The 56,226-nt window shown below is 62.2% G+C and carries 57 protein-coding genes, 1 tRNA gene and 1 pseudogene (2 of these 59 running past the window's edge); 33 read left to right on the top strand and 26 right to left on the bottom strand.

Annotated elements, in window-relative coordinates; translation table 11 throughout:
* Together IP85_RS03805 and IP85_RS03800 are read right to left on the bottom strand one after the other, a co-directional pair.
* Positions 1 to 401 carry the start of a hypothetical protein gene (locus tag IP85_RS03805; protein ID WP_054148330.1) on the bottom strand. The gene continues 2,095 nt to the left of window position 1, outside the view, so only the first 401 of its 2,496 coding nucleotides appear in the window; its start codon is at positions 399 to 401; the stop codon falls past the left edge of the window.
* Between the two features lie 59 nt (positions 402 to 460).
* Positions 461 to 1,759: an adenylosuccinate synthase gene (locus IP85_RS03800; RefSeq protein WP_054148329.1), complete on the bottom strand. Its 1,299-nt coding sequence runs from the start codon at positions 1,757 to 1,759 to the stop codon at positions 461 to 463.
* Positions 1,760 to 1,973: 214 nt separating this feature from the next.
* Between IP85_RS03800 and IP85_RS03795 the strand changes: the two genes are divergently transcribed.
* A complete protein-coding gene (locus tag IP85_RS03795; protein ID WP_150127564.1) occupies positions 1,974 to 2,873 on the top strand; it encodes a DMT family transporter in 900 nt (299 codons plus the stop codon).
* Positions 2,874 to 2,888: 15 nt separating this feature from the next.
* Here the strand turns inward: IP85_RS03795 and IP85_RS03790 are convergent, their stop codons facing one another.
* The 6 genes from IP85_RS03790 to ung all read right to left on the bottom strand — a co-directional run bounded on the left by IP85_RS03790 (position 2,889) and on the right by ung (position 8,549).
* Positions 2,889 to 3,635 carry a metallophosphoesterase gene (locus IP85_RS03790; protein WP_197277980.1) on the bottom strand — a complete coding sequence of 249 codons (747 nt, stop codon included), beginning with the start codon at positions 3,633 to 3,635 and terminating at the stop codon, positions 2,889 to 2,891.
* Positions 3,636 to 3,763: 128 nt separating this feature from the next.
* On the bottom strand, positions 3,764 to 4,147 hold the full coding sequence (locus IP85_RS22345; protein ID WP_054148327.1) for a hypothetical protein: 384 nt from the start codon (positions 4,145 to 4,147) through the stop codon (positions 3,764 to 3,766).
* Positions 4,148 to 4,228: 81 nt separating this feature from the next.
* Positions 4,229 to 4,627 (bottom strand): DUF1236 domain-containing protein, encoded by a 399-nt coding sequence (locus tag IP85_RS03780; RefSeq protein ID WP_054148521.1) that lies wholly within the window; start codon positions 4,625 to 4,627, stop codon positions 4,229 to 4,231.
* Positions 4,628 to 4,887: 260 nt separating this feature from the next.
* Complete coding sequence (locus IP85_RS03775; RefSeq protein ID WP_054148326.1) at positions 4,888 to 6,315, bottom strand: aldehyde dehydrogenase family protein; 1,428 nt, start codon at positions 6,313 to 6,315, stop codon at positions 4,888 to 4,890.
* Between the two features lie 111 nt (positions 6,316 to 6,426).
* Positions 6,427 to 7,701: an FAD-dependent oxidoreductase gene (locus IP85_RS03770; protein WP_054148325.1), complete on the bottom strand. Its 1,275-nt coding sequence runs from the start codon at positions 7,699 to 7,701 to the stop codon at positions 6,427 to 6,429.
* Between the two features lie 155 nt (positions 7,702 to 7,856).
* A complete protein-coding gene (ung, locus tag IP85_RS03765; RefSeq protein WP_054148324.1) occupies positions 7,857 to 8,549 on the bottom strand; it encodes a uracil-DNA glycosylase in 693 nt (230 codons plus the stop codon).
* 98 nt (positions 8,550 to 8,647) lie between these two features.
* Between ung and IP85_RS03760 the strand changes: the two genes are divergently transcribed.
* From IP85_RS03760 to IP85_RS03750, 3 genes are all read left to right on the top strand, one after another.
* Complete coding sequence (locus tag IP85_RS03760) at positions 8,648 to 9,007, top strand: hypothetical protein (RefSeq protein WP_054148323.1); 360 nt, start codon at positions 8,648 to 8,650, stop codon at positions 9,005 to 9,007.
* Complete coding sequence (locus IP85_RS03755; RefSeq protein ID WP_054148322.1) at positions 9,004 to 9,603, top strand: DedA family protein; 600 nt, start codon at positions 9,004 to 9,006, stop codon at positions 9,601 to 9,603. The genes IP85_RS03760 and IP85_RS03755 overlap by 4 nt, the downstream gene beginning before the upstream one ends.
* An 81-nt stretch (positions 9,604 to 9,684) precedes the next feature.
* On the top strand, positions 9,685 to 10,887 hold the full coding sequence (locus tag IP85_RS03750) for a ceramide glucosyltransferase (RefSeq protein WP_054148321.1): 1,203 nt from the start codon (positions 9,685 to 9,687) through the stop codon (positions 10,885 to 10,887).
* Positions 10,888 to 10,964: 77 nt separating this feature from the next.
* On the opposite strand, the gene IP85_RS03745 is transcribed toward IP85_RS03750, so the two are convergent.
* From IP85_RS03745 to IP85_RS03735, 3 genes are all read right to left on the bottom strand, one after another.
* Positions 10,965 to 12,536, bottom strand: a complete 1,572-nt coding sequence (locus IP85_RS03745; RefSeq protein WP_054148320.1) for a GMC family oxidoreductase — start codon at positions 12,534 to 12,536, stop codon at positions 10,965 to 10,967.
* A gap of 101 nt (positions 12,537 to 12,637) precedes the next feature.
* Complete coding sequence (locus IP85_RS03740; RefSeq protein WP_054148319.1) at positions 12,638 to 13,168, bottom strand: twin-arginine translocation pathway signal; 531 nt, start codon at positions 13,166 to 13,168, stop codon at positions 12,638 to 12,640.
* 121 nt (positions 13,169 to 13,289) lie between these two features.
* Positions 13,290 to 13,685 carry a VOC family protein gene (locus IP85_RS03735; protein ID WP_054148318.1) on the bottom strand — a complete coding sequence of 132 codons (396 nt, stop codon included), beginning with the start codon at positions 13,683 to 13,685 and terminating at the stop codon, positions 13,290 to 13,292.
* A 232-nt stretch (positions 13,686 to 13,917) separates the two neighbouring features.
* Between IP85_RS03735 and IP85_RS03730 the strand changes: the two genes are divergently transcribed.
* Positions 13,918 to 14,226, top strand: a complete 309-nt coding sequence (locus tag IP85_RS03730; protein ID WP_054148520.1) for a ribbon-helix-helix domain-containing protein — start codon at positions 13,918 to 13,920, stop codon at positions 14,224 to 14,226.
* Positions 14,227 to 14,306: 80 nt separating this feature from the next.
* Here the strand turns inward: IP85_RS03730 and IP85_RS03725 are convergent, their stop codons facing one another.
* Positions 14,307 to 15,638: a dicarboxylate/amino acid:cation symporter gene (locus tag IP85_RS03725; RefSeq protein WP_156322718.1), complete on the bottom strand. Its 1,332-nt coding sequence runs from the start codon at positions 15,636 to 15,638 to the stop codon at positions 14,307 to 14,309.
* Between the two features lie 260 nt (positions 15,639 to 15,898).
* Between IP85_RS03725 and IP85_RS03720 the strand changes: the two genes are divergently transcribed.
* On the top strand, positions 15,899 to 17,731 hold the full coding sequence (locus tag IP85_RS03720; RefSeq protein ID WP_082347570.1) for an ATP-binding protein: 1,833 nt from the start codon (positions 15,899 to 15,901) through the stop codon (positions 17,729 to 17,731).
* On the top strand, positions 17,728 to 19,065 hold the full coding sequence (locus tag IP85_RS03715; protein WP_054148315.1) for a sigma-54 dependent transcriptional regulator: 1,338 nt from the start codon (positions 17,728 to 17,730) through the stop codon (positions 19,063 to 19,065). The genes IP85_RS03720 and IP85_RS03715 overlap by 4 nt, the downstream gene beginning before the upstream one ends.
* Before the next feature lie 20 nt (positions 19,066 to 19,085).
* Here IP85_RS03715 and IP85_RS03710 read toward each other — a convergent pair whose 3' ends face one another.
* Positions 19,086 to 20,078: an Ldh family oxidoreductase gene (locus tag IP85_RS03710; RefSeq protein ID WP_054148314.1), complete on the bottom strand. Its 993-nt coding sequence runs from the start codon at positions 20,076 to 20,078 to the stop codon at positions 19,086 to 19,088.
* Between the two features lie 33 nt (positions 20,079 to 20,111).
* Positions 20,112 to 20,882: an HpcH/HpaI aldolase/citrate lyase family protein gene (locus IP85_RS03705; protein WP_054148313.1), complete on the bottom strand. Its 771-nt coding sequence runs from the start codon at positions 20,880 to 20,882 to the stop codon at positions 20,112 to 20,114.
* 186 nt (positions 20,883 to 21,068) lie between these two features.
* Here IP85_RS03705 and IP85_RS03700 point away from each other — a divergent pair, with 186 nt between their 5' ends.
* Positions 21,069 to 21,758 carry a hypothetical protein gene (locus IP85_RS03700; RefSeq protein WP_054148312.1) on the top strand — a complete coding sequence of 230 codons (690 nt, stop codon included), beginning with the start codon at positions 21,069 to 21,071 and terminating at the stop codon, positions 21,756 to 21,758.
* A gap of 201 nt (positions 21,759 to 21,959) precedes the next feature.
* Here IP85_RS03700 and dgcA read toward each other — a convergent pair whose 3' ends face one another.
* Positions 21,960 to 22,943, bottom strand: a complete 984-nt coding sequence (gene dgcA, locus IP85_RS03695) for an N-acetyl-D-Glu racemase DgcA (protein WP_054148311.1) — start codon at positions 22,941 to 22,943, stop codon at positions 21,960 to 21,962.
* A 182-nt stretch (positions 22,944 to 23,125) separates the two neighbouring features.
* On the opposite strand from dgcA, the gene mnmA reads away from it, so the two are divergent.
* From mnmA to IP85_RS03680, 3 genes are all read left to right on the top strand, one after another.
* A complete protein-coding gene (gene mnmA / locus IP85_RS03690) occupies positions 23,126 to 24,322 on the top strand; it encodes a tRNA 2-thiouridine(34) synthase MnmA (protein WP_054148310.1) in 1,197 nt (398 codons plus the stop codon).
* 159 nt (positions 24,323 to 24,481) lie between these two features.
* Positions 24,482 to 24,558 (top strand) — tRNA-Met (locus IP85_RS03685).
* 148 nt (positions 24,559 to 24,706) lie between these two features.
* The gene (locus IP85_RS03680; RefSeq protein ID WP_054148309.1) at positions 24,707 to 25,021 is read left to right on the top strand and encodes a hypothetical protein; all 315 of its coding nucleotides are present in this window, start codon (positions 24,707 to 24,709) and stop codon (positions 25,019 to 25,021) included.
* 7 nt (positions 25,022 to 25,028) lie between these two features.
* On the opposite strand, the gene IP85_RS03675 is transcribed toward IP85_RS03680, so the two are convergent.
* The 3 genes from IP85_RS03675 to IP85_RS21855 form a co-directional block, all read right to left on the bottom strand.
* The gene (locus tag IP85_RS03675; RefSeq protein WP_054148308.1) at positions 25,029 to 25,670 is read right to left on the bottom strand and encodes a ThuA domain-containing protein; all 642 of its coding nucleotides are present in this window, start codon (positions 25,668 to 25,670) and stop codon (positions 25,029 to 25,031) included.
* 24 nt (positions 25,671 to 25,694) lie between these two features.
* The gene (locus IP85_RS03670) at positions 25,695 to 26,795 is read right to left on the bottom strand and encodes a Gfo/Idh/MocA family oxidoreductase (RefSeq protein ID WP_054148307.1); all 1,101 of its coding nucleotides are present in this window, start codon (positions 26,793 to 26,795) and stop codon (positions 25,695 to 25,697) included.
* A 126-nt stretch (positions 26,796 to 26,921) separates the two neighbouring features.
* Complete coding sequence (locus tag IP85_RS21855; protein ID WP_082347569.1) at positions 26,922 to 27,323, bottom strand: four-helix bundle copper-binding protein; 402 nt, start codon at positions 27,321 to 27,323, stop codon at positions 26,922 to 26,924.
* A gap of 161 nt (positions 27,324 to 27,484) precedes the next feature.
* Here IP85_RS21855 and IP85_RS03660 point away from each other — a divergent pair, with 161 nt between their 5' ends.
* Both IP85_RS03660 and IP85_RS03655 read left to right on the top strand, forming a co-directional pair.
* Positions 27,485 to 28,069 (top strand): transglycosylase SLT domain-containing protein, encoded by a 585-nt coding sequence (locus tag IP85_RS03660; protein ID WP_054148305.1) that lies wholly within the window; start codon positions 27,485 to 27,487, stop codon positions 28,067 to 28,069.
* Positions 28,070 to 28,222: 153 nt separating this feature from the next.
* Entirely contained in the window at positions 28,223 to 28,696 is a 474-nt protein-coding gene (locus tag IP85_RS03655) for a GNAT family N-acetyltransferase (protein WP_245280794.1), read from the top strand.
* A 65-nt stretch (positions 28,697 to 28,761) separates the two neighbouring features.
* On the opposite strand, the gene IP85_RS03650 is transcribed toward IP85_RS03655, so the two are convergent.
* The 8 genes from IP85_RS03650 to IP85_RS03615 form a co-directional block, all read right to left on the bottom strand.
* Entirely contained in the window at positions 28,762 to 29,775 is a 1,014-nt protein-coding gene (locus tag IP85_RS03650; RefSeq protein ID WP_054148304.1) for a TIM44-like domain-containing protein, read from the bottom strand.
* 239 nt (positions 29,776 to 30,014) lie between these two features.
* Positions 30,015 to 31,019, bottom strand: a complete 1,005-nt coding sequence (gene cydB, locus IP85_RS03645; protein ID WP_054148303.1) for a cytochrome d ubiquinol oxidase subunit II — start codon at positions 31,017 to 31,019, stop codon at positions 30,015 to 30,017.
* The gene (locus tag IP85_RS03640) at positions 31,009 to 32,421 is read right to left on the bottom strand and encodes a cytochrome ubiquinol oxidase subunit I (RefSeq protein ID WP_054148302.1); all 1,413 of its coding nucleotides are present in this window, start codon (positions 32,419 to 32,421) and stop codon (positions 31,009 to 31,011) included. Before IP85_RS03640 ends, cydB begins: the two co-directional genes overlap by 11 nt.
* A 208-nt stretch (positions 32,422 to 32,629) precedes the next feature.
* Positions 32,630 to 34,225, bottom strand: coding sequence for a phosphoglycerate dehydrogenase (gene serA / locus IP85_RS03635; protein ID WP_054148301.1), 1,596 nt, complete (start codon positions 34,223 to 34,225; stop codon positions 32,630 to 32,632).
* 88 nt (positions 34,226 to 34,313) lie between these two features.
* Positions 34,314 to 35,492 (bottom strand): phosphoserine transaminase, encoded by a 1,179-nt coding sequence (locus IP85_RS03630; RefSeq protein ID WP_054148300.1) that lies wholly within the window; start codon positions 35,490 to 35,492, stop codon positions 34,314 to 34,316.
* Between the two features lie 199 nt (positions 35,493 to 35,691).
* Entirely contained in the window at positions 35,692 to 36,528 is an 837-nt protein-coding gene (locus tag IP85_RS03625) for an outer membrane protein (RefSeq protein WP_054148299.1), read from the bottom strand.
* 231 nt (positions 36,529 to 36,759) lie between these two features.
* Positions 36,760 to 39,039 (bottom strand): methyl-accepting chemotaxis protein, encoded by a 2,280-nt coding sequence (locus IP85_RS03620; RefSeq protein WP_054148298.1) that lies wholly within the window; start codon positions 39,037 to 39,039, stop codon positions 36,760 to 36,762.
* Positions 39,040 to 39,194: 155 nt separating this feature from the next.
* Positions 39,195 to 40,196, bottom strand: coding sequence for an LLM class flavin-dependent oxidoreductase (locus IP85_RS03615; RefSeq protein ID WP_054148297.1), 1,002 nt, complete (start codon positions 40,194 to 40,196; stop codon positions 39,195 to 39,197).
* Between the two features lie 152 nt (positions 40,197 to 40,348).
* Here IP85_RS03615 and ruvC point away from each other — a divergent pair, with 152 nt between their 5' ends.
* From ruvC to glmM, 20 genes and pseudogenes are all read left to right on the top strand, one after another.
* Complete coding sequence (ruvC, locus tag IP85_RS03610) at positions 40,349 to 40,861, top strand: crossover junction endodeoxyribonuclease RuvC (protein ID WP_054148296.1); 513 nt, start codon at positions 40,349 to 40,351, stop codon at positions 40,859 to 40,861.
* A gap of 57 nt (positions 40,862 to 40,918) precedes the next feature.
* Positions 40,919 to 41,170: an AbrB/MazE/SpoVT family DNA-binding domain-containing protein gene (locus tag IP85_RS03605; protein WP_054148295.1), complete on the top strand. Its 252-nt coding sequence runs from the start codon at positions 40,919 to 40,921 to the stop codon at positions 41,168 to 41,170.
* Positions 41,171 to 41,173: 3 nt separating this feature from the next.
* Positions 41,174 to 41,590: a type II toxin-antitoxin system VapC family toxin gene (locus tag IP85_RS03600; protein WP_054148294.1), complete on the top strand. Its 417-nt coding sequence runs from the start codon at positions 41,174 to 41,176 to the stop codon at positions 41,588 to 41,590.
* Positions 41,591 to 41,606: 16 nt separating this feature from the next.
* Complete coding sequence (gene ruvA, locus IP85_RS03595; RefSeq protein ID WP_054148293.1) at positions 41,607 to 42,224, top strand: Holliday junction branch migration protein RuvA; 618 nt, start codon at positions 41,607 to 41,609, stop codon at positions 42,222 to 42,224.
* Between the two features lie 73 nt (positions 42,225 to 42,297).
* Positions 42,298 to 42,585, top strand: a complete 288-nt coding sequence (locus IP85_RS03590; protein WP_082347581.1) for an AbrB/MazE/SpoVT family DNA-binding domain-containing protein — start codon at positions 42,298 to 42,300, stop codon at positions 42,583 to 42,585.
* Positions 42,582 to 42,986 carry a type II toxin-antitoxin system VapC family toxin gene (locus IP85_RS03585; protein WP_054148291.1) on the top strand — a complete coding sequence of 135 codons (405 nt, stop codon included), beginning with the start codon at positions 42,582 to 42,584 and terminating at the stop codon, positions 42,984 to 42,986. Before IP85_RS03590 ends, IP85_RS03585 begins: the two co-directional genes overlap by 4 nt.
* Positions 42,983 to 44,023 (top strand): Holliday junction branch migration DNA helicase RuvB, encoded by a 1,041-nt coding sequence (ruvB, locus tag IP85_RS03580; RefSeq protein ID WP_054148290.1) that lies wholly within the window; start codon positions 42,983 to 42,985, stop codon positions 44,021 to 44,023. Before IP85_RS03585 ends, ruvB begins: the two co-directional genes overlap by 4 nt.
* A gap of 4 nt (positions 44,024 to 44,027) precedes the next feature.
* Complete coding sequence (locus tag IP85_RS03575; RefSeq protein WP_054148518.1) at positions 44,028 to 44,537, top strand: NUDIX hydrolase; 510 nt, start codon at positions 44,028 to 44,030, stop codon at positions 44,535 to 44,537.
* Positions 44,534 to 45,101, top strand: a pseudogene (locus tag IP85_RS03570) (DinB family protein). Before IP85_RS03575 ends, IP85_RS03570 begins: the two are co-directional and overlap by 4 nt.
* Before the next feature lie 269 nt (positions 45,102 to 45,370).
* Complete coding sequence (locus IP85_RS03565) at positions 45,371 to 46,036, top strand: hypothetical protein (RefSeq protein WP_054148289.1); 666 nt, start codon at positions 45,371 to 45,373, stop codon at positions 46,034 to 46,036.
* Positions 46,037 to 46,215: 179 nt separating this feature from the next.
* A complete protein-coding gene (ybgC, locus tag IP85_RS03560; RefSeq protein WP_054148288.1) occupies positions 46,216 to 46,656 on the top strand; it encodes a tol-pal system-associated acyl-CoA thioesterase in 441 nt (146 codons plus the stop codon).
* Between the two features lie 246 nt (positions 46,657 to 46,902).
* A complete protein-coding gene (tolQ, locus tag IP85_RS03555; RefSeq protein ID WP_054148287.1) occupies positions 46,903 to 47,622 on the top strand; it encodes a protein TolQ in 720 nt (239 codons plus the stop codon).
* A gap of 24 nt (positions 47,623 to 47,646) precedes the next feature.
* Positions 47,647 to 48,099 (top strand): protein TolR, encoded by a 453-nt coding sequence (gene tolR / locus IP85_RS03550; RefSeq protein WP_054148286.1) that lies wholly within the window; start codon positions 47,647 to 47,649, stop codon positions 48,097 to 48,099.
* A 10-nt stretch (positions 48,100 to 48,109) separates the two neighbouring features.
* Positions 48,110 to 49,144, top strand: coding sequence for a cell envelope integrity protein TolA (locus IP85_RS03545; RefSeq protein WP_054148285.1), 1,035 nt, complete (start codon positions 48,110 to 48,112; stop codon positions 49,142 to 49,144).
* A gap of 21 nt (positions 49,145 to 49,165) precedes the next feature.
* Positions 49,166 to 50,470, top strand: coding sequence for a Tol-Pal system beta propeller repeat protein TolB (gene tolB, locus IP85_RS03540; protein ID WP_054148284.1), 1,305 nt, complete (start codon positions 49,166 to 49,168; stop codon positions 50,468 to 50,470).
* A 165-nt stretch (positions 50,471 to 50,635) separates the two neighbouring features.
* Positions 50,636 to 51,175: a peptidoglycan-associated lipoprotein Pal gene (pal, locus tag IP85_RS03535; RefSeq protein WP_054148283.1), complete on the top strand. Its 540-nt coding sequence runs from the start codon at positions 50,636 to 50,638 to the stop codon at positions 51,173 to 51,175.
* Between the two features lie 162 nt (positions 51,176 to 51,337).
* On the top strand, positions 51,338 to 52,336 hold the full coding sequence (gene ybgF / locus IP85_RS03530; RefSeq protein ID WP_054148282.1) for a tol-pal system protein YbgF: 999 nt from the start codon (positions 51,338 to 51,340) through the stop codon (positions 52,334 to 52,336).
* Positions 52,336 to 53,661, top strand: a complete 1,326-nt coding sequence (tilS, locus tag IP85_RS03525; protein ID WP_054148281.1) for a tRNA lysidine(34) synthetase TilS — start codon at positions 52,336 to 52,338, stop codon at positions 53,659 to 53,661. Before ybgF ends, tilS begins: the two co-directional genes overlap by 1 nt.
* A gap of 120 nt (positions 53,662 to 53,781) precedes the next feature.
* Positions 53,782 to 55,713 carry an ATP-dependent zinc metalloprotease FtsH gene (ftsH, locus tag IP85_RS03520; RefSeq protein ID WP_054148280.1) on the top strand — a complete coding sequence of 644 codons (1,932 nt, stop codon included), beginning with the start codon at positions 53,782 to 53,784 and terminating at the stop codon, positions 55,711 to 55,713.
* Between the two features lie 250 nt (positions 55,714 to 55,963).
* On the top strand, positions 55,964 to 56,226 hold the 5' portion of the coding sequence (gene glmM, locus IP85_RS03515; RefSeq protein WP_054148279.1) for a phosphoglucosamine mutase. It continues 1,093 nt past the right edge of the window; 263 of the gene's 1,356 nt are visible here — the first part of the coding sequence; the start codon lies at positions 55,964 to 55,966; its stop codon lies off the right edge, out of view.

The raw sequence follows: 56,226 nt of genomic DNA, 5'->3' as shown, positions 1-56,226 counted from the left end.
TCGACCGGCTGTTCGGCCGGAGCAGCGTCTTCTGCCGGTTCCGGCGCCGCCGCATCCTCGTTCGAAGAAGGCGCGTATTCCGGCTGCGGCTCGCCCCAGGCAGGCGCAGAAACAGCCGCTGTCGCTGCCACACCGGCAGCCGCGGCTGCAGGCATGGAAGAATCAGGCGTCTCTTCAAGCGGCGGCAAGGCATCCGCATGTTCCGCTTCGACTTCACGGATAGCCGCATCGAGCTTGTCGAGCTGACGCTGCAGCATATGCTCGGGCGGGCGCGGTGACATGTTCTCGAGCTGCCGAACGACAGCGGCGCGAGCCTTTTCGTAGACTCGCGCGCGCATCTCCGGAGTATTGTTCGACAGGCCGTCCACGGCCCGTCGAATCACAGCGATAAAGTCAGCCATCAGCACTTTCTCTTGAGAGCCGGCCCGCCGCGCCGGCAAAATTTCAATAAAATCCTAGATTAATCCTCGAAGGGGTCCGTCACAAGTATTGTGTCGTCGCGTTCGGGACTTGTCGACAGGAGGGCGACCGGAGCACCGATCAGCTCTTCCACCTGGCGCACATACTTGATCGCCTGAGCCGGCAAATCCGCCCATTTCCGGGCTCCGACGGTCGATTCCTTCCAGCCTTCGAGCGTGATGTAAACAGGCTCGACGCGTGCCTGGGCAGCCTGCGCTGCCGGAAGATAATCGATTTCCTGACCGTCGAGCTTATAGCCGACGCAGATCTTTAGCTCTTCAAGGCCGTCGAGAACGTCGAGTTTGGTCAATGCAATGCCGGTGATTCCATTGGTGGCAACCGACTGGCGCACCAGCGCCGCATCGAACCAGCCACAACGGCGCTTGCGGCCCGTGACGGTGCCGAACTCATGGCCCTTCTCACCGAGGAACTGACCGATCTCGTCGTGCAGCTCGGTCGGGAACGGACCTTCACCGACACGCGTCGTGTAGGCCTTGGTGATCCCGAGGATATAGCCGAGCGAGCCCGGGCCCATGCCGGAACCGGCCGCGGCCTGACCGGCGACGGTGTTCGACGAGGTGACGAAGGGATAGGTGCCGTGGTCGATGTCGAGCAGGGAGCCCTGCGCGCCTTCAAACAGGATGCGCGAGCCCTTGCGGCGCTCCTTGTCGAGCAGCACCCAGACCGAATCCATGAACGGCAGCACGCGATCGGCGATAGAAGTCAGCTCTTCCATGATCGTCTTGTGCTCGATTTCGGCAACGCCGAAGCCGCGACGCAGCGCGTTGTGGTGGGTCAGAATACGTTCGACCTTGCCTTCCAGCGCATCGAGATCGGCAAGATCCATCACGCGGATCGCGCGACGACCGACCTTGTCTTCATAGGCCGGGCCGATGCCGCGACGCGTGGTGCCGATCTTGGTGCCGCTGTTGGAGGCTGCGTCTTCGCGCATGCCGTCGAGCTCGCGATGCAGCGAGAGAATCAGCGTGGCGTTTTCGGCGATCCGCAGATTGTCCGGGGTCACTTCGACGCCCTGATCCTTCAGACGGCCGATTTCGGCGATCAGCGCATGCGGATCAACGACCACGCCATTGCCGATGACAGCCTTCTTGCCCGGGCGCACGACGCCCGAGGGAAGCAGCGAGAGCTTGTAGGAAACGCCGTCGATGACGAGCGTGTGGCCGGCATTGTGTCCGCCCTGGAAGCGGACCACGATGTCCGCACGTTCAGAGAGCCAGTCGACAATCTTGCCCTTGCCCTCGTCACCCCATTGCGAACCAATCACCACGACATTCGTCATCACATAATCCTGTATATTGCGCAGTGCCTGCGCCTACCCAAACCCGCGCATCTATACTGTGTTGTTTTTGGGAAATCGACCCGTCTTGACGGGCGATTTGGCTTTTTACGTGACAAAGCGTCCCCCCTGGCCTATTTCGGAGGCAATTGCGCCGTGACGGACCGGGGGGCACACGGTTTCGGCAAGCGGCGTCCGCATGCAGGGAATGACGTCTTTGCCCATCCGCGCCTATACCTTTCTCGTCATCACGACCTTGCTCTGGGGCGGCAATACGATTGCTGGCAAGCTGGCGCTTGGCCATGTGAGCCCGATGGTCCTGAGCTTCGGCCGCTGGGCGCTGGCGACACTCGTGATCGCGTCAATTGCAATCCCGCAGATCCGCAAGGACTGGGATGTCCTGAAAGCCAACTGGAAGCTGCTGATCTTCTACGGCGCGGTGGGCTATGCCGCCTTCAACGGCTTTCTCTATACGGCGCTCAAGTATACCAGCGCGGTCAACGGCGCGATCGAACAGGGTGCGATCCCGGTCCTGATCTTCGTCATCAACTTCCTGCTGTTTCGCATTGCCGTCTCCGCGGTCCAGATCCTGGGCTTCATGATCAGCTTCATCGGGGCTGCCGTCACCGCCTCCCATGGCGATCTGCAGACCTTGCTCACCCTGACGCTGAATTATGGCGATCTGCTGATGCTGTTTGCCGGCATCGCTTACGCGATTTACACCGTGTCATTGCGCTGGAAGCCACCTGTCCACTGGAAGAGCCTGATGGCGGTGCCGGCACTCGCCGCCGCCGTCACCTGTCTGCCGCTTCTCTGGTGGGAAGCGGGCCGAGGCGAGCTGATCCTCCCCGATACGCGCGGCTGGCTGATCATTCTCTATGCCGGGCTGTTCCCCTCGCTGATCTCGCAGATCCTCTACATCAAGGGCGTCGAAGGCATCGGCGCCAACCGGGCCGGCCTCTTCATCAATCTCGTTCCGGTCTTCGGCACGCTGCTATCGGTCACCATTCTCGGCGAAAAGCTGGAAGTCTTCCATGTGGTGGCATTGGTGCTGGTTCTCGGTGGCATCGCCATCGCCGAATGGGGCAAGCCCGCACCTGACAAGGCTCCGCGCTGACAACCTCAAGAAAGGTTAGCCGACAGAGAGGATTGTCACGTCTCCAGCCAAAACACGCGCCGCTGTCAGCCGCCCGCTGCGATAGCAATGCGTGTCGAGACTGACCCGATCCGGACCGACATGGGCTTCCCGCATCGGCGTATGCCCATGAAAGACACGGACAGGCAGACCCGGACCGAGATCGAGGAAGGATCGCCTGATCCACATGAGGTCGTCATCGGTCTGCTCGGAAAGCGGTCGCCCCGGCTTCAGACCGGCATGGGCGAAGACATCCGTACCCATGGTGAGCAGCACCGGCAGCGATCTGAGAAACGCCAGATGGCTGCTCGGAACTGCATTCCTAATGGCCTCGCGCAAAGCAAATCGGCCAGCAGGCAGAGTGAAACCGTCGATCTCGACCCCGTAGGACGCCAAGGTCGTCTCCGCACCGTGGTCGAGGACCCAGTCACCGGCCGGATCACCGTCGAGAAATGCGAGGAAGGCGTCGTCGTGATTGCCCCGCAGGCTAACCCGCTCGAATCCTGAAGGCGGCGATGCCGTGAGATGATAGAGGACGGCAGCGGATTTCGGGCCTCGGTCGACATAGTCGCCGAGCATCACGATCAGCTTGCGCCCCTCTATCGACTGCGCGTCCTCGCGGATCATGTCTTCCAGCTCCAGAAGCGCATCGAGACAGCCATGCACGTCACCGATTGCGTAGACAGCGGCATAGTCGGAGGGATCGATGACGAGACGTGGTGGGCGACCTGTGTCAGTGCTCATGAGCCCCTCATCACCCATTGGACGTTCTCCTGTCCTGTCGCTGCGCTGCACGCAGTGAGAGAAAAGCGTATCGGCACTAAAAAGGCCAGCCCCAAAGGGGCCGGCCTCGCAATGCTTCAAGACACCGATTAAGGCGTCGTGGTAGGTGGCGGCGTATCGGTGGCACCACCGGTGGGAGCCGGTGTCGCAGGTGTCGCCGGTGCCGGATCGGTTGCCGGCGGCGGGTTGACCGGATCGGCAGCCGGAGGCGTTGCCGAACCTGCCGGCGGCGTCGTCGTGTCAGCCGGCGGCGGAGCCGGAGCATCGGCCGGCGGTGCTGCAGGCGTGCTGCTTTCCGTGGCCGGAGTAACCGGGGTTTCGGCGGTGTCATTGCCACCGAAGACGAAGTATGCGCCGGCTGCGATCACCACGATCAGCAGGACTGCGATGCCCCAGGTCGCGCCGCTGCCCGCAGTGGTCTGCTGGGTGACGTGCGGACGCTGATCGAGGCGGGGGTCAGGACGTTGGTCCATGGTATTTCCTCCTGGTTTGGGTGACCGACCGCTGCGCGGCCGGCCGTTAGCTTGCTTATGTACAAGGCTGGCAATCGGCGCTTACTGAACGACGCCGACGACGACATAGGTCTGCGGGTCGACGATGACGCGCTGGTTGTTGACCACGGCATAGGCATAGGTCGGATCCTCGGGGATCGTGGTCAGGACAACTTCCTGCGGAAGAGGTTCACCGACGACCACCTGCCGCTCGATCACGACCGGCTGAGCCGGGACCGGCTGCTGCTGGACATAGGTGACAACCCGGTCCGGCGGCGGGGCGACTGCGGTGCCGGCAATGGCGCCGACGACGCCACCTACGGCGGCACCAACGGGACCGCCGACAATAGCACCGGTCACGGCACCACCGGCAGCACCGGTGACCGTACCTTCCTGCGCCAGGACAGGAGAAGCGACGGCACCAAGTACGACTGCGCCAAGAGCGATAATCTTCGTATTCATGGCTTGATCCTTTCCGTTGACTGCCATTGACGGAAAGAACGGACTTCACGCGAAATTGTTCCGCGCACCTGTCCTAAGGCGCTACTGCAAGCCTTTGGAAAAATTGGCAAAATTTAGGCAGAGGCGTAATATTTGCAGCAGATATTACTTGAGGTCGCAGTAGAACTGCAGTCGCTCAAGGGCGAGTCGATACCAAAGCTGAAAAGCCCACGGCGCGTTTGCGGCGGGACGGACGGCGTGGTGAGTGTTCTGAAAGCCGCTCAGGCGCCCCAGCCGACGATGCCCTTGATCTCGAGAAAGTCGTGAATGCCCCAATCCGCATATTCGCGCCCGTTGCCGGATTGTTTGTAGCCGCCGAACGGTGCGGACGTGTCCCAGTCCGGATAGTTCAGATAGACGGAGCCCGCGCGCATCTGCCCTGCAACCCGCCGCGCATGGTCGATATCCTGCGACTGAACATAGGCAGCGAGGCCATAGACGGTGTCGTTGGCGATTGCGATCGCCTCCTCTTCGGTCTCGTAGGGCATGATCGACAGCACGGGGCCGAAGATCTCTTCACGGGCGATCGTCATATCCGGCGTCACATGGCCGAAAACCGTAGGGCGGATATAGTAGCCGCGGTTCAGGCCCTCGGGCCGCCCGGGACCGCCGGTGACCAGCAGCGCGCCTTCTTCGATCCCCATTTCGATCAGCCGCTGGATCTTGTTGTATTGAATGTCGCTCACCACAGGACCGAGGACGGTATCTTCGGCTCTGGGATCACCGACCTTGTGAGCGTCCGCAGCCTCGCGCGCAATATGAAGCGCCTCGTCATGGCGATCGGCCGGGACCAGCATCCGGGTCGGCGCATCGCAGGACTGGCCCGAATTGCCGAAGCAGCCCTCCACGCCCTTGCGCACGGCAGTCTCTAAATCGGCATCCGGAAGGATGATGTTCGCCGACTTGCCGCCCAGCTCCTGCGCCACACGCTTGACCGTGTCGGCCGCCGTCTTGGCGACGATGATGCCGGCCCGCGTCGAACCGGTGAACGACACCATGTCGACATCGGGATGGCCCGCCATCACCTGACCAACTTCGGGGCCGCGGCCGTTGACCAGGTTGAACACCCCATCAGGCGTCCCAGCCGCCTGCATCACCTCGGCAAAGATCAGCCCCGAGACCGGCGCGATCTCCGAGGGCTTGAGCACGACGGTGCAGCCGGCGGCAATTGCCGGAGCAACCTTGCAGACGATCTGGTTGAGCGGCCAGTTCCAGGGCGTGATAAGCGCACAGACGCCGATTGGCTCCTTGACGATGCGGGTCGAGCCACGCTGCTCCATGAATTCGAAGCTCTTGAAGGCGGCAATCGTGGCCTCCAGATGCGCTCGCCCTGCCCCGGCTTGAGAGTCTCGTGCGAAAGTGAGCGGCGCACCCATTTCACGACTGATGGCCTGGGCGATGTCGTCGAAGCGCTCGTTGTAAACAGCAAGGATGCGCTCAAGAAGCGCCAGTCGCTCCGACCGGTCGGTCAGCGAGAAAGTGGCAAAGGCTTTTCGGGCGGCTGCCACGGCGCGTTCGACATCGCCGCGTCCGCCGATGGAGATCGTCGTAAAGGCCTCCTCGGTGGACGGATCGATCACGTCCAGCACCGCAGGCTCCAGCGGATCGACCCACGCACCGTCTATGAAGAACTTCAGATGGTTGGACATGCGCGCTCCAGCGGAGTGAAAGTAAGGTATTTTGCACTATTGGTCACATGCCGGATCACGGCAAGCATCCAAAACGGCGTGATCAGGCTTTCCCCAACCTCAATGCGGGGATCAGCGTTCCAGTCCATCGAGCAATCTATACCAGGCAAGATGGGCAGCGACACCGAGACGTCGGAAGCGATGCAGCGGAATGGGTACCACGGGCGTGATCGGCAGTGGCAGAGCCTCCCGGCTGCCCTCGGCCAGATACCGCGCGAGAGCCCGACCGAGCGCCACCATCAGCCCAATGCCGCGCCCCTGGCAGCCGACCGCCATCAGAAGCCCCGGGTGAGGCTCATGGAGATGCGGCAGATGGTCGGGCGTCATCGCGACACGACCGAACCAGCGCTGCTCGATCCGCACGGAGCCAAGCATCGGAAACAGACGAAGCGTGGCCCGCTCCAGATGCAGCCAATCGTCTGTCGATTGCGGTACGCGCATCGGCCCCCGTCCACCGAGAACCAGACGACCGTCTGCGCTGCGGCGATAGTAGACGAGGATCCGCCGGCTGTCTGACACCGCCTGTCCGCTTGGCAGGACGAAATCGAAATCCGGCGGTAGCGGCTGCGTGGCAATCTGGAAGGAATGCAGCCAGACGAGGCTCTGGGCAAGGTTCGGCACCAGCCCCTCGGAATAGGCGTTGGTCGCGACAAGGACTTTCGGCGCCCGGAACGAGCGGCCGGATTGCGTTGTGATTTGCCAGAACGCTCCGTCCCTCTGCAGCGACATGGCGGCATCATTCAGAACAAGCGCCGCGCCGGCTTCCGTCGCGACACGCGCCAGTTCATGCACGAGCGCCAGCGGATTGACGACACCGGCGCGACGGTCGAGAAAACCGCCGCGATAACCTTCGGCACCGGTCAGAAGCGCAATCTCTGCAGAATTGAGAAGCGCCACATCCGCCCCTTGAGCCCGCCATTGCCGATTGCGCTGAGCGGCCGCCTGCATGGCGGTCTCGGTATGCGCCGCCTGGATCCAGCCGGAGCGCGTATGCTCGACATCGAGCCCCTCGCGGGCGATGAGATCGAAGACAAGATCTGCCGTCCCCGCCGAAAACTCGATCAGCCTTCGGCCGGTCTCTTCACCGAAAAGCGCAAACAGCGTTTCCGGATCCTGCTTCAGTCCCGGGATCACCTGGCCGCCATTCACCCCGGATGCACCGTCACCGATCCCGCCGGCTTCGATGACCTGAACCGAAAGCCCGGCGCGGGCCGCATGCAGTGCTGTCGAAAGACCCTGATACCCGGCACCAATGACAACAAGGTCGAGATCGCCCTCTTCACAGCGACAAAGAAGCGGCGAAACGGGCCGTCGCCAAACGGACGAAACCGGAATTGCGGACTGCATAAAGGTGAGACCTGAAAACGACTGGAAAAATCGTCGAGCAATCTGCCCCGCCCCAATAAAGCACACAATAAACGTCAGGCTGTATTTTGTTCACTCGGTAGAATGACGATTTACTTACTTAAGCAGGTTTCGATAAGGGCATCCAGGATCCCGCCTCATGCTTCGCTGGGCAACTGCCAATCAATCGCGTTTCTGCCCTTGGAGAGAAGATAATCATTGGCTTGCGAAAAATGCCGGCAGCCGAAGAAACCGTTATGTGCTGAAAGCGGCGAGGGATGCGGCGCCTTCAAGATCAGATGGCGGGACCCATCGACAAAGGCAGCCTTCTTCTGCGCGTAGGAGCCCCACAGCATGAAGACGACATGCTCGCAATCCTCGTTAACAGCGCGGATCACCGCATCGGTAAACCGCTCCCAGCCTTGCCCCTGATGCGAGGCCGCCCGCGCCTCTTCGACCGTCAGCACGCTGTTGAGAAGCAGCACACCCTGTTGCGCCCAGTGCTCCAGGAAGCCGTGCCGCGCCGGCGCAATGCCGAGGTCGCTCTGCAGCTCCTTGTAGATGTTGACGAGCGAGGGCGGGATGCGCACGCCGGGTTTGACGCTGAAGCACAACCCATGCGCCTGCCCCGCCCCGTGATAGGGATCCTGGCCGAGGATCACCACCCGGACTTCGTCGAGCGGGGTCAGATCAAGCGCCCGGAAATACTCCGCACCCTTGGGGAAGATCTGCTTGCCAGCCGCCTTTTCTGCCCTCAGGAAATCCTTGAGATTGCGCATGTAGGGCTGCGCGAACTCGTCTCCCAGCACCGCTTTCCAGCTGTCTTCGAGCCGGACACCCACCTCCGCCATTGCCGCCGCTCCTCGTTCTCGCTTACATGCTTCGTGACGATAGAGAGCCGGCAACCGGACCTGTCAACCTCAACCCGACCTGAGCACACAAGAGAACCGTGAAGTCATTCCTGAAACTCTGGCGCCGCCAGCGCATTCTGACATCGGCATTCCTGCTGGCGATGGCGCTCGCAATCTTCTTCGCCGGGCGAACGATTTTCTTCGTGACCTACTGGAACGACCCCGCCCGCCAGGACCTTCCGCCTGAACCCTGGATGACGATCGGCTATGTCGCCCATTCCTGGCATGTGCCGGTCGAGAAGCTCGCCCGCGACCTTGATCTGCCACCGCCGCCAAAGGATGGCCCGCGCCCCTCGCTGGAGCGATTGGCAGAAGAGCGTGGCCAGGACTTCGAAGAGTTCAAGGCCGAGATAGAGGCCTCCCTTACCGAACTGCGCCGGCAGGTGCCTCCGAGATGACCCTGACCGAGACGCTGCTCGCATCGCTGCCGTCCTATGGCCTGTTGCTGCTTGCGCTGGTCGTCGGCATCAGTTGCCTCGGCGCGCCCCTGCCCGCCTCGATCGTCATGATGCTGATGGGCGCATTGGCGGCCGCCGGAGACTTCACGCTGGCCTATGTCATTGCCGTGGCACTCGCCTCGGCCGTGGCGGGAGACCAGATCGGCTACATGCTTGGCCGCCTCGCCGGACAGCGCCTCGTCCCGATCGTCAGCCGCGAGCCGGCACGCCGCAAAGCGATAGAACGGGCGCAGCACGAGATGGATGCACGGGGGACTGTCGCCGTCTTTCTCACCCGCTGGCTGCTTTCCCCGCTCGGCCCCTATCTGAACCTTTTGGCCGGAGCCTCAGGCTTTTCCTGGGCCCGCTTCACGCTGGCAGGCCTCCTTGGAGAGATGGTCTGGGTCGGTCTCTATACCGGTCTCGGAGCGGCCTTCAGCGAGAGCGTCACGGAGATCGCCGAAATCAGCGGCAGCATCAGCGGCTTCCTGGCGGCCGGTGCCGTTGCCGCATTCCTGGGTTTCAAACTGCTTCGCGCTCTGCGCAGCAAGGACTGAAGCCACATAGCGAACCCGGTGAGGCTTCGCCGAACTGTCACACAGCGGTGCTATCCGGATACCAAAATCCGGAGACTCGCCATGACTTTTCTGATCTGGTTTGCCGCGATCGCGCTTCTCGCCCAGCTTGCAAGCATCGCCATCGTCCTCTCCGTCAAGCTGCGCCACCGAAGCCGAGAGGCTGCGCCGACGCCGCGCCCGCCGGTCACCCTCATCCGCCCGATCTGCGGACTGGAAAACAATCTCGAGCGCTGCCTCGCATCCTCCTTCCGGCTCGATTGGCCGACCTATGAAATCCTTTTTTGTGTCGCAAGAGCCGACGATCCCGCTGCCGCCCTCGCGCGCCGGCTGATGGCGGAGCATCCCGACGTCCCATCGACACTTCTCGTTGGCGAAGACCCCTTCAGCGCCAATCCCAAGCTGAACAACGTGGTCAAGGGCTGGCGCTCCGCCCGCCATGACTGGATCGTCATGACCGACAGCAACGTGCTGATGCCAGCAGACACCATCGAGCGCATGATCGCCCGCTGGGACAGCGGGACCGGCCTCGTCTGCTCGCCACCGGCGGGAACCGAGCCGGAGAACGCTGGCGCCCTTCTCGAAAGCGCCTGGCTCAACAGTTTCCAGGCCCGCTGGCAGCTCTTCGCCGACGCCTGTGGCTTTGGCTTTGCCCAGGGCAAATCGATGCTCTTCAACCGTCACGTGATGACGCAGCTCGGCGGTTTCCAGCGACTGGGCGACGAAGTCGCCGAGGATGCCGCCGCAACACTGCTGATCCGCACTGCGGGCCTCAAGGTCCGCATCGTTCACGAGCCCTTCCCGCAGCCGCTCGGCAAGCGGGACATCGCCGCCGTCTGGAAGCGACAGCTGCGCTGGGCGCGCCTGCGCCGCGCCTCGTTCCCGCTCTATTTCCTGCCGGAAATCCTGACCGGCGCAGCCCTGCCGACGGCAGCCATGATTGCGCTCGCGGCGACAGATACACTGCCGCTTCTCGCCCCGCTCGCCTATCTTGCCGCCTGGTATGGCGCAGAAGTGCTGCTCGCTCGAGGCAATGGCTGGCCAAGCAGCTGGCGCATCCTGCCCGCGATGCTCGCCCGTGATCTGCTTTTGCCGGCTCTCTTTGTCGCCGCCTGGTTCGGCAGCGGTTTCGAATGGCGCGGCAATGCGATGACTGTCGCCGACAACGACAACAGCCGCAGCGCACGCATCCGCGAGGCCGTTGTCCGCACCCGCAACAAGGCACGCGAGAAAGCCCGCGCTCTGGTTGCGGCCCGAAGCCACTAAGGCTCTTCTCCCCACGAAAAAGCGGGCAGGACCGCTCGTCGCGATCGCTGCCCGCAAGAGGGAGGTAGTTCCGCCGCTCAGATCGTGCCTTGGCCCATCTGTTCGGCAATGTAATCCGCCTGGCGGATCGCAAGAGAGACGATCGTCAGGGTCGGATTTTCGGCCGCTCCGGTGGTGAACTGGCTGCCATCGGAGACGAAAAGGTTGCTGATGTCGTGTGTCTGGCCCCACTTGTTGACGACACCATCCTGGGCCTTGTCGCTCATGCGGTTGGTGCCGAGATTGTGGGTCGACGGATAGGGCGGCGTCGGGAAGGCACGGGTTGCCCCAACTGCCTCATAGAGGGCCACGCCCTGCTTGTAGGCGTGATTGCGCATCGCCTCGTCGTTCGGATGGTCGGTGAACCAGACGTCCGGGATCGGCATGCCGTATTTGTCCTTCAGCTCGCCATGCAGCTTCACGGCATTCTGCTCCTGCGGCATGTCCTCGCCGACGATCCAGAGACCCGCCATATTGGCATACTGGTCCATGGCCGAGGCAAACGAGCGGCCCCAGCCACCCGGATCGAGGAAGGCCGCCATGAAGGGCACGCCGAGCGCCAGCGTCTCGAGCTCATAGCCACCGACGAAGCCGCGTGACGGATCGTGACGTGCCTCGTCCTGGATGATCCCGGCCATGGTCGTGCCGCGATAGAAATGCACCGGCTTGTCGAAGACGGCATAGACCGAGCCGGTCGTATGACGCATGTAGTTCTTGCCGACCTGGCCGGAGGAGTTGGCGAGACCATCCGGGAACTTCGACGAGGCGGAGTTGAGCAGCAGGCGCGGGCTTTCGATCGAATTGCCGGCAACGCAGATGATGCGCGCCTTCTGGCTTTGCAGATTGCCATCCTTGTCGGCATAGACAACGGCGGTCACCTTGCCCGTGTCATCATGCTCGATCTTGACGACATGCGAGTTCGGCCGGACTTCGAGCTTGCCGGTCGCCTCGCCCTTCGGGATTTCCGTGTAGAGCGTCGACCACTTCGCGCCCCATTTACAGCCCTGGAAGCAGAAGCCTGTCTGCTGACAGCTCATGCGGTCATCGCGATCGGCCGAGTTGATCGCCATGTTGCCGGTGTGACAGTTCTTGTAGCCGAGCTTGTCGGCACCGGCCTTCAGGATCTTGAAGTTGTTATTGCCGGGCAGGCCCTCGATCCCGTTGGTGCGGGTTACGCCCATCTTGTCTTCGGCCTTGGCATAGTAAGGCTCGAGATCGGCGAGTGTGATCGGCCAATCGAGGAGGTTGGCGCCCTCGACCTTGCCGTAATGGGTCAGCGTCTTGAACTCGTGCTCCTGGATGCGCAGCGAGGCACCCGCCCAGTGGGTGGTGGTGCCGCCGACCGCCTTGACGATCCAGGCCGGCAGGTTGGGGAAGTCCTTCGACACCCGCCAGCCGCCACCGGTCGTGCGGTTGTCGAGCCAGGCGAGCTGAGAAAAGCTCTCCCATTCGTCATTGATGAAATCCTCGTATTCGATACGGGCACCGGCTTCGAGCACGACCACGTCGATGCCCTTCTGGGCAAGTTCGTTGGCAAGCGTGCCGCCGCCTGCACCGGAACCGATGATGACGACCACGCTGTCGTCGTTGAGATCATAGGGCGCTGCCATGTTTTCCTCCCGGGAAATCGGTCAATTTGGGTAAGCGCCGCCGTTCCCATCCGCGATGGGCCTCCTTCCGGCGACGATGAATGCTTGTCCTAGGGTTAAGCTCAGAGCCAGGTGATGTCGTCGAACCCGCGCTCGATATAGCCGCCCTTGGAATAGGACTCGCCCTCGTAGCCGAAGATCGGCCAGATCTCCTTCTGGTTATAGAGGCTGACCACGAGGTCGCCGCGCACCGCCTGGAAGAAGGGCGTCGTTTCGATGTCGCGCAGGATCGCCACGCGATCATCCTCCCAGCCAAGGCCGCGATAGCCGCCGGCACCGGCGCGTTTGTCGAGATCGGCGATGCCGTCCTCGATCAGCGCCTTGTGCTTCTCATCCTTGCCCGCCATCGTGTCCTGCCCCTTGACGGCTGCCGCATAGAAGCGTTCGGCGAGCTGGTCATGCGGGTAGATGTCGCGCGCCATCTTGATGAGCGTCGCCAGCGTGTCCGGCTTCAGGGCTGTCGCCTCCAGGCCCCAGGCCTGGTCGGGACAGATGACGGCAGTGCCCGTAATCATCAGCACGGCACTCGCCGCACCGGTCTTCAGAAGCTGGCGACGGGACATGCCCCCGGTCTTGTCGAGTATCGTAACCACGTCATTCTCCTCCCATGAGATGAAGTGCGACGGCTTAGGCCGTCACCAAGGCAGGCGCGATGATCGCGCCGGCCGTCTGCGAAACAGGAAAGGCCGGGAACTCCTCTTCCCGGCCTTTCGATCATTTGAACCGTCCGTGCCGAGCGAGGACCTCGATCTTGTAGCCATCGGGATCGGTGATGAAGAAGAAGCGGGCAAGCAGTGCCCCGTCGCGGTTGAACTCGACGATCTTGCCCGGGTTCAGGCCAAGATCCGTCAGCCGCTTGTGTTCGGCGTCGAGGTCCGAGACGCTGACGGCAAGATGGCCGTAGCCGGTCCCGAGCTCATAGGCCTCCTCGCGACCCTTGTTGACCGTGAGTTCAAGCTCGAACTCGCTCTCAGGATTGCTGAGATAGATCAGGGTGAAGGTCTCGAAATCGAGACGTTCTGCGACTTCCAGACCGAATGCCTGCACGTAGAAGGAAACGGATCGGACCTCTTCAAGGACACGGATCATCGAATGGATCATTTTGGCCAATGGGCTGCTCCTCGCATGCTGACAAATGTCATGTTTGCAGAATGTCGCGATTTGCCGGAAGGCTGGTAGCAGCCCATTACCGCAGCCGATTATTTTCGCCGAAAGATGTGTTCATTCTTCGCACCCGGGCGTGGCAGTTTAGAAAAGACGGAAATTGACCGAAGCGCCGGCGCGCAACATAATGCTCAAAACACTGAAGAACGAAAAAACTGATATCAGGGAGGAGCATGCCATGTGTGAAGTCTTCGCAGGACAGGACCCGGGCCGCTATCGCGCGGTCAACCGCTCCGTCCGCATTGGTGGTCATTCCACCAGCATCCAGCTTGAAGCCGCCTTCTGGGTGCTGATCGACGAGATCGCCGCCAGCCAGAATTTCTCGACATCCCGCTTCCTGTCGACGCTTTACGACGAAGCGCTGCAGATCAACGGCTCGGTGTCGAACTTTGCATCACTGCTTCGTACGAGCTGTCTGATCTACCTGATGAGCAAGGCGCAGAACCCGGCACAGCCGCCCGAATTCCACATCATCGCCGCCGAGTAGAGGCAAACAAAAAGCGCGGCCCGACAGATAGCCGGGCCACGCTTCAGTTCCGATCGCCGTCTTGGGTCGGCGCGGAAGTATTACTCTGCCGGCTGCAGTGCCGGCTGGATGTCGTCCTCTTCGAGAACCTTGCCACCGAGGGCTGCATGGAAGAGCGTCTGGTCGAGTTCACCTTCCCAGCGCGCGACGACGACGGTTGCCACCGCATTGCCGATGAAGTTGGTGAGCGCCCGGCATTCCGACATGAAGCGGTCGATGCCGAGGATCAACGCCATGCCGGCGACCGGAACGGCGGGAACGACGGACAGAGTGGCCGCGAGGGTAATGAAGCCAGCACCGGTGATGCCGGCCGCCCCCTTCGAGCTCAGCATGGCAACGGCCAGCAGCAGGATCTGGTCACCGAGCGGCAAGTGGATATCCGTCGCCTGAGCGATGAAGAGCGCCGCCAGCGTCATATAGATATTCGTGCCGTCGAGGTTGAAGGAGTAGCCGGTCGGGATGACGAGGCCTACGACCGAGCGCTTGCAGCCAGCCTTTTCCATCTTGTTCATCAGGCCCGGAAGAGCTGCTTCCGAAGACGACGTCCCGAGAACGAGCAGCAGCTCTTCCTTGATGTAGCGGATGAGCGCCAAGATCGAGAAGCCGTTGTAACGGCAGACAGCCCCGAGGATCACCGCTACGAACAGGAAGGACGTGAGGTAGAAGGTGCCGATCAGCATGGCGAGGTTTGTGACCGAACCGATGCCGTATTTGCCGATGGTAAACGCCATGGCGCCGAAGGCACCGATTGGCGCTGCCTTCATCAGGATGGCGACCAGCTTGAAGATTGGCGCGATCACGGCCTGCAGGAAGTCGGTGACCGGCTTGCCGCGCTCGCCGACAAGCGCCAGCGAAATACCGAACAGGATCGAGAAGAACAGCACCTGCAGGATGTCGCCATCGGCAAAGGCCCCAACGATCGTCGTCGGGATGATGTTCATCAGGAAGCCTGTGATCGACGAGTCATGCGCCTTCTCCGTATAGGTCGCCACAGCCGCCGCATCGAGCGTGGCCGGATCGATATGCATGCCCGCACCCGGCTGCACGACATTGGCAACGACGAGGCCGACGACAAGCGCCAGCGTCGAGAAGGTGAAGAAGTAGAGCATCGCCTTCCCGGCAACGCGACCGACCTTCTTCATGTCGCTCATGCCGGCAATGCCGGTGGCGACAGTCAGGAAGATGACCGGCGCAATGATCATCTTGACCAGCTTGATGAAGGCGTCACCCAGCGGCTTCAACTGTGCGCCGATCTCGGGATAGAAATGGCCGAGCAGGATGCCAGCGACGATCGCGGCGAGGACCTGAACATAGAGAAGTTTATAGAAGGGCTGCCGGCCCACGGGCGCGTGCTCTGCGGTATCGATATGCATGTTTTCCTCCATGGTCGCCCTGACGGAACGAGTTCCGGCCTCCCGGGCGGTGGCTTAACTGACTGGGAGCGGCGCGGCCGCTTGGAAGAAAGGTTAGCAAGGCGCGTGCCAGACCGAGGAAACGGATCTAAAACGCTGATAGGATTGAATTTTATTCGCATACAGACTTGATTCATCACATCAAGACGTGCGGTATTCCGCACAGCTTCGATATGTTAGGATGCGATCTACCGCACACCCTATCAGGACCAACATACGTGATGCCGCCCCTTCGAAGCTCAAGTCGCACACTCTGGCTCATCTATGCCGTTGTGGCAGTTCTGCTGTCCGGCGTCGCACTGTTCTACGCCGGCGAGAAGGGCAAGATCCTGGCGCTGGACGCCGTCGCAGAGGAAGCGCAGACCGATGCCGAGCTGAAGCGCGCATTGCTGATTGCCGTGCTCGACCGCTCACGCACCCTGCCCTTCGTGCTGGGCACGGACACCGAACTGGCCGACACATTGCAGGCACCCGGCCCCGACAGCGTCAACCGCCTGAACGAAAAGCTGGAGGCCCTCACCTCGGGAACCGGCGCATCCGTGATCTATGTCGTCAACACCGAGGGATTGACGATCGCCGCCAGCAACTTCCGTCAGCCCGACAGCTTCGTCGGCAGCAACTATGCCTTCCGCGAATACTTCACCGAGGCGATGGCGAACGGCACAGCCGAACAATATGCGCTGGGCAATGTCAGCCGCAGGCCGGGGCTCTACCTCTCCCGCCGCGTCGATGACGCTGCCGGTAAGCCGCTGGGCGTCGTGGTCGTCAAGGTCGAGTTCAACGCGCTGGAGCAGGACTGGCAGCGGTCCGGACGCCCGACCTATGTCACCGACACCCGAGGCATCGTGCTGATCACCAGCCGTCCGGACTGGCGTTTTTTCACCATCACCGACATCCCCCAGCAAGATCGACTGGCAATCCGCGACAGCCTGCAATTTGGCGAAGCCCCGCTTTTGCCAGTCCCGATCTGGTCGCTCTTCGACCTTGACGGACACACGATGGTGGCGACCGACACCTCCGGCGCGCGTCCGCGCCAGCCGCATGTCGCCGAGACCCTGCCGGTGCCCGGAACGCCTTGGACCTTGCATCTGCTGGCACCCGCCGCAGCAGCGATGGATGCCGGCACCTTGCAGGGGCGCACCACTGCGGTCGCGCTTGGCCTGCCCTTGCTCGCCGCGGCTGGCTTTTTCCTGTATCGCAGCGGTCGCGCTGCCCGCCGCACAGCAGAGGCGAAGGCCGCGCAGGTGGAACTTGAACGCCAGGTAACCCTGCGCACGGTAGAACTCACCGAAGCCCGCGACCGCCTTGAGGCCGAGATCGCCGAACACAGGGCAACCGACACCCGCCTCCAGGGCGTGCAGCAGGATCTCGTCCAGGCCAACCGTCTGGCGATCCTCGGCCAGGTCGCAGCCGGCGTGGCGCATGAGATCAACCAGCCGGTCGCCACCATCCGCGCCTATGCAGACAATGCGAAAACCTTCCTCGCTCGCGGCAACGGCGATCAGGCACAGGAAAACCTTGGCCTGATCGCCGAGCTCACTGACCGCATCGGCGCAATCACCGGCGAGCTGAAGGGTCTTGCCCGCAAGGGCCGCCAGGCCGGCGAACCTGTCGAAGTCAAGGCCGCGGTCGACGGGGCCCTCTTCCTGTTGAAGAGCCGCTTCGCTGGCAGCTTCGATCGCCTCACCATCAGTGACATCCCTGCCGATCTCAAAGTGCTTGGCCAGCGCATCCGCCTAGAACAGGTGCTGATCAATCTCCTGCAGAATGCGCTTGAAGCCATTGAAGGCAAAGCGGATGGCGATATCCGCGTCGGGATTGCGCGCCTCTCCGACGACGAGGTCGATCTTGCGATCAGCGATACTGGCCCCGGCCTGCCGCCTCACGTTAGGGACAACCTGTTCATACCTTTCACCACCTCCAAGGAGGCAGGGCTCGGCCTGGGCCTCGTGATCGCCCGTGACATCGTCACTGAATACGGCGGACGGCTTTCGGTCGAGACGAGCGCGGCGGGCACCACCTTCACCATCACTCTCACGAGGGCACGGGCATGAGCAGCGGCATCGAGATCATCCTCGTCGACGACGACCAGGCTTTGCGCCGCGCCACCCGTCAGACGCTGGAGCTTGCCGGTTATGCCGTGCACGACTTCGGTGCGGCAGCCCAGGCGCTCGCCCAGCTTTCGCGGGAAAGCGAGGCAGTTGTCATCACGGACATCCGCATGGCCGGCATGGACGGGCTGGAACTCTTCGCCCGTATCCGCAGCCTCGACCCGGATCTGCCGGTCCTGCTGATCACCGGCCATGGCGATGTCGACATGGCGGTCAGGGCGCTGCATGACGGCGCCTATGACTTCATTGCCAAACCCTTCCCCGCCGACCGCCTTGTCCAGAGCGTCGCCCGCGCCGCCGAAAAACGCCGGCTGGTGCTCGAAAACCGCCGCCTGCGTGAGGCAGCCACGACCATGCTCGACGATCTGCCCCTCATCGGCCAGACACCGGCCATGGAGCATCTGCGCCAGACGCTCCGCCAGATCGCCGATACCGATGTCGACGTGCTGATCGCCGGCGAAACCGGCAGCGGCAAGGAAGTGGTGGCAACACTCTTGCATCGCTGGAGCCGCCGCACAAAAGGTAACTTCGTTGCGCTGAATTGCGGCGCCCTGCCCGAGACGGTGATCGAAAGCGAGCTCTTCGGCCACGAGGCCGGCGCCTTTACCGGCGCGCAGAAGAAGCGCGTCGGCCGCATCGAACATGCAAGCGGCGGCACGCTGTTTCTCGACGAGATCGAGAGCATGCCGCTCTCCACCCAGGTGAAGATGCTGCGGGTCCTGGAAATGCGCGAAGTAAGCCCGCTCGGCACCAACGAGGTGAGGCCCGTCGACCTGCGCGTCGTCGCCGCCGCCAAACTCGATCTCGGCAATCCGGCCGAGCGCGGCGAGTTCCGCGAAGACCTCTATTATCGCCTGAACGTCGTGACGATCTCCATCCCGCCACTGCGCGAACGCCGCGCCGATATCCCGCTGCTCTTTGCCCACTTCGCCACCCGCGCCGCCGGACGCTTCCGCCGCGACATACCCGTCATGACGACCGAGGTGCGCCGTCATCTGGAGACCCACTGCTGGCCGGGCAATGTCCGCGAACTCTCGCATTTTGCCGAGCGGGTCGTGCTCGGGATTACGCCGCCGCCGAAACAGGCGTCAGGGTCAGCCACACCGGGCCTCACCCTGCCCGAGCAAATGGAACGACACGAGGCTGAGCTGATACGCGAGGCACTGATCGCAAACAAGGGCGACGTGCGTTCGACGCTCGAGACGCTCGGCATTCCCCGCAAGACCTTTTACGACAAGCTCCAGCGCCACGGCATCAACCGCGCCGATTACGAATAGCTGGAGATCGTAATCTACCGTCAGGCGATCGCCCGGATGGCCGCGACGACCTCGTCGTCGATCACGATGCCGTCGACCTCGGCGGTACGAGCCAGTCCCTGCCCGCGCCGCCCGGGAATGCGCGCGCCTTCCTGCGCCCCGATTTCATCCGCCAGCAGCGCCAGGCGAGAGAAGACGCCAGGGCCACCTGTCGCCGTTGGATCTATGGCAATGATCGTCTGGCCGAGCGCCACGGGCGGCCCCTTGTCGTCGAACAGGGACGAGGCCTCGAAGGCATAGTTCGCGCCAATCAGGCCCGCCGAGAGGATCTCGACCATCATCGCAAGCGCTGCTCCCTTCGCACCGCCGAGCGGCGCCATGAAGCCGTCCATCGCACGGTTGGCGTCCGTCGTCGGCTGGCCATCGGCATCAAAGGCCCAATCGTCGGGGATGGCCTCCCCCTTCTGCCGCGCCGCCATGATCTTGCCGCGCGCCACCTTGGACAGCGCCAGATCGACGACAATGGGATCTCCATTCTCGATCGGCACGGCAAAGGCGATGGGGTTGGTGCCGTAAAGCGCCTTGTTGCCGCCCCAGGGCGCCATGGAGGCCGGGGCATTGGCAAACATCAGCGCCGCCAGCCCGCGCTCTGCAAAACGCGCGACCGTCAGCCCCATGACCCCGGCATGGTGCGAGCGGTGAATGGTGGCGATCGCAACACCCTGCTCGCGCGCGATGCCGGGCAACATCTCGACGGCAAGATCGAGCGCCGGATAGGCGTAGCCGTTCATCGCATCGATGGTCAGCACGCCCGGCCTTGGTCGCGACGCCTGCGGCTTGGCTAAGCCATCCACCTTGCCGGCCCGCGCCTGGGAACTATAGGCCTCGACCCGGCGCAAGCCGTGACCGCCTTGTCCGGCGGCTTCGGCGGCCACAAGCGCGCGGGCCACGGATCGCGCATTGGCTTCATCCACGCCAGAACGGCCAAGGGCGTCGACCACAAGCGCCTCGGCTTCTACAAGTTTGAGCTTCATCGGATGTCCATGTGCATGTCGCGGGAAACAGGATCAGCCGCGCATCGACGCTGCGAGGTTGGTGGCGGCAGCGGAAAGCAGGCTGACATCCGTGGAGCAGGCAAAGAACCGGATGCCGGCCTTGCGCGCCATCGCGAGCATGGCCGGATCGCCGGACATGATGCCGACCGGCTTGCCGGCAGCAACACCCTTGCCGATCACGGTTTCGACGGCCTGCATGACCTCTGGATGCGTGGGATTCCCGCGATGGCCCATGTCGGCCGCAAGGTCGGCCGGTCCGATGAGGATCGCATCCACACCCGGCGTCGCAATGATGGCATCGGCGTTCTCGACACCGAGACGGCTTTCGATCTGCGCGATCAGGCAGACCTCGGCATTCGCCGTCTCCGCATAATCGGCAATACGACCGAAATCGGAGGCGCGGCCCAGGCTCGCGCCCATGCCGCGGATGCCCTCCGGCGGATAACGCAGGGCCTTGGCCAGGCGGTCTGCCTCTTGCCTCGTCTCGACCATCGGGATCATCACCGTCTGCGCGCCGATATCGAGTGCCTGCTTGATCAGCCAGCTTTCGCCGACCGGCAGCCGTACGACCGGATGGGCCGGATGCCGCGCGACGGCCGCGAGTTGCGCCGCCATCAGCGGAATATCGTTCGGTCCATGCTCGCCATCGATGAGAATCCAGTCGAAGCCAGCCCCGGCACAGACTTCCGCAACATGCGGGCTCGCCAGCGCCACCCAGAAACCGACAAGCAGTTCGTTGGATTCGTAGAGAGCGGCCTTGAAGGCATTCTTGGGGGCGGGCATGGGCATTCTCCAACTGCAGGACGTGTCGACACGATGTGTTCGAGGCGCAAGATGCGCTCTGGCGGACGCAAACCGCAAGGGCCAATCAAACACCTTTGGTACGGACGGCGATTGGCGGCCACAGTTGAAGCCGGCCGTCCCGTCGTGATACGGGCAGCCGAGACCCCAACGCGCAGGAATTGCCCCATGCTCCCCTGGATTCAGCTCGACACGGCCAAGATACCCGGCGGCGGCGAATTGCGCTTGAAGAGCCGAGGATCAGAATTCTCCATCATGCTCGGCACCAACGAGCTGATGAACAGCCGCCTCAGCGGCTCCGAGGAAGCGCTGGCCACCCTCGCCTTCGAGCGGATCGCGACCCACGAGCGCCCACATATCCTGATCGGCGGCCTCGGCATGGGCTTCACGCTTCGCGCCGCCCTTGGCGTGCTTCCTCAGGATGCAAAGGTCACCGTCGCCGAACTCGTGCCCGCCGTCGTCGACTGGGCGCGCGGACCGATGGCCGAAATCTATGCCGGCAGCCTCGACGACCCGCGTGTGGCAATTCACGTTGGCGATGTCGGCGCACTGATTGCCAAATCCAAAGGCCAGTTCGACGCCATCCTGCTCGATGTCGACAACGGACCCGATGGCCTCACGCGCGAAGCGAACGACGGCCTCTATTCCCATGACGGGTTACGCAAATCCAAGTCGACCCTCACCCGAGGCGGCGTGCTCGGCGTCTGGTCGCAGGGGCCAGATCAGCACTTCACGCGCCGCTTGAAGGATTGCGGCTATGGCGTGGAGGAGATTCCCGTCCGCGCGGGGAGAACCGGTCGCGGCAAGAAGCATGTGATTTGGATGGCGAAGAACGGACCGTTGGCTCCGAAGAGCTGAGCCGACACGCCAACAGACCCCCTCTGGCCTGCCGGCCATCTCCCCCACAAGGGGGGAGAGGACCCCCGGATGCCCTTCTGCCAGCTTGAGCGCAAAGAACCTTCAGCCGATGGCAAAGAGGGCGATTTGAGGCGCAGACGGCGCGGCCGGGTTAAGCCCTCCCCCTTGTGGGGAGAGTTTGGGAGGGGACTCTCTTCTGGCCTAGCCCCACAACCCACGCGGCGGCAGCGGCATCACCGCGCCGTCATAGGCAATGCCCGGCTCCCGATCCCGCGCCAGAAGCAGCGGCCCGTCGAGATCGACAAACGCCGCCCCCTGCCCGATCAGAAAGGCCGGCGCCATGGCAAGCGACGTGCCGACCATGCAGCCGACCATGATCTCGAAACCGGCATCGACCGCCGCGTCCCGCATCAAAAGCGCTTCCGTCAGCCCGCCCGTCTTGTCGAGCTTGATGTTGACGGCATCATACTTGCCCTTCAGCAAGGCGAGCGACGCCGTGTCATGGCAGCTCTCGTCAGCACAGACCGGCAGCACGCGGTCGAGCCCGAGAAGCGCATCATCGCCTCCAGCCGGAAAGGGCTGCTCGACGAGCTTCACCCCGAGAGCGAGAAACACAGGCGCCAGCGCCTTGTATTGATCCAGGCTCCAGCCCTCATTGGCATCGACGATGATCGCAGACGTCGGCGCCCCCGCCCTGACGGCCCGGATGCGCTCGATATCATCAGCGCCGCCGAGCTTGACCTTCAGCAGCGGTCGCGCCGCCTCCTTCTCCGCCGCCGCCTGCATGCTCTCTGGGCTACCGAGCGACAGCGTGTAGGTGACCGATAGCGGCTTTGGCTCTTGTAACTTGAGAAGTTGCCAGACCGAGAGACCCGCCCGCTTGGCCTCCAGATCCCAAAACGCGCAGTCCAGCGCATTGCGCGCCGCCCCCGGCTTCAGCCGGCTCTGCAGCCCGGCACGGTCGAGACCGTCCGCAACCTCAGACACCAGCGCCGAAAGCACCTCGACGACACTCTCCACCGTCTCACCATAGCGCGCATAGGGCACGCATTCGCCCTGTCCAACATGCACGCCATCCGTCAGCCGCACCGTGACCACCTTTGCCTCGGTCTTCGACCCGCGCGAAATCGTGAAGCTGCCGGCTATCGGGAAGCTTTCCGGTGTGACGGTCATCTGGACGGGCATTCTCAAGACCTCCCTGCGGGCAATCCCCGCGAATCGCTGCTCTTGCACGAAGAAGCAATCCTTTCTATATCCGTCAACATAAGGCCCGGCACCGGCAGCGCGCGAAAACGCCCGCAAAGCCTGAAGCCAGATCCCCGCATATTGCGGGCTGAACGGTCACATGAAGCACAGAGACGAAGCCCGTGAACACGCTGGATTTTGACAAGAGACCGGAAGATACGCGCGTTGTCGTCGCCATGTCGGGCGGCGTGGATTCGTCTGTCGTCGCCGGCATTCTGAAGCGCGAGGGTTATGACGTCCTCGGCATCACACTGCAGCTTTACGATCATGGCGCCGCCGTTCATCGCGCCGGCTCCTGCTGCGCCGGCCAGGACATCGACGATGCCCGCCGCGTGTGCGAAACGCTCGGCATCCCCCATTACGTGCTCGATTACGAACAGCGCTTCCGCGACACGGTCATCAACCCGTTCATGGAAAGCTATGTCGCCGGCGAAACGCCGATCCCCTGCGTGGCCTGCAACCAGACGGTCAAGTTCGCCGATCTGCTGACGACCGCACGGGAACTCGGCGCCGACGCGCTGGCGACCGGCCATTACATCCGCTCGAAATCCGTGCCGCTCGCCAATGATCCCGGCCACCGCGCCCTCTTCCGGCCGATCGATAGCGAGCGCGACCAGAGCTATTTCCTCTTTGCCACCACGCAGGAGCAGATCGACTATCTGCGCTTCCCGCTTGGTGCCATGTCGAAGGCGGAAGTCCGCGTGCTTGCCGAAGAGATGGGCCTCGTCGTCGCCCAGAAGGCCGACAGCCAGGACATCTGTTTCGTGCCCCAGGGCAAATATGCCGACGTGATCAACAAGCTGAAGCCGAATGCGGCGCTAGCAGGCGACATCGTGCATCTCGACGGCCGGGTGCTGGGCAATCACGAAGGCATCCTGCATTACACCATCGGCCAGCGAAAGGGCTTGGGCGTCGCCACCGGCGAGCCGCTCTATGTCATCTATCTCGATGCCCGCTCGCGCCGCGTCATCGTCGGCCCGAAGGAAGCGCTGGAAACCCACCGCGTCTATCTGCGCGACATCAACTGGCTCGGCGACCGCACGCTGGCGGAAGACGCCGCAGACGGCATGCCATGCTTCGCCAAGGTGCGCTCCACCCGCCCGCCGACACCGGCCGTCCTGCATGCCGACGACAAGGGCGTCTATGTCGATCTCGAAATTGGCGAAGCCGGTGTGGCCCCCGGCCAGGCCTGCGTGCTCTATTCGGCAACCGGCGCTGACGCCCGCGTCTATGGCGGCGGCTTCATCGAGCGTTCGGAACGCTCCGGCACGGCCGAAAGCGCGCTGAAGGCGCTTCTCGCCAGCCCCGTGGCGGCCTGAGGCCAAGGCTTTCGGGCCACGTGCAAGGTCTCGCGTCAAGCCGGTGGAAAGCCACGCTGTTTTTGGCCAAACCGCGCTTGACTTTGATCGGACCCTCGCCTTATAAGCCGCCCATCGCTTCGGACGGCGACGGCTTCAAGGCCCAGATGTTCGATGTGTGGCGGGGTAGCTCAGGTGGTTAGAGCGTGGGATTCATAACCCCAAGGTCGGCGGTTCAAGTCCGCCCCCCGCTACCAAAAATCTCCTATTTAGCAGATTGTTAGGACGACGAGCTGGATCGGCGCTTCAACGTTTGGCCGCTGATTGTTTGCCATTGTTGACGCCCAACCGATTTCCCGCAAAGATTGCACCGGTCATTGTGGATACGCGATTGGATGACATGACATGGCCAGCAATACGCCGAAACGCCGCGTTCCGATGGCAGCCGCCTTGAAAGACAGCGATGGCGGTGGCACATTTGAAGCCATGGAACAGCGCGTCAAAGCTCTCGAAGACGATATGAAGCGGGTCCTGCAGGACACCGCCGAGATCAAGGGCATGCTGAGGGCAGCACCGTCCGCGATCGAGTTCGGCGAACTCAAGGGCCGCGTCAACAGCCTACCGACCATGGGCAAGGCCGCCGCCATGCTGTCGATCGCGACCGCCGTCATCGTCATTCTCAACAACTGGACGGCCGTGCGCTCCTGGCTCGTCGGCTAATCCGCCTTCACCGCGCCGCCCAAACCAGCCCTCGCCGTACAATCTCCCGCATCTGCGGCACGTCGAACTCCGCCGCCTGGTGGCCGAGCGAGGAGTAGAACACCCTGCCCTGCCCGTGGCGGCGCTTCCAGACGACCGGGATCACATGGCCGTCGATCCAGGCATCGTGCTCGCCGGTAAAGGTCGTCGTCGCCAGCACCTCGTTGTTCGGGTCGACATGCATGTAATACTGCTCGGAGCGATAGGGGAAATCACTGACGCCTGTTACGAGCGGGTCCTCGGGCTTCACGATATTGACCGTGTAATCATAGATATTGCCGGGATGGGCGACCCATTGGCCGCCGATCATGTATTGGTACTGCACGCAATCGCGAAAACTGTCGCCCGCCTGACCGTGGAAGCCGCCAAGGCCGGCGCCGCCGCGAATGGCGAGCTCCAGGTTCTCGATCTCGGGCTTCTCGATCTTGGTCATCGTCAGCATCGGCACGATGAGGCTGTAGTCGCGGATCGCGGGATCGGCAAAGGCCTCCGTGCCAGCCTCGACGCGGACGGTAAACCCTTCGGCCTTGAGCATGTCGGAGACGATGGCTGCACATTGGTCGGGCTGGTGCCCATCCCAGCCGCCCCAGCAAATCAGAACCTGACGCACGAAAATATCCTTCTGAAACTGAACTCAGCGGCCGATCAGGCCATCGACGAGCGATTGTTCGAGCGGCGCCGGCCGCTCGACGCTGGTGGTGATGGCGACCGTCTCGCCCCGGTCGGAGGCCGTCTGGAAGGCTTCCATGACCTCAAGCACATGCAGCGCGAGATCGCCGTTTGCCCGGTGCGGGCGGTTGGAGAGGATCGCATGCGCCATGTCGGCCACGCCAAGCGAGCGCCAGTTGCCATCGGAGTAAGGCAGCGTCACCGGCCGTCCTTGCGCCTCGCCCGTCAGCGGCAGGACAAAGACGTCGCCGCCGAAATGATTGGGATCGGGCACAATCAGCGTGCCCTCGGTACCATAGACCTCGAGCGGCTTGTGCCAGTGGGCGGCGACATCGAAGCTCATCGAAATCTGCACCACGGCCCCGTTAGCAAAGGACATAAGCCCCGCGACATGCGTCGGCACATGCACCGGGATCGTCTCGCCCCGGCGCGGCTCGCTGCCGATCTTTCTCTCGTTCCGCACCTTGGTGGCAAAGCCTGCGACCTTCTCGACCGGGCCGAAGAGATTGACGAGATCGGTAATGTAATAGGGCCCCATGTCGAGCATCGGCCCACCACCGGCCTCGTAGTAGAAATCCGGATTGGGATGCCATCGCTCATGACCGGGGCACATGAAGTAGGCGGTACCGCCGATCGGCTGGCCGATCACGCCCTCATCGATCAGCCCGCGCGCCGTCTGATGCGCGCCGCCGAGAAAGGTATCGGGGGCTGAGCCGACCCTGAGATTGAGCGACTTCGCTGTCTCGACGAGCCGCTTGCCCTCGGCGAAGGTCACACCGAGCGGCTTTTCCGAATAGACATGTTTGCCGGCGGCAAGCGCTTTCAGCCCCACTTCGACATGCGCCTTGGGGATCGTCAGGTTGACGATGATCTGAACCTCGGGATCGGCATGCAGTTCGTCTATCGTGCGCGCGGGCACACCGAATTCAGCGGCCCGACTTGCGGCGAGATCACTGTTCAGATCGGCGATACCGCAGACCTTGAGAATGGGAAAATGCTGGAGCGCCTTGAGATAAGCGCCTGAAATATTGCCACATCCGATGATGCCGATGCCGACCTGCTGCATGCCTTGAAGATCCTCGCTCCCGGACGAACGTCCACCTGCGATCGCCGGGCAAGAACGCGACCGTTCCTCCTCGCTGCCTAACGACCGCCCGGCAGACTGGGTGCAAATACGACTGCCGTCAACGCCTCATTGTATCCGGGTGGTCGCTTGTCGGCAGGCTTGTTCGCAAGCCCGGCAGGCCTCCGCACAGATGCGGCAATGGTCATGCATCTCGGCATGGCGGCCGCATTCCTCGCCGCAGGCGGCGCAGGCACGGGTGCAGGCCTCGACGAGACCCTGCAGCACCTGGGCATTCCGCCCCGTGCGCCGTATCGCCGCGCGCCCGGTGGCAAGGCAGATATCAGCGCAGTCCTCGTTCAGCCGGATACACTGGCGCAACTCGTCCACCATGTCTTCGGCAAGGCAGGCATCGGCACAGGAAATGCAGGTCTGCGCGCAGTCGAAGCAGGCCTGAATGCAGGCGATCAGCGCGTCATTGGCGCCCCCTTCTATCTGCGGATGGGTTTCGATCATGGCGCGAATGGACATGGGTCTTGCCTCCTGTATGCGATTGCTACTTAAGGCGTAACAGTATGCAAGGCGGAGTGTTCCCCACCCCTGATCAGGGGATGCAAGATCCGGGGGCGGTTAAGAAAACCTTTCGTTAAATTTTAATGAATAGAATGGCGGGCCTGTAGCGAGGTTTTGTCATGCGTACCGCTCTTTACTCTGCCCTCGGCGTCATGCTGATGCTGTCGGCCTGTGCCAAGCCGCCAACCCAGACCCGCAATGCCTGCGCGATTTTCGAGCAGCGCGACGGGCTGTTCAACAACTGGCGCCGCGCAGCGATCGCCGCCGAGCGTGAATATGGCGTTCCCGTCCCTATCCTGATGGCGACGATCTATACGGAATCGAGCTTCCGCCATAACGCCAAGCCGCCGCGCAAGATGATCTTCGGCTTCATCCCCGGCAAGCGTCAGTCGACCGCCTATGGCTATTCCCAGGCCCTCGACGGCACCTGGGAACGCTATCAGCGCGAAACCGGCCGCTGGGGCGCCCGCCGCACCGACTTCGCCGACGCCATCCGCTTCATCGGCTGGTATCACCGCGAGAGCGCGACGAAGGTCAACATCCCCTTGAACGACCCCTACAAGCTCTATCTGGCCTATCACTCCGGCCATACCGGCTATCTGCGCGGCGCCTACAACAAGCGCCCGGAGGCGCTGAGAGGTGCCAAGCGCTTCACCGACATCACCTATACCTATGCCAAGCAGCTGCAGCAGTGCCCGGGCTGAGGGTGATCTGACCGGGCGGTCAGGCCATTCAACACTTGAGGCGAAACGCCTCAAGGTCTAAAGCTTCAGGATCGTCAGCAAGAAGGAGCTTGATGCGCAGTAACGACAGCCTTTGAACCCTATGGGAACGGCTCGACAGCCGAACGCTGTCGCATGCGCATCAACAACACGACTGACGGAACAATCATGAAATACGACCTGCAAATCCGGGCTTTTCTGCCCGAGGATACCACTCGCCTCGTCGCTATCTGGCGTTCGGCATCTGAGAAAGGACACCCCTTCCTCGCCCGCGAGCAACTGGACATCCAGGCGACCCTCGTGGCCGACCATTACTTGCCGCTGGCGGAGACCCATGTGGCGCTGCGGAACGGCGAGATCGTCGGCTTCATCAGCCTGCTGGATCAAACCATCGGTGGCCTGTTTGTCGATCCGAACCACCATGGAACGGGCATCGGCCGGCAACTCGTGGAACATGCCTCGCAACTCCGCTCATGTTTGGAGCTGGAGGTCTATACGCTCAACGAACGCGCCCGCCGCTTCTACGACCGGCTTGGGTTCATGGAGACAGGCCGTCGTCCGAACGATGACAGCGGCTTACCCTTCGAGTTGATCAAGCTCGTCCGCTGACGCAAAAGGGGCCCGGCCGAAAAGCCGGGCCCCAACATGTTTTGGGTTGGAGAGTGCCGACGCACTCAGCCTTGTTCGACACCCTGGATTGCCGAGATCTGCCACTTTGTGGCGGGACGCCGCGCGAAGGTCCAGAGCTCAACGGATTCGGTGGGCGTGTTCGGATCGCCTTCGACCACGTCACCGCTCTGGCGGTCGACGACATAGTCGATCGCTTCGTAGCGCATCGCGACGGTCGCATATTCCATCTTGTCTTCGGCCCAGCTCTCAGCCACGTCGCCCTGCACCAGATGCACATCGCGCACCTCGTTCTTGACGCCCTTGGTGGCATTCTCGCTCAGTTCCTCGGCGAGATAGGACATGGCTTCCGGTGTCGTGATGCGGCGCAGTGAACCATAGTCCTCGGCCGCATAGGCGCGCTGCATCTCCTGCAGCAGTTCCTCGAAGCGCTCGAGATCCTTCGGCGTGATGCCGAGTTCGTCGGGCTGACCGGACCGGCGAGCGGAAGCCGCCGACGATACGCCGCCGCCACCGAGTTTCGGGATCTGGAAGCTCGGACGAGCCTGATCACCGCTCTGGTTGTCACGCGCCATGCCGCCGAAGCCGCCGAAACCCGGGGCATTGCCCGGACCGGACGCCGTCGCCTGACGATTGGCAAACATGCGCATCGCAAAGCGGATCAGGAAGAAGATCAAGAGGCCCTGCAGGAGCAGGCCGAGGATGCCGAAGCCGCCGCCGAAGCCCGTGCCCATCAGCATGCCGAACAGGCCGCCGAGCAGCAGGCCACCCATCAGACCGCCGGCAAGACCACCGAACAGGCCACCCGGACGCGCTGCCTGATTGGCCGCCGTCGACTGGGCAGCACCGGGCTGGTTCGCATTGGTGCGCGGTGTCATCGTCCGCTCGATCGGCGCGGCCGGTGCCGGCGCCGTGCGTGTTGCAGCAGGGGCGTCGAAAGTACGCGTGCCGCGGCTGCCGAAGCCGCCGCTGGCGCGACGCGCCTCGGCGAAATCGACTGCCACCAACGTGACCATCATGCCAAGCGCAAGCGTCGCGAATGTTTTTGCGTATTGCCGCATCGTGTTTCCTGTCCTCCTCGAAGCAGTCTTGAATGCCTTTTTCAGGCTTGTCTCTCATATGGAGAGAGCTCGCTCTCTTTTGAAGAGAGAGCGAGCGGATTTCCATTGAATTTCAGGTGATCGAAGTCAGGCCCCAAGCCAGAACTTGATGATCAGTCCGACGATCGTGATCGCCATCACGCCGCCGGCCCAAAGGCCGACGAACCACAGCAAACGGCTGGCCATGAGGCGCTTATCCATCAGTGATAGCCCTCGTCGGGATTGAGCTTTCCACGGAAGACCCAATAGGCATAGGCCGTGTATCCGAGGATCATCGGCACGAGGATGACGGCACCGTAGAGCAGGAAGGCAAGGCTCTCGTCGGGTGCTGCCGCCTCCCAGATCGTCAGCGACGTCGGCACGATATAGGGATAGAAGCTGATCCCGATCCCGGCATAGCCGAGTACGAAGAGGCCGAGTGCCGCCAGGAAGGGCCGTGCGTCATGGCCTTTGCGCAATCCGTTGACGATCACGTAGAGGCAGCCGAGCACCAGAACCGGAACGATGATCGAGAAGATCAGCGTCGGGAACTTGAACCAGCGCTCGAAATAGAGCGGTTCGAGCCAGGGGGTCCAGAGGCTGAAGACGCCCATCGAAGCGACGGTGGCAAACGACAGAGGCAGCGCAAAGGACCGCGCCCGATCCGAGATCTCCCCTTCCGTCTTCATCACGAGCCAGGTGGCGCCGAGAAGCGCATAGCCGATGACGAGAGCGGCACCGGTCGCAAGCGAAAACGGCGTCAGCCAGTCCCACCAGCCGCCGGAATAGGCGCGGTTATCGACCGGAATGCCCTGCACGAGTGCGCCAAGCGCCACGCCCTGGAAGAAGGCCGCAACGAAGGAACCGCCGGCAAAGGCCCAGTTCCACAGATACTCCGCGCGTTTCGTGCGCCAACGATATTCGAAGGCCACGCCGCGGAAGATCAAGCCCAGCAGCATGATGATCAGCGGCGCATAGAGGGCGGGCAGGATCGTCGCATAGGCGAGCGGGAAGACCGCGAGCAGCCCGCCGCCCCCGAGCACGAGCCAGGTCTCGTTGCCGTCCCAGACGGGCGCCACCGAGTTCATCATCAGATCCTTCTCATGCTTCTCCGGGAAGAAGGGAAAGAGGATACCCACGCCGAGATCGAAACCGTCGAGGATGACATAGGCAAGCACGGCAAAGGCGATGATGCCGGCCCAGATGAAGGGAAGATCAATGGGCATGTCTGCCTCCATGGTGTCCAGGCTGGGCGGCCGGCGTGATGCCGGAGGTGCGGATCGGGCCATCGTCGAGATCCGGCATCGGATCGCGCGGCAGGCGGCCCATCAGGCGCAGGATGTAAAAGGTACCGGCACCGAAGACGATGAAATAGACCACGATGAAGGCGATCAGCGAGGCCGCGACCGCGGGCGCCGCGATCGGCGAGATCGAATCGGCCGTCAGCAGATGGCCATAGACCGTGTAGGGCTGACGCCCGACCTCCGTGGTGATCCAGCCGGCAAGCACGGCGACGAAACCCGAGGGCCCCATGACGAGGGCCGCGCGGTGCAGCCATCCATTGGAATAAAGCGTGCCCTTCCAGCGACACCAGAGCGAGAAGAGGCCGACCCCCAGCATCGCGAACCCGATGGCGATCATCACCCGGAAAGACCAGAAGACGACGGCGACCGGCGGCTGCAATTCGCGGGGCACAGTATCCAGACCGTCGAGCGGCGCATTGAGGTCGTGCTTGAGGATCAGGCTGGAGAGTTTGGGGATCTGCACCGCATAGTCGATCCGCTGCTCGTCCTGGTTCGGGATCCCGAACAGGATCAGCGGCGCGCCCTCCGGATGGCTTTCGAAATGGCCCTCCATGGCCATCACCTTGACCGGCTGATACTCCAGCGTGTTGAGGCCGTGCATGTCGCCGGCAAAGATCTGGATCGGCGCAACGATCGCCGCCATCCACATGGCCATGGAGAACATCTTGCCTGCGCGGCGCGGCGCCGTGCGCTTGACAAGGTGCCAGGCTCCGACGGCGCCGACGACGAAGGCGGTGGTCAGATAGGCGGCGATGACCATATGAACAAGGCGATAGGGGAAGGACGGGTTGAAGACGATCTTCCACCAGTCAACAGGCACGAACTGGCCGACATCGTTCATCGCAAAACCGTCAGGCGTCTGCATCCAGGAATTGACCGATAGGATCCAGGTGGCCGAGATCAGGGTTCCGAAGGCGACCATCAGGGTCGCGAAGAAATGCAGCCCCGGCCCGACCCGGTTGCGGCCGAACAGCATGACACCGAGGAAGCCCGCTTCCAGGAAGAAGGCGGTCAGGACCTCGTAGCCCATCAAGGGACCGATGACCGGCCCCGCCTTGTCGGAGAACACCGACCAGTTGGTGCCGAACTGGTAGGACATGACGATGCCCGAGACGACGCCCATGCCGAAAGCAACCGCGAAGATGGTCTTCCAGAAGTCGAAGAGCTCCAGATAGACCTTGTCCTTCTTCCAGAGATAGAGGCCTTCGAGCACCGCGAGATAGCTCGCAAGCCCTATGGAAAAGGCGGGAAATATGATGTGGAACGATACGGTAAAGGCAAACTGTATGCGTGCCAGGAGTTGTGCGTCGAAGTGCTCGAACATGGGATGTCCCTTCCTTCTCTCCTCCCGGAGGTGATAAACATCAACTATACCCTCGCATCGCAGAAACAATGCGACAACCCGCCATGCGTCAGTTCAACGCATATGTTTTTCCATATGTAACTTTGCGTTTGGCCGAAAGCAGCTGAAAAACAAAGACGGCGCGGGTTTGATCCCGCGCCGTCTTTGTCGATGATATCGAGAACGTCGATCAGTCGACGTTGAACACCAGAGGCTTGGCCTGCTTGACGGCCGGATTGGCGGTGAGCTGGTCAAGCACGCCCTGCTCGACCGGTCCATCGACGTAAAGGAGCGCAATCGCGTCGCCACCCTCCTTGTCGCGACCGAGCTGGAAGTTCGCGATGTTGACCTTGGCATTGCCGAGCGTGGTGCCCATGAAGCCGATCATGCCGGGAACGTCGGTGTTCGAGATGTAGATCATGTTCGGACCGACATCGGCATCCATGTTGATGCCCTTGATCTGGATGAAGCGCGGCTTGCCGTCGGAGAAGACCGTGCCGGCGACCGAGCGGGTCTGCTTCTCGGTGGTGACGGTGAGCTTGATGTAACCGTCATAGACGCCGGTCTTGTCGCGCTTCACTTCCGAGACGATGACGCCCTTTTCCTTGATCATGATCGGAGCCGAAACCATGTTGACGTCGGCCACCTGCGGACGGATGAGACCGGCGAGCAGCGCGGACGTCAGCGCCTTGGTGTTCATGCCGGAGGTCACGCCGTCATAGAGGATCTCGATTTCCTTGATCGGGTTCTCGGTCATCTGGCCGGCAAACGAGCCGAGCACGTCGGCGAGACGGATGAACGGCTTCAGGATCGGCGCTTCCTCAGCCGTGATCGACGGCATGTTGATGGCGTTCGAGACGGCACCCTTCATCAGATAGTCCGACATCTGCTCGGCAACCTGCAGAGCGACGTTTTCCTGGGCTTCCGTGGTCGAGGCGCCGAGATGCGGCGTGCAGACGACGTTCGGCAGGCCGAACAGCGGGCTTTCGGTTGCAGGTTCGACTTCGAAGACGTCGAAGCCAGCACCGGCGACATGGCCGGACTTGATGGCGTCGGCAAGGGCTGCCTCATCGACCAGACCGCCACGGGCGCAGTTGATGATGCGGACACCCTTCTTGGTCTTGGCGAGCGCGTCCCTGGACAGGATGCCGCGCGTCTTGTCGGTCATCGGCACATGCAGGGTTATGAAGTCGGCCTTTTCCAGCAGTTCGTCAAGCTCGACCTTGGTCACACCCATTTCCTGGGCGCGCTCGGTCGATAGGAAGGGGTCATAGGCCAGCACATGCATGCCCAGGCCGATGGCCTTCTTGCAGACAATGCCGCCGATATTGCCAGCGCCGATGACGCCAAGCGTCTTGCCGGTGATTTCGACACCCATGAACTTCGACTTTTCCCACTTGCCGGCCTGGGTCGAGGCATCGGCCTGCGGTAGCTGGCGGGCAACGGCAAACATCAGGGCGATGGCGTGTTCTGCCGTCGTGATCGAGTTGCCGAAAGGCGTGTTCATCACGATGATGCCGCGCTTGGAGGCAGCCGGGATATCGACATTGTCGACGCCGATACCGGCGCGGCCGATGACCTTGAGGTTGGTCGCAGCAGCGATCAGCTTTTCCGTCGCCTTGGTGGCGGAGCGGATGGCGAGGCCATCATAATTGCCGATGATTTCGGCGAGTTTTTCCTTGTCCTTGCCGAGCTTCGGCTGGAAATCGACTTCGACGCCGCGATCACGGAAGATCTGGACGGCGGTTTCAGACAATTCGTCGGATACGAGAACGCGAGGTGCCATGACGAGGCCTCCTTCAGAGAGTTCGTTTGAAGAAAATGATGAGAATTGCGGGGCTCTGCCGGTCAGGCGGAGCCGAAATCGTCCAGGATCAGGCGGCAGCCTTGGCGAGAGACGCCTTCTGCGTCTCGTAGGCAAAGGTGAGCCACGGCATCAGTGCTGCCATGTCAGCGGTCTCGATCGTCGCACCGGCCCAGATGCGAAGGCCAGCCGGCGCATCACGGTAGGCACCGATATCGAAGGCGACACCCTGCTTTTCGAGGATGCTGGCAATACCCTTGGCAAACGCGGCCTGGGCATCGGCATCGAGTGCCGTGACTTCGGGATCCACGATCTTGATGCAGACCGAGGTGTTCGAACGCGTCGCATCGTCGACGGCCAGGTTGGCAATCCAGTCGTTTTCCTCGATGAAGTCGAAGATCACCTTGGCATTGGCATCGGCACGGGCGGTCAGGGCCTTGAGGCCGCCGATCGACTTTGCCCATTTCAGCGCATCGACATAGTCCTCGACGCAGAGCATCGACGGCGTGTTGATGGTTTCACCGACGAAGATGCCTTCGATCAGTTTGCCGCCCGAGGTCATGCGGAAGATCTTCGGCAGTGGCCAGGCCGGTACATAGGTCGTCAGGCGCTCGACAGCACGCGGGCTGAGGATGATCACGCCGTGACCGCCCTCGCCGCCCAGAACCTTCTGCCAGGAGAAGGTGGTGACATCGAGCTTGGAGAAGTCCAGGTCCTGCGCGAAGGCGGCCGAGGTGGCGTCGCAGATCGTCAGGCCCTTGCGATTATCAGGGATGAAGTCGGCATTCGGGACGCGCACGCCCGAGGTCGTGCCGTTCCAGGTGAAAACGACATCGCGGTCGAAGTCGACGGCGGCGAGATCCGGCAGCAGGCCGTAATCGGCATTGAACTTGCGGACATCGGCAAGCTTCAGCTGCTTCACCACATCGGTGACCCAGCCGGCGCCGAAGCTTTCCCAGGAAAGCATGTCCACGCCACGTTCCCCGAGCAGCGACCACATGGCCATTTCAACGGCGCCCGTGTCGGAGGCCGGAACGATGCCGATGCGGTAGTCAGCGGGAACGTTGAGAATTTCGCGGGTAAGGTCGATGGCCAGCTTCAGCTTTTCCTTGCCGACCTTGGCGCGGTGCGAGCGACCGAGCGGGGCATCGGAAAGCGCATCGAGCGACCAACCGGGACGCTTCGAGCAGGGGCCAGACGAAAAATGAGAGTTTGCCGGACGCGCGGCGGGGGCGACGATATCAGCCATATAGATACCCTTCCAGGTAATTAGCCTCTCGTTGGGGAGAGGTGTCCCGCCGTCGGAACTACTCCTGTCGCCCATGTCAGTCAAGCGGGTCTTTGTCGCATGAGGAGAAATTTTTGTTCCGTCTGCGCCGCCACAGCGACGGGCTGAAACGCAAAAGGGCTGCCCTAAGGCAGCCCTGTGCATGATCGCGGAATGGATCTTACTTGTAGACAGGCAGCTCTGCCGGCGGCTGGTAGGCCACAGGCGTTTCGCAACCACCGAAGACATAACGCGCGCCAGCATGGACGCTGTGGCTGTTGAAGCCCTTGTCGTAGCCGGGGCCGCCGTTCAGAGCGTAGCCGAACATGTCGCCGCCGGCTGTGTGACGGAAGCGATAACCGACATCGGCCTTGACGTTGCAGGTTACATCGATCGAGGCGCCGGCCATCAGCTGATAGGCGAAGCGCCAGCTGCCTGCGCCGTGATGCTCGACGGTTGCGTCACAGTTGGACGAGTTGTTGTCCGCACACGAAGTGTTGCGAAGCTTGTCCCACTTTACGTAGGAACCGCCGATACCACCGCCGATATAGGGCGTGAAATACGCATAAGTGCCGAGGTCGACATAGGCGTTGGCCATCAGCGTGTAGGCGCGCATCGACGTGATGTCGCGCGAGGTGCATGCGGTCGAAACGCCGCAGGAGCCGCGGGTCGAACCGTTGAAGTCGGCCTTGGTCAGGTAATCAAACGTCAAGTCCGTGCGCAGATAGCTGTTGATCTGGTAACCGACACCGCCGCCGACCCAGAAGCTGTCCTTGATCGAGGACGTGGCGAAATCGACCTGGTTATTGTTGCTGCCCTGAAAATAGTTGGCGCCGCGCAGCTTGTTGAAGCTGTAGCCAAGATCGCCGCGCAGGTACCAGCCGGAGGCTTCCGCAACGGCAACCTCGGGAGCATCGACATAAACGGGCTGCGGTTCAGGCTGATAGACATCGGCGGCGTAGGCGGCCGAGCTGGCAAGCAGTGCGGCCGTTGCCACGGCAAGAATGGTTTTCGTCATAACAGGATACTCCAAATCCCAGCGTTGTCGCGTCAGGCTGTCGCAGACCCAACATCCTGAATTGGGACAGATAATGGAGTGGAAAGGTTAAGTTCGGATTAACTACAGATCTTAACTTTAGACATTATCTATTTGCTTACCTTGATACTTGTGGCGGGACGACAGAGCGGAAACAAAATGCGGCCCCGCAGGGCCGCATTTCAGTATCTCGCCGGTGTGTCCGCGGAATGCTCAGGCGGCGTGGCGCACCGAGCCGGAGCGCTCGGCTCCCAGCGTAAACAGCCCGAGCCGCTGGTCCATTTCCGCGGCCTCGCCCGCGAGACGATGGATGGCGGCAGTCGTCTCCTCGACCATGGCGGCATTCTGCTGTGTCATCGCATCGAGCTGGTTCACCGAGGTGTTGATGTCGACCAGCGTTTGCGCCTCTTCACGGGTGGACTCCATGATCTCGGCGATATGGCTGTTGATCGACAGCACATGTGAGCCGATACCATCAAGCGCATTGCCGGCCTTTTCGACCAGCTTCACGCCGTGATCGACCTCGCCGCGAGATTTGGAGAGCAGACCGGCGATCTCCTTCGCCGCATTCGACGACCGCTGGGCGAGCTCGCGAACCTCCTGCGCGACAACGGCGAAGCCTTTGCCGCTCTCGCCCGCACGCGCCGCCTCGACGCCGGCATTGAGCGCAAGCAGATTGGTCTGGAAAGCGATCTCGTCGATCACCGAAACGATCTTATTGATCTCCATCGATGATCCCTGGATCGCCTCCATGGCAGCGATTGTATCGCGCATGATGTGACCGGACATCGCGGTATCGTCGCGCGCGGCCCGGGCGATCCGCTCGGCTTCCTCGGCCCGCGCGATCTGTACCTTGACCGCACCGGTGATCTCCTGGATTGCCGTGGCGGCCTGCGAGATCGCAGCCGCCTGCCGCTCGGTCCGTTCGGCGAGCTGGTCGGCACCCGCCCGCATCTCCTCGGAGCCTTCACGGACGGCGACCGAATTACCGCCGATACCGCCAAGCGTGGCGCTCAGTGTCTCGATCGCCTTGTTGAAGTTGGATCGCAGCGCCTCGAGATCGGCCGGAAAACGGGATTCGATGCGGAAGGCGAGATCGCCCGCGGCCAGCCTGTCCAGCCCCTGATCGAGGGTTTCGACCACGTCCTGCAGGGTTCGAGCTTCGCTGTCGCGCTCTTCCATACGCTGGCGGCGTTCCTCTTCGGCGCGCGCCCGTTCTTCCCGGCGCTCGGCAGATTGCCGCTGCTGCTCGATCAGCGCCAGGCGGAAGCGTTCGAGCGCCCGCGCCATGCTGCCGATCTCGTCGCGCCGCTCCTGGTTCGCAACGGGATGCTCGATTTCCCCATCGGCCACGGCACCGGTAAAGGCGACAAGACGGTCGAGCGGCGCGAACAATCGACGGGTAAAGACCCAGGTCGCGGCGGCAAGCACGCCGAGCGCGATCAGACCGGTCACGAACAGGATCGTCGCAATGCGGATCGAGCCGGCTTCGAGCTCGGCCGTTGTCAGGCTTTCCGTCACCACGAAGCTCTGGTCACCGAAGCCGATGCGCCGGCCATAGACCATGGCGGCACCTTCGGGACGTTCGCCGGACTGCACGGAAACGCCATCACCCGACATGGTGAAATCAGCCTTGATGTCGGTGAGTTTGCCGGAGGCATCAAGCGCGATCCCGGTCCCCTCGCCTGAAAGAATGGCGGCCTTCTGGCTGCTTCCGGCGACAATGCCCTTGGACAGAAGGTTCTCGAAGACATCGGCCTTCACCTGGAACATCAGGCTGCCCTTGTAACCACCGAGCTTGACGAAGGGTACGGCGAAATAAATGTCCGGGGCAGCCGGATCTGCCCCCACCGACAGGCCGGAGAAGTTGACGCCGACGACATCGTCGACCGCTGCTGCCGCCGCCTGCACCGACTGCTGGAAGACGCGCCCGAGGTTCGTCGCGGCATAACTTCCCTCCGCGAGATTTTCCCCGAAAGCAGCCCCCTTCCTGAAGGAGTAGATCACGTTCCCGTTCTGGTCGGCGATCAGCATGTCGCTGAAGCTCGTGCCTTCGAGGTAGGCAGCGATCTGGGCCTGCGTGGTCTCGTGCGTCGAATAATAGAAGCCACTCGGACCCTCAGGCTTCAGCAGCTTCTCGCGCTCGCCGGGCGGATTGGGATTTTCCGTGACGAAGACCCGCTGCAGTTCGGCTTTCGCGTCGCCCGTGCTTTTGCTGATCGTGTTCCAACCGCTCTTCAGTCCGGTCATCGACTGCTGCAGCGTCTCGATCTTGGCGATGGAGGCCGCCTGGTTTTCCAGGGCCTGGAGCTTCTCCGTCAGCATGTCGCCGCGGAAGGTCAACATGCTGGTCATCGCCTTCTCGGTCTGCTCGCCGAACAGCGCACTGGAGCTGCGATAGGCAAAGACGTTGAGGAGCGCGACGGTGATGAAAGTCAGAACGAGAAAGACCGCAATGACTTTGAACGAAAGCGAGTGGATGCGAGCTGTCATGATTGTTGTTCCCCTGAGCAGCCCGGCCAGAAGACCTGCGCCCATAGTTCATGGCCTGCCAATTCGAGTCGGCAGGCTCCCCTTATGCGGGAACAATCACCCTTGGCGCTTAATCGGGGGTAAAGATCTCAGGCTAAACCCTGTAATCCAGGGGGTCAGGCCGTCTGTTCGACGCCCTGTCTGAGACCTGCAAACAGTTCGACAGACCGTAGACGGGCGTCAAGGTCATGCACCGGCGTCGAGACGATCACCTCGTCGGGACGGACCGCCGCGAGGAAGCGCTCCAGTTTGTCCGATGCAGTTTTTCGCGAACCAACGATGGAATAACGCAGCGTATGTTCGACCCCGATGCGCTCGATATCGGTCCAGAAGCCCTCCATTGTGTCGACGGGACGCGGAAACGCCCGGCGGATGTTGCGTCGCAAATTGACGAACTGCTGCTGTGCCGAGGTGAAGAGGTGCGACGCCTCTGCATCCGTTTCGGCGATGGCTGCCATGACCCCGACCATGACGTACGGCTTCTGCAGGCCCGCCGAGGGCTGGAAGCGTTCGCGATAGATCTCGACGGCTTCGAGGAGCTGATCGGGCGCAAAATGCGAGGCGAAGGCATAAGGCAGCCCCAGCGCCGCGGCGAGATGCGCGCTGTAGAGACTGGAACCGAGGAGCCAGATCGGCACATGGCTGTTCATGCCGGGCACGGCGATCAAACCGGCTTCTTCATCCGGAGTCCCGAGCAGTCGCTGCAATTCGATGATGTCATGGGGGAAGCTCTCAGCCCCCGCCTCCATGTTGCGGCGAAGTGCGCGTGCCGTGCGCATGTCAGTGCCCGGAGCTCGACCGAGTCCGAGCTCTATGCGCCCCGGATAAAGCGCCTCCAGCGTTCCGAACTGTTCCGCGATCACCAGCGGCGAGTGATTGGGCAGCATGATGCCGCCCGAACCGACGCGGATCGTCTGCGTGCCGGCAGCGACATGCGAAATGACGAGCGCGGTGGCGGCGCTTGCGATACCGGGCATGCCATGATGTTCAGCCAGCCAGAAGCGACGGTATCCGTTTTTCTCCGCCACTTGGGCAAGCCGCCGCGACGCATCCAGCGCTTCGCGCACACTATGCCCCTCGGCAATGGGGGAGAGGTCGAGAATGGAAAACGGTATCATGTCGGCGGCCTTTGGTCTGTGAGACCTATCATGTAGGGAGAGCCGAACAGGCGCCCAAGAGGTGACGATGATAAATTATAATCACTTCGTTTGTTTTTGCTTTGTTCACATTTCAGTGGCACTCCTGCCCTGACCTGCACTAGGATTTGGGCATGACCTCAACGATTCGCATCATCGGCATCGATCCGGGCCTGCGCCGCTGTGGCTGGGGCGTGATCGAGACACTCGGCAACTCGCTGCGTTTCGTTGCTTCGGGTACGGTCACCTCCGATGGCGACATGGACCTTGCATCACGTCTCTGCCAATTGCATGACGGCTTGGCCGAAGTGGTCCATGCCTACAAACCCGACGAAGCGGCCGTCGAACAGACCTTCGTCAACAAGGACGCGGTGGCCACCCTGAAGCTCGGTCAGGCACGTGGCATCGCGATGCTGGTCCCTGCCCGCGCTGGGTTGCCGGTTGCCGAATACGCCCCGAATGCCGTGAAAAAAGCCGTCATCGGCGTCGGCCATGGCGAAAAGGCACAGATCCACATGATGCTGAAGATCCTGATGCCGAAGGCCGAATTCAAGGGCAATGACGCGGCCGATGCCCTAGCCATCGCCATCTGTCATGCCCATAATCGCGGCGGTGATCGCATGCGAAAGGTGCTGGCCTCCGCCTGATTTGTTCTTGACTTGTTCCGCCTGTAAGATTTATTCTTACCTGATCGGAGGCGAGCCATGCGTGTGACATCAAAAGGTCAGGTAACCATTCCCCGCGATCTGCGTGAACTCATCGGCATCGAGCCGAATTCCGAAGTCGTGTTTACCGTCGAGGACGGCCGCTTGATGCTGACGCCGAAAAACGGAGCCGAGGCCCAGCAAGAAAAGACGCGCTTGGCAGGCCTGATGGAAGCATTGGCGCGACTGGAAGGGACCGGCGATCCGGAAATCAATGCAGACACGCTGATGCAGATGACCAGGGATCGCTGAACGATGGCTGTTATGGTCGACACCAACGTGCTGGTGGACGTCGCGGTGCGCGATCCAATATGGCTCGCCTGGTCGCGTGGCCAGTTGATGCGGCTGGCAAAAGACGAGCCGCTTGTCATCAACCCGATCATCTATTCGGAGTTTTCGGTACGATATTCCGATCGCGATGAAGTCGAGGAATTGCTTCCGCCGTCAGATTTCCACCGGGAAAACCTGCCCTGGGCAGCCGCTTTCGCAGCCGGCGTGGCCTTTCGCATCTATCGCCGCGCCGGCGTAGGACGTGATCGGGTTCTCCCCGACTTCCTCATCGGCGCCCACGCCGCGATCCGCAATCACAAGATCCTGACAAGAGACCCCAAGGGCTATCGCACCTACTTTCCCGACGTGCCCCTCATCTCCCCCGAAACCCATCCCCTGTAACGCGACGGACGCATCCATGATCGGCAAACTCAAAGGCACCATCGACGAAATCGGCGACGATTACGTCCTCGTCGATGTCCACGGCGTCTGCTACGTCGCGCATTGCTCGGCCCGCACCCTGTCGCGCATCGGCTCTGCCGGTGAAGCCGTCGTCCTGTTCATCGAGACCTATGTGCGCGAAGACCAGCTGAAACTCTTCGGCTTCATGAGCGCGCTAGAGCGCGAGTGGTTCAACCTCTTGCAAAGCGTGCAAGGTGTCGGCGCCAAGGTGGCGCTCGCCGTCCTCTCGACGCTCACCCCATCGGAACTGGCGACTGCGATCGCGCTGCAGGACAAGGCTGCAATCTCCCGCGCACCCGGCGTCGGCCCGAAGGTCGCGCTGCGCCTCGTCACAGAGCTGAAGAACAAGGCACCCGCCTTTGCCGGCGAGGCCGCCGCCAATATCGGCCTCAAGCAGGAACTTGGCGAAGGCGTGGCCTCCGCCCCCGTCGCCGATGCTGTCTCGGCGCTCACCAATCTCGGCTATTCCCGCGAACAGGCTGCAAACGCGATCGCAGCAGCCTTGAAGAACGGCGGCGAAGGGGCTGACAGCGCCAAGTTGATCCGGCTGGGGCTGAAGGAGCTGTCGCGGTGATCACTCCGACAAAATTGATGCCTGCGGAAATTTCGAGTATAGTCGGAAAAATCGAAAAATGTCGGAGTGCTCGATGAAGGTCTGGGAAGCTACCATGTCGGCCAAGGGCCAGATCACTATTCCCAAGGAGGTGCGTGAGCTTTTGAAGCTGAACCCAGGAGATCAGATGGTCTATAGCGTTGTCGACGGAGAAATCGTCATCACGCCGAAGAACATCGACATGAAGGATCTGGCGGGTTTTCTGGGGACCCCGCCCAACGGGCGCGCGACATTGGAAGAGATTGACGAAGCGGTCATCCGGACGGCGGGCGCAAACGCGCTGCTCACCGGAGGCGACGATCCCTCGGACATCGCGGCATGACCCTGGTCGGCCTCGATACCAACATCGTTATCCGGCTTTTGACAAATGACGATCCTGACCAACGACGACTTGCCTTGCGTTTTGCCGAAGGGCTCGGGAAGGACTATCTCGCCTTTCTCCCACTGATCTGCGTATTGGAACTGGACTGGGCACTGCGCTCGCAACTCGGCTATTCGAGACGGGACGCATCAGCGGCCATCGCCAAGCTCCTGCAGGTTCGGGGACTGACGATTGAAAGTCACGATCTGGTCGTCAAGGCGCTGCGACACGTCGAACAGAAAAACGCCGACTTTGCCGATGCCTTGATTGCGGCCCGATCTCTTCAAGAAGGCTGCGCCTCCATAAAGACCTTCGACAAACGCGCCGCCTCCCGCGTGCCCGGCATGGAACTTCTCGCATGAACACAAACAACCCGATCCTGACGCCGGAAAAGCGTGGCGAAGACCTGGACGCGGCGCTGCGCCCGCAGACGCTCGACGACTTTACCGGTCAGGCCGAGGCGCGCGCCAATCTGAAGATCTTCATCGAGGCGGCAAAGAACCGGGGCGAGGCGCTGGACCATGTGCTCTTCGTTGGCCCTCCCGGTCTTGGCAAGACGACGCTCGCCCAGATCATGGCCAAGGAGCTCGGCGTCAACTTCCGCTCGACCTCGGGGCCCGTCATAGCCAAGGCCGGCGACCTCGCGGCCCTTCTGACCAATCTCGAAGAGCGCGACGTGCTCTTCATCGACGAAATCCATCGCTTGAGCCCCGCCGTCGAGGAAATCCTCTATCCGGCCATGGAGGATTTCCAGCTCGACCTGATCATCGGCGAAGGCCCGGCAGCCCGGTCGGTGAAGATCGACCTGTCGAAGTTCACGCTGGTGGCCGCAACCACGCGCCTCGGCCTTTTGACGACCCCGCTGCGCGACCGTTTCGGCATCCCTGTCAGGCTGAATTTCTACACCGTCGAGGAACTGGAATCGATTGTCCGTCGCGGCGCCCGGCTCCTCAACCTGCCGATGACCGAGGACGGCGCCCGTGAAGTCGCCCGCCGCGCGCGCGGCACGCCACGCATCGCCGGTCGCCTGCTCCGCCGCGTCCGCGACTTCGCCGAAGTCGCCCGCGCCGAGGCCGTCACTCGCCAGATCGCCGACGAAGCCCTGACGCGGCTCAATGTCGACAATATGGGCCTCGACCAGCTCGACATGCGCTACCTCTCGATGATCGCCGTCAATTTCGGCGGCGGCCCTGTCGGCATCGAAACCATCGCCGCAGGCCTGTCGGAACCGCGCGATGCGATCGAGGACATCATCGAGCCCTACATGATCCAGCAGGGCTTCATCCAGCGCACCCCGCGTGGCCGTGTTTTGACGGCCACCGCCTGGAAACACCTCGGCATGACCCCGCCCAAGGATCTCGAAGCCGCACAATTCAGGCTGACGCTTGAGGATGACTGAACCCGTGTCGAAACGCACCCTGATCACCATCAAGGACGGCAAGCGGCGCTTCAACCATCGCATCGCGGGCCTTGCCTTCCGCGACGGCCATGTGCTGGTCCACCGCGCCACGCACGAGACCTTCTGGACCTTTCCGGGCGGTCGGGCAGAGATCGGCGAGACCTCGTCCAAGACGCTGGTGCGTGAAATGCAGGAGGAGCTGGGTGTGACCGCAGAGGTCCGCGAGCTGCTCTGGATCGTCGAAAACTTCTTCGACTACGAGCAAAAGGCCTGGCACGAACTCGGGCTCTACTATCGGATGGAGATTCCCGAAGTCTTCCCCTTCCATGCGACCGAAATCATCCACCGCAACGAGGACGGCAAGAACAGCCTTGAGTTCAAATGGGTGCCGGCCACGCGGGATGCGCTGATCGCACTCGACATACCGCCCTACTTTATCGCCGACGAGATCGAGAACCTGCCGACATCTCCAAAACACATCGTCTGGCACGACGGGGATCTCGACCGGTCATGAGCGCCCTTCGCTTCGTCCGCAAGCTCGCCTATGCCAACATGCTCGCCAATGATCGCCTGCATGAGGCAGTTTCGCAGCTGGAGGCCGGAGAATTCGAGGCACCCCGCACGAGCTTCTTTCCCTCGCGCGTCGCGACACTCAATCATATCCTGATCATCGACTGGTTCTATGTCGACGCGCTTGAAGGCGGTGATCTTGGCCCGAAGGCATGGGCCGATCAGATCCCGTTTCCGGACCGGACCGAACTCCGCGCAGCGCAATTTGGCATCCGACCGGCGGCTGCTCGCCTTTTGTTTGGCCCTGAATCATGAAAACCTCGACCGCCCTGTGAGTATTCACCGCGGAGGGCGCATCCAGGTGGAGCGCTGCGACGACGTGCTCTCCCACCTCTTCCAGCACCAGACCCATCATCGCGGCCAGGCGCATGCCATGCTGGCTGGCACAAGCATCAAGCCACCACAGATCGATGAGTTCATCGTCGCCGATGACGCGGCAAGTCGTTCGGATGTTCTTCAGCGTCTCGGGATGACAGAAGCGCAGGTCATGAACCCGGGCGAAGTCTGACAACGCGGTCGCAACGGATCTGCGGGGCGCGTGCATCAGACAATCTGCATATCATAATGACGCCACATGCCAGCCCCTTTTCCGTCCATATACGCCAGTAATGAGGCGGCGGACCTAAGGTTAAGTGCGGCCCCTTAAGTCGACGCAATGAGTAATTCCTGAATTCACAGTCAGCATACGCCCGGCGTTTGCGGAAATGGTTCCGCACGTCTGTAAAACTGGACAGAAGGAGGAAGTGGGGGCCTCGCACAACCTGAAGGATTCCCGTTATGGGCCTCATGTACCTTATCGATACTTTACGCCTCGATCCAGTCGCCTCCATCAAGACGGGGTTGCGCATCGTCCACTTCATAGGCCTTGCCTTGGGCCTGGGGGCGGCAACCGTTCTCGACCTGATGATCCTGAAGTTTTTCCTAAAGGGCAAGGTGACGAGCGACCAGTGGAACGTCTTCCATTTCGGTTCCCGCATCGTCAATGCCGGCTTGATCCTCCTGTGGATTACAGGCCTTGGCTTTCTCGCCTATTACAGCGCCTTCGATCCGATCCGGCTCGAGAATGAAAAGGTCTGGGCCAAAATGACGATCGTCCTCATCCTGACGATCAACGGGGTCTTCCTGCACATGGCCGTACTCCCCAAGGTAAAAGCGCAGATCGGGCGCTCGCTCCTCGACGGAATGTCGACCGGACAGCGCAGCCTGTTCTTTGCCTCAGGCGCCCTGTCGGCCACCTCCTGGTACGTGCCCCTGCTTCTCGGGGCGATGCCGCAGCTCAATTTCGTCGTCCCGATGACGACGATCCTGCTTGCCTATGCCCTGCTGCTCACGCTGGCCTTGCTGGCGACGCAGCTCATGCTTCTGGCGCTCGGTGACGACCAGCGATCCGAACACCCATCCAGCCTGCGCGATCGGTCGGAACCCGTCATGGGGCTTGCCTGATCACGACTGAAACGGAAGGCCGGCGCTCAAGGGCCGGCCTTTCTATCTGGCCCAAGCGGATAGCCGAGCAGGCGCAATCCTGGTTTGCGAAGCTCCTGCACTTTCTGCTATGCGCCTGAAGACAAAATCACCGGGGCAGGCACCAAGCAGTGCACGCCCATGCAGGACCAGGGACGGCAATGTCTTCGATGGAAATATCGCTCTCCGGCAGACTAACTGCAGACGGCCATCACCTGACCCAGCGCGTCTACTATGAAGACACCGATTTTTCCGGTGCCGTCTATCATGCCCGTTACCTCCATTTCATGGAGCGCGCCCGGACAGACTATCTGCGCTGCCTCGGCGTCGAGCAATCGACCCTTTTCGAGACATCCGACGAGGGCCTCGCCTTCATGGTTCATCGGATGGAGATCGATTTCAAAGCCCCTGCCCGCATGGATGATATCATCACTGTCGTGACGCGAACGGAGAAGGCCGGGGGCGCCAAGATGATCCTGCAACAGGAGATCCGCCGCACGGATCAGTTGCTGATCGCGGCAAAGGTCGTGATCGCTGTCGTCAATCGCAACGGCCGCCCCAGACGCCTGCCGGACGATCTCGCCAGGCAGTTCCTCACCTGACTTCACAAAGCCCTGAGCGAGCTCTGCGGTAACCCCTTTTTAACCTTAATCGGGTCTTACTCGGAGGCTGGAAGTTTGTGCATCGCACGCCTTCCTTTGACCAAATTTTCATACCAGAAGCACTCTGGGAGCTAAGGCGGGAAAAGGGTTTCGGCGGCTGCGACCGCAAACATTTTCCACCAGTAGAGCTCATGTCACCGCCCGGTCCAACCCACCGGGCGTTTGGATTTCGGGGAATTGAAGGCGATGGAACAAGTTGGAATGGCTGCAGCAGCGCATGATGTGAGCCTTTGGGGCCTCTTCATGCAGGCAGGCCTGATCGTCAAGCTGGTCATGATCGGCTTGGTGGCCGCCTCCGTCTGGACCTGGGCAATCGTCATCGACAAGTATGTGAGCTATGCCCGCGCGCGACGCCAGTTCGACCAGTTCGAACAGGTCTTCTGGTCCGGCCAGTCGCTGGAAGAGCTGTATCGCACGCTTGCCGAGCGCAGCAACACCGGCCTTGCCGCCATCTTCGTCGCCGCCATGCGCGAATGGAAGAAGAGCTTCGAGCGCGGCGCCCGTTCACCGATCGGCCTGCAGATGCGCATCGACCGCGCCATGGATGTGACCATGGCACGCGAATCCGAAGCGCTCGAATCGCGCCTGTCGTCTCTGGCCACCATCGGTTCGGCCGGCCCCTTCATCGGCCTTTTCGGTACCGTCATCGGTATCATGACCTCCTTCCAGGCAATTGCCGGCTCGAACAATGCAAGCCTTGCAGTCGTCGCCCCCGGTATCGCCGAAGCACTGCTCGCAACCGCCATCGGCCTGATCGCCGCTATCCCGGCCGTCATCGCCTACAACAAGTTCTCCGGTGAGGCCGGCAAGCTCGCATCCCGCATGGAAGGCTTTGCAGACGAATTCTCGGCCATCCTGTCGCGCCAGATCGACGAGAAGCTGCAGCCGCGCCAGGCAGCACAGTAAGGCCCGGAAGGCAGGAGACGCATCATGGGTATGTCGGTTGGATCAGGGAGCAAGGGTGGCGGACGCCGCGGACGGCGGGGCGGCAAGCGCGCGCTCGTGAGCGAAATCAACGTCACGCCGTTCGTCGACGTCGTCCTCGTTCTGCTGATCATCTTCATGGTCGCAGCCCCGATGATGACCGTTGGCGTGCCGATCGACCTGCCGCAGACCCAGGCCCAGGCGATGAGCAGCGAAAATCAGCCGATCACCGTCTCGGTCAATCCGGCCGGCGAGATCTATCTGCAGGAAACGGCGATCCCGATTGAGGAAGTCGTCCCGAAACTGCAGGCGATAGCCACCACCGGCTACAGTGAACGCATCTTCGTGCGCGCCGATACCGCCGCCACCTACGGCATCGTCATGCAGGTCATGGCGCGGATCTCGGCCGCAGGTTTCACCAATATTGGTCTTGTGACCCTGCAGGAACAGCAGAACTGATCGGACGGACATGAAGGGCAGCCTCTTCACATCCTCGCTTCTGCACACTCTGGCGCTCTCGGCGGCGCTGGTGAGCCTCGGCTCGCCCGCAAAACTCGAATTTGCCCCCATGGAAACGCTCCCGGTCGATATCGTTCCGATCGAGGAGTTCACCCAGATCCAGAAGGGTTCGACAGACGCGCCGCTGGCGGAGAAATCCGCACCCGTGCCGACCCAGAAGCCGGCGATTGCCGAGCCCGCCGAAAATATCGGTGACAACGACGTCGATCTGAAATCACCACCGACCCCCTCCAAGCGTCCGGTCGAACAGGAAGTCGCGGCCGCGCCAAAGAAGGTCGAGACACCGGCGCCGACGCCTGATCCAAAGGCGAACGAGGTGAAGGAAGTGGTCAAGGAAGACACGGCCCCGCCGCCGGAGCCGGAACCCCAGCCCACTGAGCCCCAACCCGCGGAAGAAGCTGTAGCCGAAGAGATCCCCCTGCCCGAGCAGGCGCCGATCCCGGCTGCGCGTCCGAAGCCCGAGATCGCCAAGCCGGCGGAAAAGAAGCCGGCGCCCAAGCCTGATGCCAAGCAGGACACCAAGGCGCAGGAAACGGCGAAATCCAAACCGCAGATGGAAAGCGACTTCAACGCCGACGAAGTGGCAGCCCTTCTCAACAAGACGGATGCTGCCGGCGGTGGTGCGAAACGCTCCACCGATCAGGAAGCACTCGGCGGCCGCACCGATACCGGCGGCTCGAAACTGAGCCAGAGCGAACTGGACGCGCTGCGTGGCGTCATCCAGGACAACTGGCTGATCACGCCGGGTATGGCGGACGCCGCCGACGTGCGCGTCCGCGTCACTTTCCGCCTCGACCAGAATGGCGCCCTGATCGGCGAACCAGAGGCGACTGCCACTGGCGGCTCGCCCTCGGCCCAGCAGGTCCTCATGAGCGGCGCCGTGCGCGCCGTGCGCAAGTCCGCCCCCTTCACCAATCTGCCCCCGGACAAATACGACGCTTGGTCTGAAGTTGTCGTCAATTTCGACCCCAGCGAACTGATGTAAGAGCTGAAAGGCTTGATAAGCATGAAAACTCTCCTCCTCCGAATTCTGCTGGTCTGTGCCGGCATGGCATCTGCCTTCGTGGCGCCTGCAAACGCAGCCGTTGAAATCAACATCAACCGCGGCAACGTCCAGCCGCTGCCGATCGCCATCACCGACTTCATCTCGGCAGACGGCATAGGCGCGCAGATCTCTGCAGTCGTGGAAGCCGACTTGAAGCGCTCGGGCCTCTTCGCCCCGGTCAACCGTGCCGCTTTCATCGAGCGGATCCAGAACCCTGACCAGGCACCGCGCTTTCCCGACTGGACAGCCCTGAAGGCCGAGGCCCTGGTGGTCGGCCGCATCGTGCGTGAACCCGATGGCCGCCTGCGCGCCGAATTCCGCCTCTGGGATACCTTCGGTGGCCAGCAGATGACCGGCCAGCAGTTCTTCACCGATCCGAAGAACTGGCGCCGCGTCGCCCACATGATCGCCGACGCGATCTATGAGCGCATCACCGGCGAAAAAGGCTATTTCGACACCCGTGTCGTCTTCGTCTCGGAGAGCGGCCCCAAGACCGACCGCAAGCGCCAGCTGGCCATCATGGACCAGGACGGCGAGAACATCCGCATGCTGACCAACAGCAACGACATCGTCCTGACGCCGCGCTTCTCGCCGAGCCGCCAGGAAATCACCTACATGTCGTTCGAAGGCCAGCAGCCGCGCGTCTATCTCCTGCAGCTGGAAACCGGCGCCCGTGAAGTCGTCGGCAATTTCCCCGGCATGACCTTTGCGCCACGCTTCTCTCCCGATGGCCAGCGGGTCATCATGAGCCTGCAGCAGGACGGCAACGCCAACATCTACACGATGGACCTGCGCTCGCGCACCACGACACGCCTGACGAATACGGCCGCGATTGACACATCGCCGTCCTACTCGCCTGACGGAAGCCAGATCGTCTTCGAAAGCGACCGTGGCGGCCGCCAGCAACTTTATGTCATGGGTGCCGACGGCTCCGGCCAGCGTCGTATCTCCTTCGGTGACGGTTCCTACTCGACACCGGTATGGTCGCCCCGCGGCGATCTGATCGCCTTCACCAAGCAGTCCGGCGGCAAGTTCTCGATCGGCGTCATGAAGACCGACGGTTCCGGCGAGCGCATCCTGACCACGGGCTTCCACAACGAAGGCCCGACCTGGGCACCGAACGGCCGCGTGCTGATGTTCTTCCGCCAGAACGCTGGCGCCGGTGGACCGCAGCTCTACTCGATCGACCTTACGGGCTACAACGAGCAATTGGTGAAGACGCCATCCTTCGCCTCCGACCCGGCCTGGTCGCCGCTGATGGAATAGTGACTGGAAAGAGGCGCATTTGCGCCTCTTTCTCGCCTCAAAGGCCCTGCAATTGCACTGTTTCTGACGAGAATTAACGCTTCGTTCACTATAATTGTTGGAAGCCGGTTAACCGCGATTGGTTATGCTCCGGCAACCCTAACAGAGAATTCAAGGAGACCGGCGATGAGCCGCATTCATTCCCCGGCCAAGAGCCGCCTGCAGAAGATGGCAACCAATCCGGCCATGGTCGCGTTTGCCGTGGCCCTCGCCCTTGCCGGCTGCGCCAACAAGAAGAACCTGCCGAACAGCGCCGGCGAACTCGGTCTCGGCGCCGGTGGCGCTGGTGCCGCCACCCCGGGCTCTGCCCAGGACTTCACCGTCAACGTTGGCGACCGCATCTTCTTCGACACCGACTCGACCGCCATCCGCGCCGATGCCGCCCAGACGCTCGATCGTCAGGCACAGTGGCTGCAGCGTTATCCGAACTACGCAATCACGATCGAAGGTCACGCCGACGAGCGCGGCACGCGCGAATACAACCTCGCACTCGGTGCCCGCCGTGCAGCGGCGACCCGCGACTACCTCGCACAGCGTGGCGTTCCGGCTCAGCGCCTGAAGACCATTTCCTACGGCAAGGAACGTCCGGTCGCGGTTTGCGACGACATTTCCTGCTGGTCGCAAAACCGCCGCGCCGTCACCGTTCTGGGTGGCGCCGGCATGTGATCCGGTTCACACCGGCATCACCAGAGCTTGAAGGCGGCCCTTGGGCCGCCTTTTACATTTCTCCATACTTTGGCCGAACTTGGTTGCTTTTTGCAGGCAATTGGGAAAACTCCTGTCGGCGCTGGTTCGGCGCAATTCGTCGCGAAAACAGGAAGAAGGAACATGAACAAACTTGTGATGGCCGCTCTGCTTGCGACGGCCTCGCTGACGGGACTGAGCGGAACTGCAAACGCATTTCAGCTGTTTCCGAATGTCCAGCTCGGCCAGAAAGCTGCGCCCGGGCATACGCCGAAGGCCGAAGTCCAGTTCGCTCAGGCGACGGATCCGACTTTGCGTGTCCAGCAGCTTGAGGAAGAAATCCGTGCCCTGAACGGGCGGATCGAGGAAATGACCTTCCAGCTTCTGCAAATGCAGGAAGCCATCCGCAAGCAGCAGGAAGACAACGAATTCCGCTTCCAGGATCTCGAAAAGAAGAGCGGCTCGCTGACCCGTCCTGCGAACGGCGACGGACAGCAGGATTCGGTTGCTGAAATCATCACCGAAACCCCGGACGTCGGCGTAACCGCCGACGCTTCCGGTCTCGGCCAGTCGCCAGGCACGGCACCCGGCGAACAGACGCTGGGCTCCATAGCGCTCGACGAAAACGGAATGCCCGTAACGGCCACGCTCAATCAGGATGCATTGAACAACAGCTCGACCGCCCTGCCCGGCGTCGATACCGGCGTTACGGCACCCTCGGCGACGCCGCAGTCCGCGCCGCAGCAGACCGCCTCGCTCAATTCCGAGAGCGACGTCTACCAGATTGCCTATGCCCATGTGCTGTCAGGCGACTATTCGCTGGCCGAAAGCGAGTTCCGCGATTTCATCGCGGCCTATCCGAGCAGCGCCAGAATCGCCGACGCCAATTTCTGGCTCGGTGAAGCGCTCTATTCTCAGGGCAACTACAACGAAGCGGCCAAGACCTTCCTCAATGCCCATCAGACCTACAACACATCGCCGAAGGCGCCTGAGATGCTGCTGAAGCTCGGCATGTCGCTCGCCGCCCTCGACAATAACGAGACGGCCTGCGCAACGCTGCGTGAAGTCTCCAAGCGTTACCCCAAGGCTTCCCGCGCTGTCGTCTCCAAGGTTGCGAGCGAGCAGAAACGCCTCGGCTGCTGATGAGCGCCCCCCTCGCGGCAGGCTCTTTACTGCCCGAACTTACGCCCGAAGCCGCGATCCAAGAATTTCTCGTCTCGCTCAGCCGTCCCATGCGCCTTCTCGTTGCCGTATCCGGTGGCAGCGATTCGCTCGGACTTCTCTTGTTCCTGAAGCGCGCGATCGACCGGCAGGCATATCCCCACCGCCACACACTCTCCGCCGCAACGATCGATCATGGCCTGAGGCCGGAAGCTGCCGACGAGGCCGGCGAGGTCGCGGAGCTCTGCCGAGAACTCGGTATCGAGCATCGGATCGAGCGCTGGACGGGCAACAAACCGGGGAGCGGCCTGCCCGCTGCCGCTCGCGCAGCGCGTTACCGGTTACTCGCGCATGCAGCAGGCAACCTCAAGGCCGATGCGATCGTCACCGGCCACACGCTGGACGATCAGATCGAGACCGTGGCCATGCGCGCGGATCGCTCTGCAGACGCAGTCCTCGGTCTGAGCGGCATGGCGCCGGCTACGCTTTATGCAGGCCACCTGTGGATCCTCCGCCCGTTTCTGCGCACACGTCGCACAGCGATCCGCAGCTGTCTTGAGGCCGATGGCCGGAGCTGGATCGATGACCCGAGCAATGACGACCCCCGCTACGAGCGGGTCCGGACCCGGCGCGCGGCTCAGACACTCGATGCAGCAACGATCGACGCTGCCGTCGGACAAAGAACATCGCTTTCGGCAAAAGCAGCAGACTGGCTGAAGCGCCATGCGACTGCTGGCCCCGCAATGCTGGTGAGCGTGTCGCTGGATGCCTCCAGACATTTGGAGAAAGGGATCCGCGATCATGCCCTCGGCGCACTCGTAGCCGTGCTCGGTGGTAAGCCGCATCGTCCCGGTGCCGACAGCCTCGCGCGGCTCAGCCTCAAACTGGACGACGGCTCGGATTTTCGCCTGACCCTGTCGGGTACCCTGGTCATTCGACTGCGCGACCGGCTCCATCTCGTGCGCGAAAGGCGCGGTCTTTTGCCGCTGTCGCTTGCGCCCGGTGCGACCGGCATCTGGGACGGCCGCTACACAATCGTGAATTCGAGCGACAGCGAGATCACGGTTACGGGCGGTCCGGCAACCATAATCGACGCCACCTTACCCGGCTCGATCCGCTCTGCACTGCAGGAAAATGCACCACAAATCATTGAAAACAAAAAGGTTCGACACACTGAGGGCGCAGCCGTGACGGCAACCCCGCGGCTCTCGCTCTATGGCGACTTCATGCCCTGTTTTGACCAGCCATTGGCCGACATGATTGCCACGTTGATAGGCGTGGATCCGAGCCCCGCATGTCCGATTTAAGACTTATTGACGGAAAACGATCTGCGACGCCCCGTTTGCCTTGGCAAGGATGCGGCGCGATCCTATGTTAGAGAGTAATTCTGCGGGGCTTCGTCCCGCACCACAGGTTCGGGGAGTTCAATGAACCCAAATTTTCGCAATTTCGCGCTCTGGGCGATTATCGCACTGTTGCTGATCGCGCTCTTCAGCATGTTCCAGACCTCGCCGTCGCAGACGGCCTCCAGCGAGGTTCCCTACTCGCAGTTCCTCCGCGAGGTGGATGCGGGGCGCGTGCGTGAAGTGACGGTCACTGGCAACCGCGTTCTGGGCAAGTATGTCGAGTCTGGAACGGCGTTCCAGACCTACGCACCCGTGGTCGACGACAACCTGTTGACCAAGCTGGAAGCCAAGAACGTCATGATCGTGGCCCGCCCCGAAACGGACGGCTCCTCCGGTTTCCTGAGCTATATCGGCACGCTTCTCCCCATGCTGCTGATTCTCGGCGTCTGGCTCTTCTTCATGCGTCAGATGCAGGGTGGCTCCCGCGGTGCCATGGGCTTCGGCAAGTCCAAGGCGAAGCTGCTCACCGAAGCGCATGGCCGCGTCACCTTTGATGACGTGGCTGGCGTTGACGAAGCCAAGCAGGACCTGGAAGAAATCGTAGAATTCCTGCGTGACCCGCAGAAGTTCCAGCGTCTCGGCGGCAAGATCCCGCGCGGCGTGCTGCTCGTAGGCCCTCCGGGCACGGGTAAGACGCTGCTCGCCCGCTCGGTTGCCGGCGAAGCCAACGTCCCCTTCTTCACCATTTCCGGTTCTGACTTCGTCGAAATGTTCGTCGGCGTCGGCGCAAGCCGCGTCCGCGACATGTTCGAACAGGCCAAGAAGAATGCGCCCTGCATCATCTTCATCGACGAAATCGACGCCGTCGGTCGCCATCGTGGCGCCGGTCTCGGCGGCGGCAACGACGAACGCGAGCAGACGCTGAACCAGCTGCTGGTCGAGATGGACGGCTTTGAAGCCAACGAAGGCATCATCCTGATCGCCGCGACCAACCGTCCCGACGTTCTCGACCCTGCTCTTCTGCGTCCGGGCCGTTTCGACCGTCAGGTTGTCGTGCCGAACCCTGACATCATCGGCCGCGAGCGCATCCTCAAGGTGCACGCACGCAACGTGCCGCTGGCCCCGAATGTCGACCTAAAGGTTCTTGCACGTGGTACGCCCGGCTTCTCCGGTGCGGATCTGATGAACCTCGTCAACGAAGCCGCCCTGATGGCCGCCCGCCGCAACAAGCGCGTCGTCACCATGTCGGAATTCGAAGACGCCAAGGACAAGATCATGATGGGCGCGGAACGTCGCTCCTCCGCCATGACCGAAGCCGAAAAGAAGCTGACTGCCTATCATGAAGCCGGCCACGCCATTACCGCTCTGCAGGTACCGGCAGCCGACCCACTTCACAAGGCGACCATCATCCCGCGCGGCCGTGCTCTCGGCATGGTCATGCAGCTCCCCGAGGGCGACCGCTACTCGATGAGCTACAAGTGGATGGTCTCGCGCCTCGTCATCATGATGGGTGGCCGCGTCGCTGAAGAACTGACCTTCGGCAAGGAGAACATCACTTCGGGCGCCTCCTCCGACATCGAGCAGGCAACCAAGCTGGCCCGCGCCATGGTCACCCAGTGGGGCTTCTCGGATGTCCTCGGCCAGGTCGCCTATGGTGAGAACCAGCAGGAAGTCTTCCTTGGTCATTCGGTCTCGCAGTCGAAGAACGTCTCGGAATCGACCGCCCAGAAGATCGACATGGAAGTGCGTCGCCTGATCGACGAAGCCTATACCGAGGCCCGCCGCATCCTGACCGACCACCACGATGCATTCGTAGCGATCGCCGAAGGCCTGCTCGAATACGAGACGCTCTCGGGCGAAGAGATCAAGGCCCTCATCCGCGGCGAGAAGCCGTCCCGCGACAGCGGTGACGACAGCACACCGAGCCGTGGCTCCGCCGTGCCCTCGACCGGCCGCAAGGACGCACCGAAGGGTGGCGAACCGGAAGGCGGGCTGGAACCCCAGCCGCACTGATCGGACGCGATAGAGATCAAGCGAAAGGCCACTCCTCACGGAGTGGCCTTTTTTGTATGCAACGGACCTTGGCCGCAAAATCCGGTGGATGACCCTTCCGGCAGTAACGGCATGTAATGAGCTTTAGCGCTATTTTACGTGTTCTTCGTCGCGTTCTATGGCATGAGCAGCCAACCGCGGGCCCCTGCACGATCGCCTGTGCTGATCACGTGCAGCGACCGCCAGCGAAATGGACTTGAAGGAACACTTGATGACACGTCGTTACTTCGGCACGGACGGTATTCGCGGCCTCTCCAACCGCTTCCCCATGACACCCGACCTCGCCATGCGTGTCGGCATTGCCGCCGGCACGATCTTCCGCCGCGGCGGACACCGCCACCGGGTGGTGATCGGCAAGGATACGCGCCTCTCCGGCTACATGCTGGAAAACGCCATGGTCGCGGGTTTCACGGCAGCCGGCCTCGATGCCTTCGTTCTCGGCCCGATCCCGACGCCCGCCGTCGCCATGCTGAC

This window comes from Rhizobium sp. AAP116, from assembly GCF_001295785.1.
In the GTDB taxonomy this organism is placed as follows: domain Bacteria; phylum Pseudomonadota; class Alphaproteobacteria; order Rhizobiales; family Rhizobiaceae; genus Allorhizobium.
The sequence above is the reverse complement of the archived record's forward strand: the minus strand, read 5'-3'. Positions and strand labels throughout refer to the sequence as shown.

Bases quoted from the DNA above. Each gene is read 5' to 3' on its own strand.
- ybgC (WP_054148288.1), top strand. From the start codon at position 46,216: ATGTCTTCGATGGAAATATCGCTCTCCGGCAGACTAACTGCAGACGGC.
- IP85_RS03705 (WP_054148313.1), bottom strand. From the start codon at position 20,882: ATGCCCGCCCCCAAGAATGCCTTCAAGGCCGCTCTCTACGAATCCAAC.
- ftsH (WP_054148280.1), top strand. From the start codon at position 53,782: ATGAACCCAAATTTTCGCAATTTCGCGCTCTGGGCGATTATCGCACTG.
- IP85_RS03625 (WP_054148299.1), bottom strand. From the start codon at position 36,528: ATGACGAAAACCATTCTTGCCGTGGCAACGGCCGCACTGCTTGCCAGC.
- IP85_RS03755 (WP_054148322.1), top strand. From the start codon at position 9,004: ATGACCCTGACCGAGACGCTGCTCGCATCGCTGCCGTCCTATGGCCTG.
- IP85_RS03640 (WP_054148302.1), bottom strand. From the start codon at position 32,421: ATGTTCGAGCACTTCGACGCACAACTCCTGGCACGCATACAGTTTGCC.
- IP85_RS03660 (WP_054148305.1), top strand. From the start codon at position 27,485: ATGCGTACCGCTCTTTACTCTGCCCTCGGCGTCATGCTGATGCTGTCG.
- IP85_RS03790 (WP_197277980.1), bottom strand. From the start codon at position 3,635: ATGAGCACTGACACAGGTCGCCCACCACGTCTCGTCATCGATCCCTCC.
- IP85_RS03775 (WP_054148326.1), bottom strand. From the start codon at position 6,315: ATGTCCAACCATCTGAAGTTCTTCATAGACGGTGCGTGGGTCGATCCG.
- IP85_RS03600 (WP_054148294.1), top strand. From the start codon at position 41,174: ATGGCTGTTATGGTCGACACCAACGTGCTGGTGGACGTCGCGGTGCGC.
- ruvB (WP_054148290.1), top strand. From the start codon at position 42,983: ATGAACACAAACAACCCGATCCTGACGCCGGAAAAGCGTGGCGAAGAC.
- tilS (WP_054148281.1), top strand. From the start codon at position 52,336: ATGAGCGCCCCCCTCGCGGCAGGCTCTTTACTGCCCGAACTTACGCCC.
- cydB (WP_054148303.1), bottom strand. From the start codon at position 31,019: ATGCCCATTGATCTTCCCTTCATCTGGGCCGGCATCATCGCCTTTGCC.
- IP85_RS03780 (WP_054148521.1), bottom strand. From the start codon at position 4,627: ATGAATACGAAGATTATCGCTCTTGGCGCAGTCGTACTTGGTGCCGTC.
- IP85_RS22345 (WP_054148327.1), bottom strand. From the start codon at position 4,147: ATGGACCAACGTCCTGACCCCCGCCTCGATCAGCGTCCGCACGTCACC.
- IP85_RS03615 (WP_054148297.1), bottom strand. From the start codon at position 40,196: ATGATACCGTTTTCCATTCTCGACCTCTCCCCCATTGCCGAGGGGCAT.
- IP85_RS03730 (WP_054148520.1), top strand. From the start codon at position 13,918: ATGTGTGAAGTCTTCGCAGGACAGGACCCGGGCCGCTATCGCGCGGTC.
- IP85_RS03565 (WP_054148289.1), top strand. From the start codon at position 45,371: ATGGGCCTCATGTACCTTATCGATACTTTACGCCTCGATCCAGTCGCC.
- ybgF (WP_054148282.1), top strand. From the start codon at position 51,338: ATGAACAAACTTGTGATGGCCGCTCTGCTTGCGACGGCCTCGCTGACG.
- IP85_RS03630 (WP_054148300.1), bottom strand. From the start codon at position 35,492: ATGGCTGATATCGTCGCCCCCGCCGCGCGTCCGGCAAACTCTCATTTT.
- IP85_RS03590 (WP_082347581.1), top strand. From the start codon at position 42,298: ATGAAGGTCTGGGAAGCTACCATGTCGGCCAAGGGCCAGATCACTATT.
- IP85_RS03710 (WP_054148314.1), bottom strand. From the start codon at position 20,078: ATGAAGCTCAAACTTGTAGAAGCCGAGGCGCTTGTGGTCGACGCCCTT.
- IP85_RS03720 (WP_082347570.1), top strand. From the start codon at position 15,899: ATGCCGCCCCTTCGAAGCTCAAGTCGCACACTCTGGCTCATCTATGCC.
- IP85_RS03715 (WP_054148315.1), top strand. From the start codon at position 17,728: ATGAGCAGCGGCATCGAGATCATCCTCGTCGACGACGACCAGGCTTTG.
- IP85_RS03745 (WP_054148320.1), bottom strand. From the start codon at position 12,536: ATGGCAGCGCCCTATGATCTCAACGACGACAGCGTGGTCGTCATCATC.
- IP85_RS03605 (WP_054148295.1), top strand. From the start codon at position 40,919: ATGCGTGTGACATCAAAAGGTCAGGTAACCATTCCCCGCGATCTGCGT.
- IP85_RS03725 (WP_156322718.1), bottom strand. From the start codon at position 15,638: ATGCATATCGATACCGCAGAGCACGCGCCCGTGGGCCGGCAGCCCTTC.
- ruvA (WP_054148293.1), top strand. From the start codon at position 41,607: ATGATCGGCAAACTCAAAGGCACCATCGACGAAATCGGCGACGATTAC.
- IP85_RS03800 (WP_054148329.1), bottom strand. From the start codon at position 1,759: ATGACGAATGTCGTGGTGATTGGTTCGCAATGGGGTGACGAGGGCAAG.
- IP85_RS03670 (WP_054148307.1), bottom strand. From the start codon at position 26,795: ATGCAGCAGGTCGGCATCGGCATCATCGGATGTGGCAATATTTCAGGC.
- tolQ (WP_054148287.1), top strand. From the start codon at position 46,903: ATGGAACAAGTTGGAATGGCTGCAGCAGCGCATGATGTGAGCCTTTGG.
- IP85_RS03545 (WP_054148285.1), top strand. From the start codon at position 48,110: ATGAAGGGCAGCCTCTTCACATCCTCGCTTCTGCACACTCTGGCGCTC.
- IP85_RS03770 (WP_054148325.1), bottom strand. From the start codon at position 7,701: ATGCAGTCCGCAATTCCGGTTTCGTCCGTTTGGCGACGGCCCGTTTCG.
- ung (WP_054148324.1), bottom strand. From the start codon at position 8,549: ATGGCGGAGGTGGGTGTCCGGCTCGAAGACAGCTGGAAAGCGGTGCTG.
- IP85_RS21855 (WP_082347569.1), bottom strand. From the start codon at position 27,323: ATGTCCATTCGCGCCATGATCGAAACCCATCCGCAGATAGAAGGGGGC.
- ruvC (WP_054148296.1), top strand. From the start codon at position 40,349: ATGACCTCAACGATTCGCATCATCGGCATCGATCCGGGCCTGCGCCGC.
- IP85_RS03700 (WP_054148312.1), top strand. From the start codon at position 21,069: ATGCTCCCCTGGATTCAGCTCGACACGGCCAAGATACCCGGCGGCGGC.
- pal (WP_054148283.1), top strand. From the start codon at position 50,636: ATGAGCCGCATTCATTCCCCGGCCAAGAGCCGCCTGCAGAAGATGGCA.
- IP85_RS03585 (WP_054148291.1), top strand. From the start codon at position 42,582: ATGACCCTGGTCGGCCTCGATACCAACATCGTTATCCGGCTTTTGACA.
- tolR (WP_054148286.1), top strand. From the start codon at position 47,647: ATGGGTATGTCGGTTGGATCAGGGAGCAAGGGTGGCGGACGCCGCGGA.
- serA (WP_054148301.1), bottom strand. From the start codon at position 34,225: ATGGCACCTCGCGTTCTCGTATCCGACGAATTGTCTGAAACCGCCGTC.
- IP85_RS03680 (WP_054148309.1), top strand. From the start codon at position 24,707: ATGGCCAGCAATACGCCGAAACGCCGCGTTCCGATGGCAGCCGCCTTG.
- dgcA (WP_054148311.1), bottom strand. From the start codon at position 22,943: ATGCCCGTCCAGATGACCGTCACACCGGAAAGCTTCCCGATAGCCGGC.
- IP85_RS03650 (WP_054148304.1), bottom strand. From the start codon at position 29,775: ATGCGGCAATACGCAAAAACATTCGCGACGCTTGCGCTTGGCATGATG.
- IP85_RS03620 (WP_054148298.1), bottom strand. From the start codon at position 39,039: ATGACAGCTCGCATCCACTCGCTTTCGTTCAAAGTCATTGCGGTCTTT.
- tolB (WP_054148284.1), top strand. From the start codon at position 49,166: ATGAAAACTCTCCTCCTCCGAATTCTGCTGGTCTGTGCCGGCATGGCA.
- IP85_RS03750 (WP_054148321.1), top strand. From the start codon at position 9,685: ATGACTTTTCTGATCTGGTTTGCCGCGATCGCGCTTCTCGCCCAGCTT.
- IP85_RS03655 (WP_245280794.1), top strand. From the start codon at position 28,223: ATGCGCATCAACAACACGACTGACGGAACAATCATGAAATACGACCTG.